At 59.9% G+C, this 57350-nt stretch carries 50 protein-coding genes and 2 tRNA genes (1 of these 52 running past the window's edge); 27 read left to right on the top strand and 25 right to left on the bottom strand.

Annotated features, from left to right (window positions below; all coding sequences use genetic code 11):
* From BI292_RS14065 to BI292_RS14050, 4 genes are all read right to left on the bottom strand, one after another.
* On the bottom strand, positions 1-1269 hold the 5' portion of the coding sequence (locus BI292_RS14065; RefSeq protein WP_092274104.1) for an iron ABC transporter permease. 297 nt of this gene lie to the left of the window's left edge; the window shows 1269 of its 1566 coding nt (coding positions 1-1269); it begins with the start codon at positions 1267-1269; its stop codon lies off the left edge, out of view.
* Positions 1269-2279, bottom strand: coding sequence for an iron ABC transporter substrate-binding protein (locus BI292_RS14060; RefSeq protein ID WP_092274101.1), 1011 nt, complete (start codon positions 2277-2279; stop codon positions 1269-1271). Before BI292_RS14060 ends, BI292_RS14065 begins: the two co-directional genes overlap by 1 nt.
* Before the next feature lie 255 nt (positions 2280-2534).
* A tRNA-Leu gene (locus BI292_RS14055) sits at positions 2535-2621 on the bottom strand.
* 165 nt (positions 2622-2786) lie between these two features.
* A tRNA-Leu gene (locus tag BI292_RS14050) sits at positions 2787-2873 on the bottom strand.
* Between the two features lie 226 nt (positions 2874-3099).
* Here BI292_RS14050 and rnr point away from each other — a divergent pair.
* From rnr to BI292_RS14005, 9 genes are all read left to right on the top strand, one after another.
* Positions 3100-5736, top strand: a complete 2637-nt coding sequence (gene rnr, locus BI292_RS14045) for a ribonuclease R (RefSeq protein ID WP_101208202.1) — start codon at positions 3100-3102, stop codon at positions 5734-5736.
* A complete protein-coding gene (rlmB, locus tag BI292_RS14040; protein ID WP_092274094.1) occupies positions 5733-6494 on the top strand; it encodes a 23S rRNA (guanosine(2251)-2'-O)-methyltransferase RlmB in 762 nt (253 codons plus the stop codon). The genes rnr and rlmB overlap by 4 nt, the downstream gene beginning before the upstream one ends.
* A 312-nt stretch (positions 6495-6806) precedes the next feature.
* Positions 6807-7229, top strand: a complete 423-nt coding sequence (rpsF, locus tag BI292_RS14035) for a 30S ribosomal protein S6 (RefSeq protein WP_003217491.1) — start codon at positions 6807-6809, stop codon at positions 7227-7229.
* Positions 7230-7257: 28 nt separating this feature from the next.
* Complete coding sequence (gene rpsR / locus BI292_RS14030) at positions 7258-7488, top strand: 30S ribosomal protein S18 (protein ID WP_002551829.1); 231 nt, start codon at positions 7258-7260, stop codon at positions 7486-7488.
* Between the two features lie 36 nt (positions 7489-7524).
* Positions 7525-8418, top strand: a complete 894-nt coding sequence (locus BI292_RS14025; RefSeq protein ID WP_092274090.1) for a hypothetical protein — start codon at positions 7525-7527, stop codon at positions 8416-8418.
* Between the two features lie 19 nt (positions 8419-8437).
* Entirely contained in the window at positions 8438-8884 is a 447-nt protein-coding gene (rplI, locus tag BI292_RS14020; protein ID WP_092274087.1) for a 50S ribosomal protein L9, read from the top strand.
* A 134-nt stretch (positions 8885-9018) separates the two neighbouring features.
* Positions 9019-10413 (top strand): replicative DNA helicase, encoded by a 1395-nt coding sequence (gene dnaB, locus BI292_RS14015; RefSeq protein ID WP_092274083.1) that lies wholly within the window; start codon positions 9019-9021, stop codon positions 10411-10413.
* A gap of 193 nt (positions 10414-10606) precedes the next feature.
* Complete coding sequence (locus BI292_RS14010; protein WP_092281552.1) at positions 10607-12910, top strand: YgiQ family radical SAM protein; 2304 nt, start codon at positions 10607-10609, stop codon at positions 12908-12910.
* Positions 12911-13205: 295 nt separating this feature from the next.
* The gene (locus tag BI292_RS14005; RefSeq protein ID WP_101208201.1) at positions 13206-13583 is read left to right on the top strand and encodes an NUDIX domain-containing protein; all 378 of its coding nucleotides are present in this window, start codon (positions 13206-13208) and stop codon (positions 13581-13583) included.
* A 73-nt stretch (positions 13584-13656) separates the two neighbouring features.
* Here the strand turns inward: BI292_RS14005 and BI292_RS14000 are convergent, their stop codons facing one another.
* Together BI292_RS14000 and BI292_RS13995 are read right to left on the bottom strand one after the other, a co-directional pair.
* Entirely contained in the window at positions 13657-13848 is a 192-nt protein-coding gene (locus tag BI292_RS14000) for a hypothetical protein (protein ID WP_092274076.1), read from the bottom strand.
* Positions 13849-13916: 68 nt separating this feature from the next.
* Positions 13917-14504, bottom strand: a complete 588-nt coding sequence (locus BI292_RS13995; RefSeq protein WP_092274073.1) for a TIGR00730 family Rossman fold protein — start codon at positions 14502-14504, stop codon at positions 13917-13919.
* 343 nt (positions 14505-14847) lie between these two features.
* Here BI292_RS13995 and azu point away from each other — a divergent pair, with 343 nt between their 5' ends.
* Positions 14848-15294, top strand: coding sequence for an azurin (azu, locus tag BI292_RS13990; protein WP_092274069.1), 447 nt, complete (start codon positions 14848-14850; stop codon positions 15292-15294).
* 198 nt (positions 15295-15492) lie between these two features.
* Here azu and nadE read toward each other — a convergent pair whose 3' ends face one another.
* From nadE to BI292_RS13975, 3 genes are all read right to left on the bottom strand, one after another.
* Positions 15493-16320 (bottom strand): ammonia-dependent NAD(+) synthetase, encoded by an 828-nt coding sequence (gene nadE / locus BI292_RS13985; protein ID WP_101208200.1) that lies wholly within the window; start codon positions 16318-16320, stop codon positions 15493-15495.
* A 4-nt stretch (positions 16321-16324) separates the two neighbouring features.
* Positions 16325-17560, bottom strand: a complete 1236-nt coding sequence (pncB, locus tag BI292_RS13980; RefSeq protein WP_101208199.1) for a nicotinate phosphoribosyltransferase — start codon at positions 17558-17560, stop codon at positions 16325-16327.
* A gap of 247 nt (positions 17561-17807) precedes the next feature.
* On the bottom strand, positions 17808-18719 hold the full coding sequence (locus BI292_RS13975; protein ID WP_101208198.1) for a LysR family transcriptional regulator: 912 nt from the start codon (positions 18717-18719) through the stop codon (positions 17808-17810).
* 185 nt (positions 18720-18904) lie between these two features.
* Here BI292_RS13975 and BI292_RS13970 point away from each other — a divergent pair, with 185 nt between their 5' ends.
* From BI292_RS13970 to BI292_RS13925, 9 genes are all read left to right on the top strand, one after another.
* Positions 18905-20395: an aldehyde dehydrogenase family protein gene (locus BI292_RS13970; protein WP_092274056.1), complete on the top strand. Its 1491-nt coding sequence runs from the start codon at positions 18905-18907 to the stop codon at positions 20393-20395.
* Between the two features lie 134 nt (positions 20396-20529).
* Positions 20530-21813: an FAD-binding oxidoreductase gene (locus BI292_RS13965; RefSeq protein ID WP_101208197.1), complete on the top strand. Its 1284-nt coding sequence runs from the start codon at positions 20530-20532 to the stop codon at positions 21811-21813.
* A gap of 366 nt (positions 21814-22179) precedes the next feature.
* The gene (locus BI292_RS13960; protein WP_092274048.1) at positions 22180-23313 is read left to right on the top strand and encodes a branched-chain amino acid ABC transporter substrate-binding protein; all 1134 of its coding nucleotides are present in this window, start codon (positions 22180-22182) and stop codon (positions 23311-23313) included.
* Between the two features lie 240 nt (positions 23314-23553).
* Positions 23554-24468: a branched-chain amino acid ABC transporter permease LivH gene (locus BI292_RS13955; RefSeq protein WP_092274045.1), complete on the top strand. Its 915-nt coding sequence runs from the start codon at positions 23554-23556 to the stop codon at positions 24466-24468.
* A gap of 3 nt (positions 24469-24471) precedes the next feature.
* Complete coding sequence (gene livM, locus BI292_RS13950) at positions 24472-25755, top strand: high-affinity branched-chain amino acid ABC transporter permease LivM (protein WP_092274042.1); 1284 nt, start codon at positions 24472-24474, stop codon at positions 25753-25755.
* The gene (locus BI292_RS13945) at positions 25752-26627 is read left to right on the top strand and encodes an ABC transporter ATP-binding protein (RefSeq protein WP_092274039.1); all 876 of its coding nucleotides are present in this window, start codon (positions 25752-25754) and stop codon (positions 26625-26627) included. Before livM ends, BI292_RS13945 begins: the two co-directional genes overlap by 4 nt.
* Positions 26624-27340: an ABC transporter ATP-binding protein gene (locus BI292_RS13940; RefSeq protein ID WP_092274036.1), complete on the top strand. Its 717-nt coding sequence runs from the start codon at positions 26624-26626 to the stop codon at positions 27338-27340. Before BI292_RS13945 ends, BI292_RS13940 begins: the two co-directional genes overlap by 4 nt.
* Before the next feature lie 996 nt (positions 27341-28336).
* Positions 28337-29107, top strand: a complete 771-nt coding sequence (locus tag BI292_RS13930) for an SDR family oxidoreductase (protein ID WP_101208196.1) — start codon at positions 28337-28339, stop codon at positions 29105-29107.
* Positions 29108-29285: 178 nt separating this feature from the next.
* On the top strand, positions 29286-30191 hold the full coding sequence (locus BI292_RS13925) for a cation diffusion facilitator family transporter (protein ID WP_101208195.1): 906 nt from the start codon (positions 29286-29288) through the stop codon (positions 30189-30191).
* A 130-nt stretch (positions 30192-30321) separates the two neighbouring features.
* Here the strand turns inward: BI292_RS13925 and BI292_RS13920 are convergent, their stop codons facing one another.
* The 7 genes from BI292_RS13920 to BI292_RS13890 form a co-directional block, all read right to left on the bottom strand.
* Positions 30322-31455, bottom strand: a complete 1134-nt coding sequence (locus BI292_RS13920; RefSeq protein WP_101208194.1) for an AGE family epimerase/isomerase — start codon at positions 31453-31455, stop codon at positions 30322-30324.
* A gap of 109 nt (positions 31456-31564) precedes the next feature.
* On the bottom strand, positions 31565-32137 hold the full coding sequence (locus BI292_RS13915) for a HupE/UreJ family protein (protein WP_101208193.1): 573 nt from the start codon (positions 32135-32137) through the stop codon (positions 31565-31567).
* A 29-nt stretch (positions 32138-32166) separates the two neighbouring features.
* Positions 32167-32781, bottom strand: a complete 615-nt coding sequence (gene ureG, locus BI292_RS13910) for an urease accessory protein UreG (RefSeq protein WP_092274021.1) — start codon at positions 32779-32781, stop codon at positions 32167-32169.
* 29 nt (positions 32782-32810) lie between these two features.
* Positions 32811-33485, bottom strand: coding sequence for an urease accessory protein UreF (locus tag BI292_RS13905; RefSeq protein ID WP_101208192.1), 675 nt, complete (start codon positions 33483-33485; stop codon positions 32811-32813).
* Positions 33482-33982, bottom strand: a complete 501-nt coding sequence (gene ureE, locus BI292_RS13900; protein WP_101208191.1) for an urease accessory protein UreE — start codon at positions 33980-33982, stop codon at positions 33482-33484. The genes BI292_RS13905 and ureE overlap by 4 nt, the downstream gene beginning before the upstream one ends.
* A 297-nt stretch (positions 33983-34279) precedes the next feature.
* A complete protein-coding gene (locus BI292_RS13895; RefSeq protein ID WP_092274012.1) occupies positions 34280-34912 on the bottom strand; it encodes a TetR family transcriptional regulator in 633 nt (210 codons plus the stop codon).
* 174 nt (positions 34913-35086) lie between these two features.
* Positions 35087-35512 carry a hypothetical protein gene (locus tag BI292_RS13890; protein ID WP_092274009.1) on the bottom strand — a complete coding sequence of 142 codons (426 nt, stop codon included), beginning with the start codon at positions 35510-35512 and terminating at the stop codon, positions 35087-35089.
* A 387-nt stretch (positions 35513-35899) separates the two neighbouring features.
* Here BI292_RS13890 and BI292_RS13885 point away from each other — a divergent pair, with 387 nt between their 5' ends.
* The gene (locus BI292_RS13885; RefSeq protein ID WP_101208190.1) at positions 35900-37975 is read left to right on the top strand and encodes an AsmA family protein; all 2076 of its coding nucleotides are present in this window, start codon (positions 35900-35902) and stop codon (positions 37973-37975) included.
* Between the two features lie 146 nt (positions 37976-38121).
* Here BI292_RS13885 and BI292_RS13880 read toward each other — a convergent pair whose 3' ends face one another.
* A complete protein-coding gene (locus tag BI292_RS13880; protein ID WP_092274003.1) occupies positions 38122-38652 on the bottom strand; it encodes a bacterioferritin in 531 nt (176 codons plus the stop codon).
* A 309-nt stretch (positions 38653-38961) separates the two neighbouring features.
* Between BI292_RS13880 and BI292_RS13875 the strand changes: the two genes are divergently transcribed.
* Positions 38962-39852, top strand: coding sequence for a triacylglycerol lipase (locus BI292_RS13875; protein WP_101208203.1), 891 nt, complete (start codon positions 38962-38964; stop codon positions 39850-39852).
* 198 nt (positions 39853-40050) lie between these two features.
* On the opposite strand, the gene BI292_RS13870 is transcribed toward BI292_RS13875, so the two are convergent.
* Positions 40051-40938, bottom strand: a complete 888-nt coding sequence (locus BI292_RS13870) for a DMT family transporter (protein ID WP_101208189.1) — start codon at positions 40936-40938, stop codon at positions 40051-40053.
* Positions 40939-41035: 97 nt separating this feature from the next.
* Here BI292_RS13870 and BI292_RS13865 point away from each other — a divergent pair, with 97 nt between their 5' ends.
* From BI292_RS13865 to BI292_RS13855, 3 genes are all read left to right on the top strand, one after another.
* Positions 41036-41830 (top strand): helix-turn-helix transcriptional regulator, encoded by a 795-nt coding sequence (locus BI292_RS13865; RefSeq protein WP_178076581.1) that lies wholly within the window; start codon positions 41036-41038, stop codon positions 41828-41830.
* 63 nt (positions 41831-41893) lie between these two features.
* Positions 41894-42199, top strand: a complete 306-nt coding sequence (locus tag BI292_RS13860) for a PsiF family protein (protein ID WP_092273991.1) — start codon at positions 41894-41896, stop codon at positions 42197-42199.
* 280 nt (positions 42200-42479) lie between these two features.
* Positions 42480-43493: an AI-2E family transporter gene (locus BI292_RS13855; protein WP_092273988.1), complete on the top strand. Its 1014-nt coding sequence runs from the start codon at positions 42480-42482 to the stop codon at positions 43491-43493.
* A 147-nt stretch (positions 43494-43640) separates the two neighbouring features.
* Here the strand turns inward: BI292_RS13855 and BI292_RS13845 are convergent, their stop codons facing one another.
* On the bottom strand, positions 43641-44915 hold the full coding sequence (locus BI292_RS13845) for an Hsp70 family protein (RefSeq protein ID WP_092273985.1): 1275 nt from the start codon (positions 44913-44915) through the stop codon (positions 43641-43643).
* 298 nt (positions 44916-45213) lie between these two features.
* On the opposite strand from BI292_RS13845, the gene BI292_RS13840 reads away from it, so the two are divergent.
* Both BI292_RS13840 and BI292_RS13835 read left to right on the top strand, forming a co-directional pair.
* On the top strand, positions 45214-46161 hold the full coding sequence (locus tag BI292_RS13840; protein ID WP_092273982.1) for a DnaJ C-terminal domain-containing protein: 948 nt from the start codon (positions 45214-45216) through the stop codon (positions 46159-46161).
* Between the two features lie 26 nt (positions 46162-46187).
* Entirely contained in the window at positions 46188-46493 is a 306-nt protein-coding gene (locus BI292_RS13835; protein WP_092273979.1) for a chaperone modulator CbpM, read from the top strand.
* Between the two features lie 189 nt (positions 46494-46682).
* Here BI292_RS13835 and BI292_RS13830 read toward each other — a convergent pair whose 3' ends face one another.
* The gene (locus tag BI292_RS13830) at positions 46683-47807 is read right to left on the bottom strand and encodes a sensor histidine kinase KdpD (RefSeq protein ID WP_101208188.1); all 1125 of its coding nucleotides are present in this window, start codon (positions 47805-47807) and stop codon (positions 46683-46685) included.
* Between the two features lie 246 nt (positions 47808-48053).
* Here BI292_RS13830 and BI292_RS13825 point away from each other — a divergent pair, with 246 nt between their 5' ends.
* Positions 48054-53348, top strand: coding sequence for an NEL-type E3 ubiquitin ligase domain-containing protein (locus tag BI292_RS13825; protein WP_101208187.1), 5295 nt, complete (start codon positions 48054-48056; stop codon positions 53346-53348).
* Between the two features lie 117 nt (positions 53349-53465).
* On the opposite strand, the gene ureC is transcribed toward BI292_RS13825, so the two are convergent.
* The 5 genes from ureC to ureA all read right to left on the bottom strand — a co-directional run bounded on the left by ureC (position 53466) and on the right by ureA (position 57023).
* The gene (gene ureC / locus BI292_RS13820; RefSeq protein ID WP_101208186.1) at positions 53466-55166 is read right to left on the bottom strand and encodes an urease subunit alpha; all 1701 of its coding nucleotides are present in this window, start codon (positions 55164-55166) and stop codon (positions 53466-53468) included.
* Positions 55167-55330: 164 nt separating this feature from the next.
* Positions 55331-55639 carry an urease subunit beta gene (locus BI292_RS13815; protein WP_092273970.1) on the bottom strand — a complete coding sequence of 103 codons (309 nt, stop codon included), beginning with the start codon at positions 55637-55639 and terminating at the stop codon, positions 55331-55333.
* Positions 55636-56172, bottom strand: a complete 537-nt coding sequence (locus BI292_RS13810; protein WP_101208185.1) for a GNAT family N-acetyltransferase — start codon at positions 56170-56172, stop codon at positions 55636-55638. Before BI292_RS13810 ends, BI292_RS13815 begins: the two co-directional genes overlap by 4 nt.
* Positions 56173-56177: 5 nt before the next feature.
* Complete coding sequence (locus BI292_RS13805; protein WP_101208184.1) at positions 56178-56711, bottom strand: GNAT family N-acetyltransferase; 534 nt, start codon at positions 56709-56711, stop codon at positions 56178-56180.
* A gap of 9 nt (positions 56712-56720) precedes the next feature.
* A complete protein-coding gene (ureA, locus tag BI292_RS13800; protein ID WP_033055605.1) occupies positions 56721-57023 on the bottom strand; it encodes an urease subunit gamma in 303 nt (100 codons plus the stop codon).
* Positions 57024-57350: the final 327 nt, after the last annotated feature.

The raw sequence follows: 57350 nt of genomic DNA, 5'->3' as shown, positions 1-57350 counted from the left end.
GAGTTGCGGTGCAGCCTTGTTCAGCGCGGTGCGGATCGGCGCCTGCGCCAGCGGCAAAAACAGCAGCGCATAAGCGATCAGCAGCAGCATCGAAGTCTGGTACAGCACCGGCACGTAATGCAGGGCGAAATAGACCAGCGTCAACGCAATCACCAATCCTGGCAGCGCGTGCAGCAGATACGGCAAGCGTTCAGCCCAGATTGCCAGTTGGCCTTTGTAACGCACCACCAGCAAACCCACCGGCACCGCCAGCACCAGGCACAACGCTGCGCCGCCCAGCGATAACGCCAGTGACGACAGCAACGCTTCGCTGATCGCCGCGACCGGGAAGGCTGCCGAGGAACCGACAGCCAACCAGTACGCCAACATCCCCAGCGGAATGCCGCTGCCAATGATCGCCAGCGCCAGGCAATAAACCTGTCCGGCGGCGGCCCACGGCCCCAGTCGAACCTGTTCCGCCCTCCGCGCCGCTCCTTGGCCGGTGCGCACGTGGCGACCCTTGCCGCGAACGCGCAACTCCAGCCACAACAGCAACAGGCACAGCGCCAGCAACACCGCCGAGAGCATCGCCGCGTTGGCGTTGCTGAATTCCAGTTCGAATTGTTGGTAAATCGCCGTGGTGAACGTTTGCAGGCCGATGATCGACAGCGCGCCGAACTCGACGAGCATGTGCAACGCAATCAGCAGCGAGCCCGCCAGCAGCGACGGCCACAGCAGCGGCAGGGTAACGCGGAAAAATACGCCCCAGCGGTTCTGCCCGAGCGTGCGCGCGGACTCTTCCAGCGACGGGTCGAGATTGCGCAAAGTCGCCGCTACCGGCAGAAATATCAGCGGGTATTTGGACAGGGTCATCACCAGGATCGCGCCGCCCAGACCTTCGAAATTCGCGCTGAGCGAAACCCAGGTGAAGCTGCTGACAAATGCTGGCACCGCGAACGGCAGGCACAGGATCACGCCCCACAAACGCCGTCCCTTCAGATTGCTGCGCTCCAGCAGCCAGGCCAGCGACAGGCCAATCACGCCGCAAGCGACGGTGACGCCGACCATCAGCGACAGCGTGTTGCGCAGCAGGCCGAACACATAAGGCCGCCACAACAGATGCAGCGCCTCGGCCCAGCCTGCTTGCCAGGTTTTCAGCCCGACATACGCCAGCGGCAACAGGCTGAGGACCACCAGCAGCAATACCGGCAGCAGCAACCAGATCGACGGCCGTTTGCGCCGTGGCACATAACCCCCGCGCGAGGCGGGGGCGGATAACGATGCGCTCATCAGTTCAAGCCAACGTCACGTTCCAGGTCCAGGGCTTCTTCGGCATTGCCGAGGTCGGCCGGGGTGACTTTCGGCGCTTCGAGTTCGCTGAACGGCTTGAGCCCGCGATCCGATTCCATGCCTTTGTGCAGCGGGTATTCGGCGGTGGTCTGGGTGATCACGCGCTGACCTTCTTCGCTGGCCATGTAGGCGAGGAATTGCTGGGCTTCTTTCGGATGTTTGCTGGATTTCAGCACGGCTGCGCTGGAAACGGTGATCAACCCGCCGACGTCGCCGCCGGTGAAGTAATGCAGTTTCGAATCGAGCTGGCCTTTTTCACGCTGCAGCGCGAACCAGTAGTAGTTGTTGACCAGCACCGTGGCGACTTCGCCATTTTCCACGGCTTTCAGGGCAACCATGTTGTTGCTGTAGGTTTTGCCGAAAGCGCGCAGGCCAGTCAGCCATTCTTCGGCGGCATCACGGCCGTGGACCTTGATGATCGCGACCGCTTGTTCCTGGAAGGCGCCGCTGGTAGGCACGAAGCCAACCTTGCCTTGCCATTGCGGATCGGAGAATTCCATCACCGATTTCGGCAGGTCTTTTTCATCGATCAGTTTCGGGTTGTAGGCGACCACGCGGACCCGGGCAGTGATGCCGATCCAAGTGCCGTTGCTCGCGACGTAGTCTTTCGGCAGCACGGCGAGCGTGGCGGCGTCGGTGGTGGCGAGCAAACCTTGTTCGCCGAGTTTGTTCAGCGGCGGCGACTCTTCGGTGTAGATCACGTCGGCGGGGGAGCGGTCACCTTCCTCGACAACCTGGCTGGCGAGCTGGTTGCTGCTGCCCTTGCGCACGTTGACGTGAATGCCGGTCTTGGCTTCGAAGGCTTTGGCGACTGCGTCGCCGACTTCCTTGTGCTGGCCGTTATAAAGAGTCAGGGAAACCGGGTCGGCGGCCTGGGTGAGGGGAGTGGCGAGTGCCAGGCCAAGCAGCGTAAAGGTCAGGCCGCGGCGCAGGGTATTTCGAAACATCATTCGCAGGGTTCCTCACTGTCGCATTGCAAAAACTTGAAACAATGATAAACGATATTGTTTCTCAAGTGCGCTTCCCCCGGCCTCATACCGTTGCGTGGGAGCAAAGCTTGCTCGCGATGGCCATTTCGAGGACGCCATCGCGAGCAAGCTTTGCTCCCACGCAACGCGGCGCTAAAGATTTTTTGAATGCCAGAAACGCAAAAACCCGCTTTCGCGGGTTTTTGGTAAATTCCAGATTGACTCTGAAATTTGAATTGGTGCCCAGAAGAAGACTCGAACTTCCACGACCTTGCGGTCACCAGCACCTGAAGCTGGCGTGTCTACCAATTTCACCATCTGGGCAGTATCAACAACGTCGCCGCTGTTGATGTGGCGCACTATACTGAGCGCCTTTTAATCTGTAAACCCCTGATTTGGTTTTAATAATTCAGAAGTCCAGAATGCAAAAACCCGCTTTCGCGGGTTTTTGTGTGAGCCTTGAAATTGATCTAATCTCAAGCTCGAAATTGGTGCCCAGAAGAAGACTCGAACTTCCACGACCTTGCGGTCACCAGCACCTGAAGCTGGCGTGTCTACCAATTTCACCATCTGGGCAGTATCGGCTACGCTAGTGCGTCGTCGATGGCGCGCACTATACGGAGCGTGATTTTAACTGTAAACCCCTGGCATCAAAAAAATCCGGAAAATGTTACCAGCGGCATTTTTTTCAACTTTGCGGTGTCGATAAAGAGCTTTAGATGGCATCTCAGAGCCTGAAATTTCCCGTTTCATTGCGCCTATGCCAAACTAACCCGCATATAGACAAGGTGAAAACTCTCTAATGGCCGATTGGCAGTCCCTCGATCCCGAGGCCGCTCGTGAAGCGGAAAAATATGATAACCCTATTCCTAGCCGCGAACTGATCCTTCAGCACCTTGCTGATCGAGGTTCGCCTGCTAACCGCGAGCAGTTGGTGGAAGAGTTTGGTCTGACCACAGATGACCAGATCGAAGCCCTGCGTCGCCGCCTGCGCGCCATGGAGCGCGACGCTCAACTCATCTATACCCGTCGCGGCACTTATGCGCCGGTGGACAAGCTCGACTTGATCCTCGGCCGCATCAGCGGTCACCGTGACGGTTTCGGCTTCCTCGTCCCCGACGACGGCAGTGACGACCTGTTCATGAGCCCGGCACAAATGCGTCTGGTGTTCGACGGCGACCGAGCCCTGGCCCGTGTGTCCGGCCTGGACCGTCGCGGTCGCCGCGAAGGCATGATCGTTGAAGTGGTTTCGCGTGCTCACGAAACCATCGTCGGCCGTTACTTCGAAGAGGGCGGCATCGGTTTTGTCGTTGCGGATAATCCGAAGATCCAGCAAGAAGTGCTGGTCACGCCGGGCCGCAACGCCAACGCCAATATCGGTCAGTTCGTTGAAGTGAAGATCACTCACTGGCCGACTCCGCGCTTCCAGCCGCAAGGCGATGTGGTTGAAGTCGTGGGCAACTACATGGCGCCGGGCATGGAAATCGACGTCGCCCTGCGCGCCTACGATATCCCGCACGTCTGGCCTGAAGCGGTGTTGAAAGAAGCCGCCAAGCTCAAGCCTGAAGTCGAAGAGAAAGACAAAGAGAAGCGCATCGACCTGCGCCATCTGCCGTTCGTCACCATTGATGGTGAAGACGCGCGCGACTTCGATGACGCTGTTTACTGCGAAGCCAAACCGGGCAAGCTGCGCCTGTTCTCCGGCGGCTGGAAGTTGTACGTGGCGATTGCCGACGTTTCCAGCTACGTGAAGATCGGTTCGGCGCTGGACAACGAATCCCAGGTGCGTGGCAACTCGGTGTACTTCCCCGAGCGTGTGATTCCGATGCTGCCGGAGCAACTGTCCAACGGCCTGTGCTCGCTGAATCCGCATGTCGATCGCTTGGCCATGGTTTGCGAGATGACCATCTCCAAATCCGGCGAAATGACCGACTACTGCTTCTACGAAGCGGTGATTCACTCCCACGCTCGTCTGACTTACAACAAAGTCAGCGCGATGCTGGAAACGCCAAAACTCACCGAAGCGCGTCAACTGCGCGGCGAGTACAACGACGTTCTGCCACACCTCAAGCAGCTTTATGCGCTCTACAAAGTGCTGTTGGCTGCCCGTCACGTACGTGGCGCGATCGATTTCGAAACGCAGGAAACCCGAATCATCTTCGGTACCGAGCGCAAGATTGCCGAAATCCGTCCGACCGTTCGTAACGATGCGCACAAGCTGATCGAGGAATGCATGCTGGCGGCCAACGTGGCCACTGCCGAATTCCTCAAGAAGCACGAAATTCCTGCGCTGTATCGCGTTCACAACGGTCCGCCACCGGAGCGTCTGGAAAAACTGCGCGCGTTCCTCGGTGAGCTCGGTCTGTCCCTGCACAAAGGCAAGGACGGCCCGTCGCCGAAGGATTACCAGGCATTGCTGGCGAGCATCAAGGACCGTCCGGATTTCCATCTGATCCAGACCGTCATGCTGCGTTCGTTGAGCCAAGCGGTGTACAGCGCTGATAACCAAGGCCACTTCGGCCTGAATTACGAAGCCTACACCCACTTCACCTCGCCGATCCGCCGCTACCCGGACTTGCTCACGCACCGGGCGATTCGCAGCGTTATCCATTCCAAGCAAGACACCCCGCACGTTCGCCGTGCTGGCGCGATGACCATTCCGAAAGCGCGGATTTATCCGTACGACGAAGCGGCCCTCGAGCAACTCGGCGAGCAGTGCTCGATGAGCGAACGCCGTGCCGACGAAGCGACCCGCGACGTCGTGAACTGGCTCAAGTGCGAGTTCATGAAAGATCGCGTGGGCGAATCGTTCCCAGGTGTGATCACCGCGGTGACCGGTTTTGGCCTGTTCGTCGAGTTGACCGACATTTACGTCGAAGGCCTGGTGCACGTCACCGCACTGCCGGGCGATTACTACCACTTCGATCCAGTGCACCACCGCCTCGCCGGTGAGCGTACCGGTCGCAGTTTCCGCTTGGGCGACACCGTTGAAGTGCGCGTGATGCGCGTTGACCTCGACGAACGCAAGATCGACTTCGAGATGGCTGAAAAAACCATCAGCGCGCCGATCGGTCGCAAGAAGCGCGGCACTGAAAGCACTGCGCCAGCGGCGAAAACTGCGGCCAAGGCTGAGTCGGCACCGGCCAAATCCGGTCGTCGTCCAGCCAAGGAAAAAGCGCCCGAGGCCTATCGCCCGAGCGATGCGGCGGCAAAAAATGCCGAGCTGCGCAAAAGCCGTGAATTGAAGCAGGCGCTCTTGTCTGAAGCAAAAAGCGGCGGTAAAGCGGCGTCTGGGGGAAAGACCGGACGGTCGGCGCCTGAAAAGGATGCCGGCGGCAAGCCAGCCAAACCGAGCAAACACCGTAAAGGCCCGCCAAAAGCGGGTTCGGCTCCAGCCGCGAAAAGCGGCGGGGCGCGTAAACCTAAGGCCAAGTCATGAGTCAGTTGGAAAAAATCTACGGCGTGCATGCGGTAGAAGCGTTGCTGCGTCACCACCCGAAACGCGTCAAGCAGATCTGGCTGGCTGAAGGTCGCAGCGATCCGCGTGTACAGACGCTGATCCAGTTGGCCGCTGAAAATCGCGTGGCGGTCGGCAATGCCGAGCGTCGCGAGCTGGACGCCTGGGTTGATGGCGTGCACCAGGGCGTGGTTGCGGACGTCAGTCCGAGCCAGGTCTGGGGCGAGGCGATGCTCGACGAGTTGCTGGATCGCTCCGAAGGTTCGCCGCTGTTGCTGGTGCTCGACGGCGTGACCGATCCGCACAACCTCGGCGCCTGCCTGCGTTCGGCCGATGCGGCCGGTGCGCTGGCGGTGATCGTGCCGAAGGACAAGTCAGCCACGCTGACCCCAACCGTACGTAAAGTGGCGTGCGGCGCGGCGGAAGTGATTCCGTTGGTCGCGGTGACCAACCTGGCGCGCACGCTGGAAAAGCTCAAGCAGCGCGGCTTGTGGGTTGTCGGCACGGCGGGCGAAGCTGAGCAGAGCCTGTATCAGCAAGACATGACCGGCCCGACCATCCTGATCATGGGCGCCGAAGGCAGCGGCATGCGTCGTCTGACGCGTGATCTGTGCGACTACCTCGTGCACTTGCCGATGACCGGCAGCGTCAGCAGCCTCAACGTCTCCGTGGCCACCGGCGTCTGCCTGTTCGAAGCGCAGCGCCAGCGTAGCGTCAAGGCTGCCTCGAAAAAGTCCTGACACACTGCTGTCTGTAGGAGCAAAGCTTGCTCGCGATAGCGGAGTAACATTCAGCATCAATGTTGAATGTTGCGCCCTCATCGTGAGCAAGCTCGCTCCCACAGTAGTTTGTGGCGAGGCAAAAAAGGGTGAGTGAACGAACTGTTCAAATAATCACCAATTGCCTTGCACCTCTCCTGTCCCTTCTCTACAATTGCGCCCCTTGCTGTGACGGCAGGCACCCATGTGTCTATCGCAAGCAAGTCCATAAGTGTCATTCACTCCTTGTCTGACCGTTTTTGAACGGCAGGCTACAACCCGTAAGGAGCATTCATGCGTCATTACGAAATCATCTTTTTGGTCCACCCGGATCAAAGCGAGCAAGTCGGCGGCATGGTAGAGCGTTACACCAAGCTGATCGAAGAAGACGGCGGCAAAATCCACCGTCTGGAAGATTGGGGCCGTCGTCAACTGGCCTACGCAATCAACAATGTTCACAAGGCTCACTACGTGATGCTGAACGTTGAATGCACTGGCAAGGCCCTGGCCGAGCTGGAAGACAACTTCCGCTACAACGATGCAGTGATCCGTAACCTGGTCATCCGTCGCGAAGAAGCCGTTACCGGCCAATCCGAGATGCTCAAGGCTGAAGAAAACCGCAGTGAGCGCCGTGAGCGTCGCGACCGTCCTGAGCACGAAGGCGCCGAAAGCGCTGATAGTGATGACAGCGACAACAGCGATAACGCTGACGAGTAATCCACGGACCTTTTGAGGAGCCTATTACATGGCACGTTTCTTCCGTCGTCGTAAATTCTGCCGCTTCACCGCTGAAGACGTGAAAGAGATCGATTACAAAGATCTCAACACTCTGAAAGCCTATGTATCCGAGACCGGCAAAATCGTTCCAAGCCGTATCACCGGTACCAAAGCACGTTATCAGCGTCAGCTGGCCACCGCTATCAAGCGCGCCCGCTTCCTGGCCCTGCTGGCCTACACCGACAGCCACGGCCGCTGAGACCGGGCAGTCGACACGTAGCAAAGGATTGAATGCATGCGCGCCATAGCTGAGTTCATCATGCGAGGCCGCGTGCAGGCCACTCTGGTAGTGGCTGGATGTGCGGCATTGCCGTTGTTGTATTGGTTGGGTGCTGCCGCAGGTTGCCTTGTGCTCCTGCGGCGCGGATTGAAGGACGCCATTGGCGTACTTGCTCTGGGACTGCTGCCGGCCTTGGTCTGGTGGCTTTACTCCGATGACCCACGGGCACTTCTGGTGCTGCTGGGGTCTTCGAGCCTTGCGTTGGTTTTGCGCGCAAGCGAGTCCTGGAACCGCGTGCTGCTGGTCAGCATAGCGATGGGAGTGGTGTTTGCAGTGGTGCTGGGGACAGCTTTTGCTCCCCAAATCGAGATGCTGGCGCAGGCCTTGATAAAGGTCATGCCGTCGCTACTCGGTGATGTCTACCAGAAGTTGTCGGTAGATGAGCAAGCGCGTTTCGCGTCCCTGATTGCACCGGTCCTGACCGGCCTTATTGCGGCTTTGTTGCAGATCGTCAGTGTGCTGAGCCTGCTTGTCGGGCGCTACTGGCAGGCGTTGTTGTACAACCCGGGTGGTTTTGGTCGCGAGTTTCGCGCCATCCGCTTCCCGCTGGGGCTGGCGATGTTACTGCTGGCGTTCATGCTGTTGGGGCCGAACTTCGGTTCCCAGTTGGCGATGTTGACGCCGTTGTGCAGTGTACCGCTGGTGTTCGCTGGGCTATCCCTGATTCACGGGCTGGTCGCGCAAAAGCGACTGGCCAGGTTTTGGCTGGTGGGGTTGTACGTGACGCTGTTGCTGTTCATGCAGCTGATCTATCCGTTGCTGGTGGTCTTGGCCATCGTCGACAGCCTGATTGATTTTCGCGGTCGTCTGGCGCCGAAAGACGCCGATAACGCGAACGGTGAAGGTTAAAAGTTAAGAGGATTTTCACATGCAACTGATCCTTCTGGAAAAAGTCACCAACCTGGGCAACCTGGGTGACAAAGTGAACGTTAAGGCTGGTTACGGTCGTAACTACCTGCTGCCTTACGGCAAAGCTACCGCTGCGACCGCTGCCAACGTGGCTGCGTTCGAAGAGCGTCGCGCTGAGCTGGAAAAAGCCGCAGCAGACCGTAAGACTTCGGCTGAAAGCCGCGCCGCCCAACTGGCTGAGCTGGAAGTGACTATCACTGCCACCGCCGGTGACGAAGGCAAGCTGTTCGGTTCGATCGGTACTCACGACATCGCTGATGCACTGACCGCCTCTGGCGTTGAAGTTGCAAAAAGCGAAGTTCGTCTGCCGAACGGCACTATCCGCAACGTAGGCGAATTCGACGTAGCCGTGCACCTGCACGCCGAAGTTGAAGCCACCGTACGCGTTGTCGTGGTAGCAGCTTAAGCAGCACTTGTCGGCTGGCACCCTCGGGTGCTTGCCGGTAACATCGGGCACGATCCTGTTTACAGGTCGTGCCCTTTGTCTTTCTGCAGTTGTTGAAAACAGCTCCTGATTTTCACAAACCTATTCAAGTGGCCATGAACGATATCTCCGCTCCTGAGCAATACGATCTGCAAACCGCTGCCCTGAAGGTGCCGCCGCATTCCATCGAGGCCGAACAGGCTGTGCTCGGTGGTCTGATGCTGGACAACAACGCCTGGGAACGCGTGCTCGATCAGGTCTCGGACGGTGATTTCTATCGACATGACCACCGCCTGATCTTCCGCGCCATCGCCAAACTGGCGGACCTGAACTCGCCAATCGACGTCGTGACCCTGGCCGAGCAATTGGACAAGGAAGGTCAGACATCGCAGGTCGGTGGCCTCGGTTACCTTGGCGAGCTGGCGAAAAACACGCCGTCCGTCGCCAACATCAAGGCCTATGCGCAGATCGTCCGTGCCCGGGCGACGTTGCGCCAACTGATCGGCATTGCTTCGGAAATCGCCGACAGCGCGTTCAACCCGGAAGGGCGCACCGCTGAAGAGATTCTCGACGAAGCCGAACGGCAGATCTTTCAGATCGCCGAGGCCCGGCCAAAAACCGGCGGCCCGGTGAGCGTGAATGACCTGCTGACCAAGGCCATCGACCGCATCGACACCTTGTTCAACACCGACAACGCAATCACTGGCCTGTCCACCGGTTATACCGACCTCGACGGCATGACCAGCGGGTTGCAGCCGTCCGACTTGATCATCGTCGCCGGCCGTCCTTCCATGGGTAAAACCACTTTCGCGATGAACCTGGTGGAAAACGCCGTGTTGCGCAGCGACAAGTGCGTCCTGGTTTACTCGCTGGAGATGCCAGGCGAATCGCTGATCATGCGTATGTTGTCGTCGCTCGGGCGCATCGACCAGACCAAGGTCCGCGCCGGTCGCCTCGACGATGACGATTGGCCGCGCCTGACGTCGGCGGTCAACCTGCTCAACGACCGCAAGCTGTTCATCGACGATACGGCGGGTATCAGCCCGTCGGAGATGCGCGCGCGGACTCGACGTCTGGTGCGCGAGCACGGCGATGTCGCGCTGATCATGATCGACTACCTGCAATTGATGCAGATTCCCGGTTCCGGCGGTGACAACCGGACCAACGAGATTTCTGAAATCTCGCGTTCCTTGAAGGCCCTGGCCAAGGAATTCAACTGCCCGGTGGTGGCGCTGTCGCAGCTCAACCGTTCCCTGGAGCAGCGCCCGAACAAACGCCCGATCAACTCCGACCTCCGGGAATCCGGAGCGATCGAGCAGGATGCTGACGTCATCATGTTTGTTTACCGGGACGAGGTTTATCACCCGGAAACCGAGCATAAAGGCATCGCTGAAATCATCATCGGTAAACAGCGTAACGGCCCGATCGGCACGTCGCGGCTGGCGTTTATCGGCAAGTACACCCGCTTCGAAAACCTCGCGCCGGGCAGCTATAACTTCGACGACGAATAATTCTGTCGTCGACTGTCCCGGCCCCATCGCGAGCAGGCTCACTCCTACATTGGAATTCATTCCCCTGTGGGAGTGAGCCTGCTCGCGATGGCGTCACTGACATTTCCGACCATTACCGTCGGAATTGGTTATTTTTTGTGCTATATTCCGCGCCCGCGAAATTCAATGAAAACCAACACCGGTTATCGACATGATGCAAGCAGCCAAGCCGTTATTTGACTATCCCAAGTACTGGGCCGAATGTTTCGGGCCAGCGCCATTCCTGCCCATGAGCAGGGAGGAGATGGATCAGCTCGGCTGGGATTCCTGCGACATCATTATCGTCACCGGTGATGCGTACGTTGACCATCCGTCGTTCGGCATGGCGATCATCGGCCGGCTGCTGGAGTCGCAAGGCTTCCGCGTCGGGATCATTGCCCAGCCGGACTGGCAGTCCAAAGACGACTTCATGAAGCTCGGCGAGCCGAACCTGTTCTTCGGTGTCGCGGCCGGCAACATGGACTCGATGATCAACCGCTACACCGCCGACAAGAAAATCCGTTCCGACGACGCCTACACCCCTGGTGGCATGGCGGGCAAACGTCCGGACCGCGCGAGCCTGGTCTACAGCCAGCGTTGCAAGGAAGCCTACAAAAACGTGCCGATCGTGCTCGGTGGCATCGAAGCGTCCCTGCGCCGCATCGCCCACTACGATTACTGGCAGGACCGGGTGCGCAACTCGATCCTGATCGACGCCTGCGCCGACATTCTGCTGTACGGCAACGCCGAGCGAGCGATTGTCGAAGTGGCCCAGCGCCTGTCCTACGGGCACAAGATCGAAGACATCACCGACGTGCGCGGCACCGCGTTCATTCGTCGTGACACGCCGAAAGACTGGTACGAAGTCGATTCCACGCGCATCGATCGTCCGGGCAAGGTCGACAAGATCATCAACCCGTACGTAAACACCCAAGACACCCAGGCCTGCGCCATCGAGCAGGAAAAAGGTCCAGTCGAAGATCCGAGCGAAGCCAAAGTCGTGCAGATTCTGGCCAGCCCGAAAATGACCCGCGATAAAACCGTGATTCGTCTGCCGTCGGTGGAAAAAGTCCGTGGCGATGCGGTGTTGTATGCCCATGCCAACCGCGTGCTTCACCTCGAAACCAACCCGGGCAACGCCCGTGCGCTGGTGCAGAAGCATGGCGAGGTCGACGTCTGGTTCAACCCGCCGCCGATTCCGATGACCACTGACGAAATGGACTACGTGTTCGGCATGCCTTACGCACGGGTCCCGCACCCGGCGTACGGCAAGGAAAAGATCCCGGCCTACGACATGATCCGTTTCTCGGTGAACATCATGCGTGGCTGCTTCGGCGGCTGCACCTTCTGCTCGATCACCGAGCACGAAGGCCGGATCATCCAGAACCGTTCCGAAGAGTCGATCATTCGCGAAATCGAAGAGATCCGCGACAAGGTCCCAGGCTTCACCGGGGTCATTTCCGATCTCGGCGGCCCGACCGCGAACATGTACCGCATCGCCTGCAAGAGCCCGGAAATCGAATCCGCGTGCCGCAAGCCATCGTGCGTGTTCCCCGGCATCTGTCCGAACTTGAACACCGATCACTCGTCGTTGATCCAGTTGTACCGCAGCGCTCGCGCCCTGCCGGGTGTGAAGAAGATTTTGATTGCTTCCGGCCTGCGTTATGACCTCGCGGTCGAGTCGCCGGAATACGTCAAGGAGCTGGTGACCCACCACGTCGGTGGTTACCTGAAGATCGCCCCGGAACACACCGAGGAAGGTCCGCTCAACCAGATGATGAAGCCGGGCATTGGCAGCTATGACAAGTTCAAGCGCATGTTCGAGAAGTACACCAAGGAAGCCGGGAAAGAGCAGTACCTGATTCCGTACTTCATCGCCGCGCACCCGGGCACCACCGACGAAGACATGATGAACCTGGCCCTGTGGCTCAAGGGCAACGGCTTCCGCGCCGATCAGGTGCAGGCGTTCTACCCGTCGCCGATGGCCACGGCCACCGCCATGTACCACTCGGGCAAGAACCCGCTGCGCAAGGTCACTTACAAGAGTGACGCCGTGACCATCGTCAAGAGCGAAGAGCAGCGTCGTCTGCACAAGGCGTTCTTGCGGTATCACGACCCGAAAGGCTGGCCAATGCTGCGTGAAGCGCTGACCCGCATGGGCCGCGCCGACCTGATCGGGCCGGGCAAGGCTCAGTTGATCCCATTGCATCAACCGGCTAGCGACAGCTACCAGAGCGCCCGTCGCAAGAACTCGACGCCGGCCGGTAGCCACAAAGTGGCGGGGGAGAAGACCACCAAGATTCTCACCCAGCACACCGGTCTGCCACCGCGCGCCAGCGATGGCGGCAACCCGTGGGACAAACGTGAACAAGCCAAGGCTGCGGCATTTGCCCGCAACCAGCAGGCCGCCAAGGATCGCAAGGACGCGGCCAAAGGCAAAGGTCCCAAGCCTGCGCGCAAACCGGTCGTGCCCCGCTAAACGCTGAGCGCTGACAACAAAACGCCAACCTTCGGGTTGGCGTTTTGCATTGTGCGATGTGTTGATTCGCGCCACAACGGCGGCGAGCGCTCTACGCTGGTCAGCTTGCGCGCCAAACGCTAAATCGGCCTGAGCGCGGCCTCAGCCCCGTCTGCCGCTGACAGAAACATTTCCCGCCCACGTAGTCCAATTCCCCATCACCTGCACCGCCCCCTGTAGGAGCGAGGCTTGCCCGCGAAAGCGATCTATCATCCAAACCACCCTCGGCCCTCAGTCCCAATCGAAAGGAAACCCCATGTTCCCGGTTTCAATCAAAGGCGTTCTGCAGTCCCCGGAAGGCCTCATCGTTTTGATGCTCAACGAGCGCGACGAATGGGAACTGCCAGGTGGGCGGATCGAACTGGGCGAAAGCGCCACGGATTGCCTGGCACGTGAAATCGCCGAAGAGCTGGACGTCGAGGTCTGGGTAGGAGAACCGCTGGATTCGTATCTGTTCGAGGTGATCCCCGGCAAACACGTGTTTATCTCGACCTACCGCTGCCAGTTGCTGGGCGGATTTGTGCCGACGATCAGTCATGAACACAAGGAGATCGGGCTGTTCGATCCGGCGCAATTGCCGGCCAACCTGCCCAAGGGTTATCGCGATTCGATAAACAAAGCGTTGGGCCTGTGAGGGTCAGCAGCAACGCTGCTGACCCTGGACACAGATCCGGTGAGCCTGATCAGATCATCGGGCTCGGAGGGTCTCAGGCGTCGGGCGCCTGATCTTTCGGTGCATCAACAGCGTCTTCTGCGGCCACTTCACCTTCTGCATCCGGGTTCAGTGCTGCTGCTTCTTCTTCAGCTGTAGCTTTCTTGCGCTGAAGCTTTTCCTCTTTCTTCTGCTCCTTGGCCAAGTCTCTCTGACGTTTGGCGAAGGAATAATTAGGTTTAGCCATGGGCGATCCTCTGGGGTCGAAGGTGAGGTTGAGCGGCGCATATTCTGCCCTGTATCGGGGCCGAGCCGTTAGCTGGGTTTTTGCTCGACCCACTTTGGCACCACTGTCGGCTGCCAGGCATCCAGCGCGTCGAGCAGAATCTGCGGCGATTCGCTCACTTGCAGCATGTCACGGTGTGGTTCGCGAACGAAGCCTTCGCCGACGATATGATCAAGAAAAGCGGTCAATTGGCCGTAGAAACCGTTCACTTCGAGCAAGCCGAGCGGTTTGCCGTGGTAACCGAGTTGTCCCCAGGTCCACACTTCGAACAGCTCTTCGAGCGTGCCGAGGCCGCCGGGCAGCGCGATAAACGCGTCACTGAGTTCGGCCATTCGCGCCTTGCGCGCATGCATGCCGTCGACCACTTCCAGGCGCGTCAGGCCGCTGTGACCGATTTCCTTGTCCTTGAGGCTTTGCGGGATGATCCCGATCACCTCGCCGCCGGCCGCCAGTGCCGCATCGGCGACAATCCCCATCAGCCCGACGGCGCCGCCGCCATAGACCAGGGTCAACTTGCGCTCGGCCAACGTGCGCCCGAGGGCGATCGCCGCTTCACGATAAGCCGGGTTGGTGCCGGTGCTGGCACCGCAAAATACACAAACGGACGCTATAGACATGCCTTACTCCATGCTCGGGATCGGCACAGAGTAAAGGCACTGGCGCGTCGCTCCAAGGCTTAAACCTCGCGTTGAATCGTCTCGTAGGTGCCACTGGCGCCGCAGGCATAAGCGGCGAGCAAACTGCATAACAGACCGTTGAATAACATGACAGGCGCTCCGTATAGGTGATGACGACCCGAGGATAGGGCCGCAGCAGAGACCTGGCTGTTAGATTATGTCGATGAGTGTCATAGCCGCAAAGTTGTATACAATTTTTGACTCAAGTCATAGGAACTTGCGAAGATTTCAGGCAGTCTTCTGTCCATTCCCGATTTCGTTAACCCTGCCTTGGAGATTCACCATGTTTGCCAAACTCGTTGCGGTATCCCTGTTGACGCTGGCCAGCAGCCAATTGATGGCTGCCGAATGCAAGACCACCATCGACTCCACAGACCAGATGACCTTCAACACCAAGGCCATTGAAATCGACAAGAGCTGCAAAACCTTTACCGTTGAACTGACCCACTCCGGCAACTTGCCGAAGAACGTCATGGGCCATAACTTCGTGTTGAGCAAAGAAGCCGACATGCAGCCGATCGCCACTGACGGCCTGGCTGCCGGCATCGACAAGAACTATCTGAAAGAAGGTGATGCGCGCATCATCGCTCACACCAAGATCATCGGCGCCAAGGAAACTGACTCGGTAACCTTCGATGTGTCGAAACTCGACGCGGCGGAAAAATACGGTTTCTTCTGCTCGTTCCCAGGCCACATCTCGATGATGAAAGGCACGGTTACCCTGAAGTAATCGAATTGCGCGCATAAAAAAAGCGTCCACGTGGGACGCTTTTTTTGTGCCTGGCGGTTGACCGCGTCATCGTTCATCGCGAGCAAGCTCGCTCCCACATTGGTCCTGTGGACGACACAAAACACTGTGGGAGCGAGCTTGCTCGCGATGGCGTCGGCACCTACACCGGCACTTATACCGGGACTTGCACCGGCGCAATCACGGCGCGAACGGCATAACCCGCTTGTGATGCGTCTTCCTGTACGTAGCGCAAATAATCTCGAACGCCTCTTCCCGCACCGGCTTGCCATGCAGGAACGCGTCAATTTCGGCATACGTCACGCCATGCGACGCCTCGTCCGGTTTACCCGGCGACAGGTCTTCAAGGTCAGCCGTCGGCACTTTTTCCACCAGCGATTCCGGCGCGCCGAAGCTGCGGGCAATCGCGCGGACCTGATTTTTCACCAGCCCGCTCAACGGCGCCAAGTCGCAGGCGCCATCACCGAACTTGGTGAAGAAACCCATCACCGCTTCCGCCGCGTGGTCAGTGCCGATCACCAGGCCTTGAGCGGCGCCGGCGATGGTGTATTGCGCGACCATGCGCATCCGCGCCTTGGTGTTGCCCAACACAAAGTCCACCGACACCGCATGCTGGCCTTCGAACGCGGCGACTTCGGCCGCGAGGGCTTTGACCGCCGGGCCGATGTTCACCGTGTGGCGCTCGTCGGGGGCGATGAAATCCACCGCAGCCTGGGCGTCGTTCTCGTCGAATTGCGTTTCGTACGGCAGGCGTACGGCGATGAACTTGTAGCTGTCGTCGCCGCTACTGACGCGCAATTCGCGCATTGCGCGTTGGGCCAACAGCGCCGCCGTCAGCGAATCAACGCCGCCGCTGATGCCCAGCACCAGCGCCTTGAGCCCGGAATTGACCAGGCAATCCTGGATAAACGTAATGCGTCGGGCGACTTCCGCCTCGAGCGCCGCTTGATCGGCGAACGGCGGCTGAACCTTGAGCTGCTCAGCAATCTCACGCTGTACGGCTTGCATGAATTCACTCCTTGCTGGGGATACCAGATGGGCTGGAAATGGAGGCAGGTACTTTAAACACGTGTCGCAAATAGGCGACGAAATTCGGGTCTTTGCAGTGCGTCTTGCCCGGCTCATCGGAAATTTTCGCCACCGGCTGGCCGTTGCAGGCGGTCATTTTAAGCACGATGCTCATCGGTTCAACCCCGGGAATATCGCAGGTCAGGTTAGTGCCGATGCCGAAACTGACATTGATCCGACCCCGCAACGCGCGGAATATTTCCAGCGACTTGGGCAGCGACAAGCTGTCGGAGAACACCAGCGTCTTGCTCATCGGGTCGATGCCGAGCTTGTGATAGTGCGCGATCGACTTCTCGGCCCACAGCACCGGGTCCCCGGAATCGTGGCGCAAGCCGTCGAAAAGCTTGGCGAAATACAGGTCGAAATCGCCGAGGAAAGCGTCGGTGGTAATGCAATCGGTGAGGGCGATGCCCAACAACCCGCGATATTCGCGAACCCAGCAATCCAGCGCGGCAATCTGGCTGTCGATCAACCGTGGACCGAGTTGCTGATGCGCCATGATCCACTCGTGGGCCATGGTGCCCAGCGGTTTCATGTCAAGTTCGCGGGAAAGATGCACGTTGCTGGTGCCGACGAAGCGGCCGGGGAAATCGTGTTTAAGCACGTTCACCACTTCTTCCTGCACGCGGTAAGAAAACCGACGTCGAGTGCCGAAATCGGCTACCTGCAATTCGGACAATTCGTCGCTGCTGGCGTTGGCGGTCAACCAGTCGAACTTGCGATAAAGCTGCTCGCGCGCCTGCTCCAGAATGATTTCCCGGTAGCGATAGCGGTTCCGCACTTCGCTGACAATCGCCAGCATCGGCACTTCGAACAAAATCACGTGCAGCCACGGCCCGCGCAGACGGATAAACAACTCGCCGTTCTCGATGCCGGTGTAGACGTAGCGCAGGTTGAAGCGAAACAAGCCGAGAAAACGCAGGAAATCCGGCTTCATGAAGCTGATGCGTTCGAGGAAACTCAACTGGTCGGCGCTCAGGCTCAGCTCGGCCAAACGCTCGAACTGATAACGAATCTCCGCCAGATAAGGGCGCAAATCCTCGCTGTTGCGGCAACGAAACTCCCATTCGACTTCGACGTTAGGGTAGTTGTGCAGCACCGCCTGCATCATCGTCAGTTTGTAGAAGTCGGTGTCGAGCAGGTTCTGCACGATGCGATCGCCAAACACGCTCTCGCTCATAAGGAAGTCTCCACGCTGGCCGCGGCCCGTGCTCGCGACGTTTCAGCTGTTTCAATGAATGGGGGCTAGTGGCGCATATCAGTGGTGGGGATTGCCAGCGATTTTTTAGACGGCACTGATTCCTGGGGGGCGGGCTTGTGTGGCGAGGGGTCTTGTTCCCGTTCGGCGGCGCGGCAATCGTCGATGTTAAGGGCCGCTGCGCGACCCAACGGGGGCAAGCCCCCTCGCCACAGGATCGGATGTGGGCTCAATGTTGCGGCATATCCGGACTATCAATCTGCTCCAGCATCCATTTCACGAAATCCCGGACCTTGGGCACTTCGGCTGAATGTTCGGGGTACGCCAGGTAATACGCGTCGCTGCTGGGCATCGCGTGTTTCCACGGGATCACCAGTTTGCCGTCGGCGAGTTCTTCTTCCACCAGAAACCGTGGCAGCAGCGCGACGCCGCAGCCGACTTGGGCGGCGCGGATGCACATATAGAAGGTTTCGAAGCGCGGGCCGTGGTAGCTGTGTTCGGTGTGGTAGCCCTGAGTGTCGAACCAGTCGTGCCAGGCTTGCGGCCGCGAGGCGTTTTGCAGCAGGACCAGATCGGTCAGTTGCGTCGGGTCGGTAAACGGCGTGTCCGGCAGGCTGCCGGGGGCGCAGACCGGCACCAGTTCTTCGCTGAAAAGCTTCAGGCATTCGGTGCCGGGCCGCGAGCCTTGGCCGAAGTAGAACGCCAGATCGCTGCGCCCCTGGAGCAAATCGTCGGCCTCTTGCTCGCTGCACAGATCCAGATGAATCGACGGATGACGCAGGCGCCAGCCTTTCAGACGTGGGACCAGCCACCGTGCGCCGAAGGTCGGTGGCGTTGAGACGCGCAGGACTTCAGTGTCGCCGCCGTAGGAGCGCAGGTAATGCGTGGACATCTCCACTTGCGTGAGGATTTTTCGTACCTCGACCAGGTACAAATCGCCGGCCGGGGTCATTTGCAAGCGTCGGCGCACGCGGCGGAACAGCAGGTGCTGGAGCAGTTCTTCGAGTTGCGCGACTTGTTTGCTGACGGCGCTTTGGGTCAGGTTCAGCTCTTCGGCGGCGCGGGTGAAGCTCAGATGCCGGGTCACGGCCTCGAAACACTGCAGCGCGGTGATCGACGGCAAGTAGCGTTTATTCAGCATGGCTGGTCCTTTTTCTTGTTGCTCTATGCTTTTCTGTTACCGACTGAGGCGAAGCATGAATAAACGGAATGATATCTCGCTTAATGGTCGTTTGTTGGCTCGTCTCGACGGCGCTACAACTACAGGCCTGATCAGTCGTGAATGTGCGGCTGCACGATTTCCGTTTTTCGCTTGAGGAGTGACCCATGGTTGCCGCATTGCTTGATCGTCTTGGTGTGAACCCGGCCCTGTACCAGAACGGCAAAGTGCCGGTGCATTCGCCAATCGATGGCAGCCAGATCGCTGCTGTGAACTGGGAGGGCGCCGCCGAAGTCGAGCAGCACATCAGTCGTGCAGATCATGCGTTCGAGTTGTGGCGCAAGGTCCCGGCGCCGCGCCGAGGCGAACTGGTGCGCCAACTCGGCGACATCCTGCGTGAATATAAAGCCGATCTCGGTGAGCTGGTGTCCTGGGAAGCAGGCAAGATCACCCAGGAAGGTTTGGGTGAAGTGCAGGAAATGATCGACATCTGCGACTTCGCCGTCGGCCTGTCCCGCCAGTTGTACGGTTTGACCATTGCGTCCGAGCGCCCGGGCCACCACATGCGCGAAACCTGGCACCCGCTGGGCATCGTCGGCGTGATCAGCGCGTTCAACTTCCCGGTTGCGGTTTGGGCCTGGAACACCACGCTGGCGCTGGTCTGCGGCAACCCGGTGATCTGGAAGCCGTCGGAAAAAACCCCGCTGACCGCGCTGGCCTGCCAGGCATTGTTTGATCGTGTGCTGAAAAACTTCAGCGATGCGCCGCCGCACCTGAGCCAGGTTGTGATCGGTGGCCGCGATGCCGGCGAAGCACTGGTCGATGACCCGCGTGTCGCGCTGATCAGCGCCACCGGCAGCACGCGCATGGGCCGCGAAGTGGCGCCGAAAATCGCCGCGCGTTTTGCCCGCAGCATTCTCGAACTCGGTGGCAACAACGCGATGATCCTCGGCCCAAGCGCCGATCTCGACATGGCCGTGCGCGCGATCCTGTTCAGCGCCGTCGGCACTGCCGGCCAGCGTTGCACCACCTTGCGTCGCTTGATTGCCCACGAATCGGTAAAGGAAGAAATCGTCACTCGCCTGAAAGCCGCCTATTCCAAAGTGCGCATCGGCAACCCGCTGGAAGGCAATCTGATCGGCCCGCTGATCGACAAAAACAGTTTCGAAAACATGCAGGAAGCGCTGGAGCAGGCCTTGAGCGAAGGCGGCCGGGTGTTTGGCGGCGAGCGTCAGTTGCAGGATCAATTCCCCAATGCCTACTACGTCTCGCCGGCGATTGTTGAGATGCCGGAGCAGAGCGACGTGGTCTGCAACGAAACCTTCGCGCCGATTCTCTACGTGGTCGGCTACAGCGATTTCGCCGAAGCGCTGCGCCTGAACAACGCGGTGCCACAAGGCTTGTCGTCGTGCATCTTCACCACTGATGTGCGCGAAGCCGAGCAATTCATGTCCGATGTCGGCAGCGACTGCGGCATCGCCAACGTCAACATCGGCCCGAGCGGCGCGGAAATCGGCGGCGCGTTCGGCGGCGAGAAAGAAACCGGCGGCGGTCGCGAGTCGGGTTCGGATGCATGGCGCGGGTACATGCGGCGCCAGACCAACACCGTGAACTACTCGCTGGAATTGCCACTGGCGCAGGGGATCACCTTCGACTGATCGGCCCCTTCGCGGGCAAGCCTCGCTCCTACAGGTTGTCGACGTTCGTGGGAACGACACTCAACTGTAGGAGCGAGGCTTGCCCGCGAAGCTTTTGCTTTGTTGTTTGTTAGGTTTCTGACTGGAGTCTGGCAATGCCGTTACGCGAAGAGTGTCTGTGGGAAAAACTGACGCCGCAAAGGCCTGATAACGCGGCGCTGAAGGGCGAAGTAACGGTTGATGTCTGCGTCATCGGCGCCGGGTTTACCGGGCTGTCGGCGGCGGTGCATTTGCGCGAGGCGGGTAAGAGCGTTTGCGTGCTCGAAGCGCATCGCGCCGGGCAGGGCGGTTCCGGGCGCAACGTCGGGCTGGTCAATGCCGGGATGTGGATTCCCCCGGACGAGATCGAAGCCGGTTTTGGCGAAGCGGTCGGCAGCCAACTCAACCGCATGCTCGGCGCCGCGCCAGCGCTGGTGTTCAGCCTGGTCGACAAATATAAAATCGATTGCCAGTTGCGCCGCGAAGGCACGCTGCACATGGCGCACAACGCCCGTGGCGAAGCCGATTTGCGCAGTCGTGAACAACAATGGAAACGCCGCGGCGCGCCGGTCGAGTTGTTGACCGGGCAAGCCTGCGAACAAGCGACCGGAACCCGGAAAATCGCCGCCGCGCTGCTCGATCGGCGTGCCGGCACGATCAACCCGATGGCCTACACCACCGGACTGGCCAACGCCGCGAAAAACCTCGGCGCGCAGATGTTCGATCATTCGCCGGTCACCCGCCTCGAACGCCAGGGCCAACGCTGGTCAGTGCAAACTGCGCAAGGCTCGGTGCTCGCCGATCAAGTGGTGATTGCTTCCAACGCCTACACCGAAGGCGACTGGACCGAACTGCGGCGCAATTTCTTCCCCGGTTATTACTACCAAGTGGCCTCGGTGCCGCTGACCGAAGACGCCGCGCAACAGATTCTGCCAGGCGGCCAAGGCTCCTGGGACACGCGCCAAGTGCTCAGCAGCATTCGCCGCGACAAGGACGGGCGGTTGTTGCTAGGCAGTCTCGGCAATGGCAATCAGAAACCGGCGTGGTTCCTCAAGGCCTGGGCCGATCGCGTCCAGCAGCACTATTTTCCGTACCTCAAACCGGTTGAATGGGAATGCACCTGGACCGGTTGCATCGCGTTTACTCCGGATCACCTAATGCGCCTGTTCGAACCGGCGCCGGGACTGGTGGCCGTCACCGGTTACAACGGGCGCGGCGTGACTACCGGGACGGTGGTCGGCAAGGCGTTTGCCGATTATTTGTGTAACGGAAATCCTCAGGCATTGCCGATTCCCTTCGCGCCGATGCAGCCATTGGCCGGTGTCGGCCTACGCAGCTGTTTATACGAGGCGGGTTTTTCGCTGTATCACGCAGGCCAGTGCCTGCGGATCGTTATCTGACTTGTTGAAATTTGTTGCTGGGAGCGGCGCTTTTTCGCGCAGCGACTAGCCTGTAAAAGGTGCGGGTTGTAGCAGTTGCGCACCAGCAGTGTGCACTTCGGTGACGCACGTTGTTACAAGGTGGTTGCACGTCGTTTGGCGCCGCGGTTGCAATGATGGCGCATGCGGGTTGCGCCTTTTGAAATAAATGGTTTCACCTTCCGCGGTTTAGACGGTTGCACGCCCAATGAAAATGGGAACGAAACAGTCGAAATAACAAGAAAGCAGCGACTTTTTGAAGAATAAAAAACCGATGGCACGGCGCTTGCTCTGAGCATTCATAGAAGTCGCAGTGCCAACTAAAAAAAAACCTTGGAGCACCACCTCATGTCCCAGACGTTTTACAAAAAAGGCTTTCTGGCCCTCGCAGTGGCAGCTGCGTTGGGTGTTTCTGCGTTTGCACAGGCTGACGTAAAAATCGGTGTGGCGGGTCCAATGACGGGCGCCAACGCAGCATTTGGCGAGCAGTACATGAAGGGTGCACAGGCAGCAGCCGATGCGGTCAACGCAGCGGGCGGCGTCAACGGGGAAAAAATCGTTCTGGTGAAGGGCGATGACGCCTGCGAACCGAAACAGGCTGTAACGGTCGCCAAGGACCTGAGCAACCAGAAAGTGGCAGGCGTGGTCGGTCACTTCTGCTCCTCGTCGACCATCCCGGCCTCCGAGATCTACGACGAAGCGGGCATCATCGCTATCACCCCTGGCTCGACCAACCCGGCCGTCACCGAGCGCGGCTTGAGCGCAATGTTCCGCATGTGCGGGCGTGATGACCAACAAGGCATCGTTGCCGGCGACTACATCGTCGACGTGCTCAAGGGCAAAAAAGTGGTGGTCCTGCACGACAAGGACACCTACGGCCAAGGCCTCGCGGACGCGACCAAGGCGCAACTGGCCAAGCGCGGCGTAACGCCTGTGCTGTACGAAGGCCTGACCCGCGGCGAGAAAGACTTCAGCACCATCGTCACCAAGATCCGCGGCGCTGGCGCCGATGTCGTGTACTTCGGTGGTCTGCACCCGGAAGCCGGTCCTCTGGTCCGTCAACTGCGTGAGCAAGGCCTGAAAGACGTCAAGTTCATGTCCGACGACGGCATCGTCACCGACGAACTGGTGACCACCGCTGGCGGCCCGCAATTTGTCGATGGCGTGCTGATGACTTTCGGCGCCGACCCGCGCCTGCTGCCGGACAGCAAGACCGTTGTGGACGAGTTCCGCAAGGCTGGCACCGAGCCTGAAGGCTACACGCTGTACGCCTACGCCTCGGTTCAGACCCTGGCTGCCGCGTTCAACGGTGCCAAATCCAACAGCGGCGAAAAAGCGGCTGAATGGCTGAAGAAAAACCCGGTGAAAACCGTGATGGGCGAGAAGACCTGGGACGCCAAGGGCGACCTGAAAGTCTCCGACTACGTGGTTTACCAGTGGGACAAGGACGGCAAATACCACCAGCTGGAAAAACAGAAGTAAGGGCTGACTCGATCAGCTGACCCCATTGGCTCTTGGTAGAAGTGAGCCTGCTCGCGATGACGGACTGACAGACGACGACTTTGTTGAATGTTCAACCGCTATCGCGAGCAGGCTCAATCCCACAGGGGGCGGTGGCGTGCAGCCTGATCCTGACTGACATTGCTCCCACGTATATCTGTATTTTCCTTAGAAGAACCGCACACCCCCGGTGTGCAGGTTCTCACTGCGTGAGATTGCGTTATGGATGGTATTTTCCTGCAGCAACTGGTCAACGGCCTGACCCTCGGGTCGGTCTACGGCCTGATCGCCATCGGCTACACAATGGTCTACGGCATCATCGGCATGATCAACTTCGCCCACGGCGAGGTTTACATGATCTCCGCTTACCTCGCGGCGATCAGTCTGGCTCTGCTGGCATACTTCGGTATTGAATCCTTCCCGCTGCTGATGCTCGGCACCTTGATCTTCACCATCATCGTCACGGCGGTGTATGGCTGGGTCATCGAACGTGTCGCCTACAAACCCCTGCGCAACTCCACCCGACTGGCACCGCTGATCAGCGCCATCGGTATCTCGCTGATCCTGCAAAACTATGCACAGATCGCCCAGGGCGCCAAGCAACAAGGGGTGCCAACCCTGCTGACCGGGGCGTGGCGCGTCGAGGTCGGCACCGGTTTTGTGCAACTGACCTACACCAAAATCTTCATTCTGGTCGCGGCGTTTGCCGGGATGGCCCTGCTGACCTACATCATCAAGTACACCAAGCTCGGCCGCATGTGCCGCGCGACCCAGCAAGACCGCAAGATGGCCTCGATTCTGGGGATCAACACCGATCGGGTGATTTCCTATGTGTTCATCATCGGTGCAGCGATGGCGGCCCTGGCCGGCGTGCTGATCACCATGAACTACGGCACATTCGACTTCTACGCCGGCTTCATCATCGGGATCAAGGCGTTCACCGCAGCGGTACTCGGCGGGATCGGCTCGTTGCCCGGCGCCATGCTCGGCGGGATCATCCTGGGGATTTCCGAGTCGCTGTTCTCCGGTCTGGTGAACTCGGACTACAAAGACGTTTTCAGCTTCTCGCTGCTCGTTCTCGTTCTGGTCTTTCGGCCTCAAGGCCTGCTCGGCCGTCCTCTTGTGTCGAAGGTGTAAGCGATGTCTTCAACCACTCAAAAAAGCATTGATGTCAAAAAAAGCCTGGTTGACGCGATTCTTGCCGGCCTTGTCGCCCTGATTGTGTTCGGCCCGATTGTCGGCGTGGTCCTCGACGGCTACGGCTTCAACCTGGAAACCACGCGCGTGGCGTGGATTGTCGCCATTGTCATGGCCGGTCGGTTTGCCCTGAGCCTGTTCCTGCAAACGTCGAAAGGCCTGCGCATTCTCGAAGGCTTTGAAAGTACTGGCTCCGGGGTTCATGTACTGCCGCCCGATTACAAAACCCGACTGCGCTGGATCATTCCGATCCTGATCGTCGTCGCCGTGGTGTTTCCGTTTTTCTCCAACTCCTACCTGCTGGGCGTGGTCATTCTCGGTTTGATCTACGTGTTGCTGGGCCTGGGCCTGAACATCGTGGTCGGTCTGGCCGGGCTGCTCGACCTGGGTTACGTGGCGTTCTACGCGATTGGCGCTTACGGTCTGGCACTCGGTTATCAATACCTCGGCCTGGGTTTCTGGACCGTGCTGCCACTGGCGGCGATCACTGCGGGCCTGGCCGGTTGCATCCTCGGTTTCCCGGTGTTGCGTCTGCACGGTGACTACCTGGCCATCGTGACGTTGGGTTTCGGTGAAATCATCCGTCTGGTGCTCAACAACTGGCTGTCGCTGACCGGCGGCCCGAATGGCATGGCGGCACCGTTGCCGACATTCTTCGGCCTCGAATTCGGCAAACGTGCGAAGGAGGGCGGCGTCCCGTTCCATGAGTTCTTCGGCATCGCCTACAACCCGGACGTGAAGTATTACTTCATTTACGCGGTGTTGTTCCTGGTGGTTCTGGCCGTGCTGTACATCAAGCATCGGCTGGTCAAAATGCCGGTCGGCCGCGCCTGGGAAGCGCTGCGCGAAGACGAAATCGCTTGCCGCTCGATGGGCCTGAACCACGTGCTGGTCAAGCTCTCGGCGTTCACCATCGGCGCTTCGACGGCGGGTCTGGCCGGGGTGTTCTTTGCGACTTACCAAGGCTTCGTCAACCCGACCTCGTTCACTTTCTTCGAATCGGCATTGATCCTCGCCATCGTCGTTCTCGGCGGCATGGGCTCGACCATCGGCGTGGTGATCGCAGCGTTCGTGCTGACCGTTGCCCCGGAACTGCTGCGTGGCTTTGCCGAATACCGCGTGTTGCTGTTCGGCATCCTGATGGTGTTGATGATGATCTGGCGCCCGCGTGGCTTGATCCGGATCAGTCGTACCGGTGTGACACCGCGTAAAGGAGTAGCGCCATGAGCGAAGTCGTACTCTCGGTCGAGAAACTGATGATGCACTTCGGCGGCATCAAGGCATTGAGCGATGTCAGCCTGAAAGTCCACCGCAACTCGATCTTCGCCCTGATCGGCCCCAACGGCGCCGGCAAAACCACGGTGTTCAACTGCCTGACCGGTTTCTACAAGGCTTCGGGCGGCAAGATCGAACTCAACGTGCGTGGCCAGCAAACCAACGTCATCCAGTTGCTCGGTGAATCGTTCAAAGCGGTGGATTTCGTTTCGCCGAAATCTTTCCTCAGTCGCATGTACTACAAGATGTTCGGCGGCACCCACCTGGTGAACCGCGCAGGCCTGGCGCGCACGTTCCAGAACATTCGCCTGTTCAAGGAAATGTCGGTGCTGGAAAACCTGCTGGTGGCGCAGCACATGTGGGTCAACCGCAACATGCTCGCCGGCATCCTCAACACCAAGGGCTATCGCAAGGCTGAAAGCGATGCGCTGGACCACGCCTTCTATTGGCTGGAAGTGGTGGACCTGGTGGATTGCGCCAACCGCCTGGCCGGCGAGCTGTCCTACGGCCAGCAACGTCGTCTGGAAATCGCCCGGGCCATGTGCACGCGGCCGCAGATCATTTGCCTCGACGAACCGGCAGCGGGCCTCAACCCGCAGGAAACCGAAGCGCTGAGCGCGATGATCCGGTTGTTGCGCGATGAGCACGACCTGACCGTGGTGCTGATCGAACACGACATGGGCATGGTCATGAGCATTTCCGACCACATCGTGGTGCTCGACCACGGCATCGTCATTGCCGAGGGCGGCCCCGAGGCGATTCGCAATGACCCGAAAGTGATCGCGGCCTACCTGGGCGCGGATGAAGAGGAAGTGGTGCTATGAGCCAACCCATCCTCGAACTGAAGGATCTGGATGTGTTTTACGGGCCGATCCAGGCCCTGAAAAAAGTCTCGCTGCAAATCAACGAAGGTGAAACCGTCAGCCTGATCGGCTCCAACGGCGCCGGCAAGTCGACCCTGCTGATGTCGATCTTCGGCCAGCCACGGGCGGCGAGTGGGCAAATCATCTATCAAGGCGTGGACATCACCCACAAGTCGTCGCACTACATCGCCTCGCACGGCATCGCGCAATCGCCGGAAGGGCGGCGGGTGTTCCCCGACATGACCGTCGAGGAAAACCTGCTGATGGGCACCATTCCCATCGGCGACAAGTACGCCAAGGAAGACATGCAACGGATGTTCGAGCTGTTTCCACGGCTCGAAGAGCGGCGCACCCAGCGGGCCATGACCATGTCCGGCGGCGAGCAGCAGATGCTCGCCATTGCGCGTGCATTGATGAGCCGACCGAAGTTGTTGTTGCTGGATGAGCCGAGCCTGGGCTTGGCGCCGATTGTGGTGAAGCAGATCTTCTCGACGTTGCGCGAACTGGCGAAAACCGGGATGACCATCTTCCTGGTCGAGCAGAACGCCAACCACGCGCTGAAACTGTCGGACCGCGCGTACGTGATGGTCAACGGTGAGATTCGTCTCTCCGGCACCGGCAAGGAATTGCTGGTCAATGAAGAAGTGCGCAACGCTTATCTCGGCGGGCATTGATACGCCGCTGAAATAGAAAAAGCCCCGACGAGCAATCGCCGGGGCTTTTTTACGTCTTCAATACACTGAAAATCCCCTGTAGGAGCGAGCTTGCTCGCGATGGCGGTGTATCGGTCACATTGATGCTGGATGAGCTTGCGTCATCGCGAGCAAGCTCGCTCCCACAAGGTCCGTATGTGCGGTTTTGGGAAATTGTGGAAAACAATATTCACATGCTCTGAAACCGCGACATAAAGCCGCTGCAAATAGTTGTTTTGTCACGCTTTTGACTTGTCCCCGTTTGCTGTGGAGCTGGCTGTGAATAACGTGGGAGTAGCTGGCTGCAAGCCTTGCAAACCGTGGCTTGCAGAAGGATGGTCGTTTTTTGATCAGGCGTTTTTACGGGACTGACAGCGGCTGTTGTCAACCTTTTTGTTGAGGGTCAAAACGGCCGAATTCGCTGCCGGTCAGCCTGTGGATAAGTCTGTGGTTAAACTCTGGAAAGACTGCGCTGAGGGCCGTCGTTACTGGCTTGGCGCCATCGTCGGTTTGAGTGGTCAATCGTGCAAAATGCCATGGGCTACACGGTGGGGTGTTCAGGGTCAAGCGAAAAACTTTCGATTCTGCCCGCAAAGCCTTATACACAGCGGCTTGCAGCTTTTGCACTTGCCCCCAAAGACTGTGGACCGGCCTGTGGATAACGTGCGCGCACATGGCTGCAAGCCACGACGCACAAGGCGTTGCGCCGGTTGATCGTTTTTCGTACAGAAAACACGGCCCTTGTAGCAGCTGGCGGAGCCTGCGTTCGGCTGCGCAGCAGTCGTAATCCATACAACGCCACTTTCACTGTTTGCCGCCGATGGGCGACTGCTTCGCAGCCGAACGCAGGCTTCGCCAGCTGCTACATGAATGCGTCCAATTGGGGCGTGCCAGTTGCTGCTGCGGGCGCGCGCGGGCATGCTGGCGGCTGATTTTCTATTCCAATGGCTTCCGGTCAGTCGAAGCAAGGAGAACACGATGTCCAACACCCTGTTTATCACCGGCGCAACGTCCGGTTTTGGCGAAGCCTGTGCCCGTCGTTTTGCCGAGGCTGGCTGGAAGCTGGTGCTGACGGGCCGTCGTGAAGAACGCCTTAACGCCTTGTGCGCCGAGCTGTCGAAGCAGACTGAAGTGCATGGCCTGGTGCTCGACGTACGCGATCGCAAGGCGATGGAGGAGGCGATTGCCAACCTGCCGCCATCCTTCGCCAAGCTGCGCGGGTTGATCAACAACGCCGGCCTGGCATTGGGCGTGGACCCGGCGCCCAAGTGTGATCTGGACGACTGGGACACCATGGTCGATACCAACATCAAAGGCCTGATGTACAGCACTCGGCTGCTGTTGCCGCGCCTGATTGCCCATGGTCGTGGCGCCGGCATCGTCAACCTCGGCTCGGTCGCCGGCAACTACCCGTATCCGGGCAGCCACGTGTATGGCGCGAGCAAGGCGTTCGTCAAACAGTTCTCGGTGAACCTGCGTTGCGACCTGCAAGGCACTGGCGTACGCGTCAGCAATATCGAGCCGGGCCTGTGCGAGAGCGAGTTTTCGCTGGTGCGTTTTGCCGGTGACAAGGAGCGTTACGACGCCACTTACGCCGGTGCCGAGCCGATCCAGCCGCAGGACATTGCCGACACCATTTTCTGGGTAATGAACGCGCCGGCGCACATCAACATCAACAGCCTGGAGCTGATGCCGGTGAGCCAGACCTGGGCCGGTTTTGCGATTGAGCGCAAAGAAAGCAAGGCGTAAGACCGCGTAACGGCTATCGCGAGCAAGCTTTGCTCCTACAGGTTGGGTGGCGTGCGCCGGGATGGGCACGACCCATAACCACTGTGGGAGCGAGCTTGCTCGCGATGAGGTCATAACAGGCGACAACCGCACATCAGGTAGACTCCCTGCCCACAACCCAGTTTTCAGAGGAGGCTACGTGAGTAACCGAGGTGAGCAGTCGCTGCTCAAACAATCGACCATCCTGATGTTCGCCGTGGCGATCGCCGGGATCGTTACCGGTTTTGTTTCAGGTGCCCAATCCATCCTGTTCGATGGTTTTTTCTCTTTGATCGCGACCTTCATCAAGGTCCTGATGCTGATCACCGCCAAACTTATCGCCAAAGAAAGTAACCACCGCTTCCAGTTCGGCTATTGGCACCTGGAGCCGATGGTGTTGCTGATCGAAGGCAGTTTCCTGTTCCTGATTGCTATCTACGCCTTCCTTAATGGCGTTTTCGGCATCATCAATGGTGGCCGCGAGATCGAGCTGGGGCTGGTGATCATCTATGCCGCGGTGTTTACCGTGGTCGAGTTCGCCTATTTCTTCTACGTTCGCCATCGCAACCGCAAGCTCAGATCCACGCTGATCCAGTTCGACAACATCAGTTGGCTGGTCGACGCGATGCTCTCGGTCGGGCTGCTGGTGAGTTTCCTCACGGCGCTGCTGCTGACCTCTCAGGGTTACAACGAGTGGGCGGTGTATGTCGACCCGCTGATCCTGATCGTGCTGGCGCTGAGCATGCTGCCCCCGGCGTTCAAGATTCTGCGTCCGGCGCTGCGCGACGTGCTGGGGATTGCCCCGGATAAACTCGACGACAAAGTGCGCCAGGTGATGGATGCGGCGAAGGTCGAGCACGGTTTCGACGACTACAGCTCCTACGTGCAAAAGCACGGGCGGGCGCGGTTTATCGAGATTCACGTGGTGTTGCCGGCGGATTATCCGCTGCAAGGCGTCGGGCAACTGGATGCGTTGCGTGAGGAGATTTCGGCGAAGTTGGGTCAGGCCGATGCGGCGCGTTGGTTGACCATCAGCTTTACCGGGGATCGCAAGTGGATTGCGTGATTAGTCGGTGACCGCTTTGAGGGCCTCTTCGCGGGCAAGCCTCGCTCCTACAGATCGGTGTCGTTCGCATTATCGCGATTCAACACGACCCCTGTAGGAGCGAGGCTTGCCCGCGAAAGTGATCTGCCGGTTAGCGCAGATACTCAACCAACCCACGATAACAAGTCGCCAAATGATAAGGCGTGGTCGAAGGCATGTCCTTGCGGCTGACTTCGCCCGCTTCATCGCGGCATTCGAACCAGCCGCCGACATGCAGGAAGCGCTGCTGCAACGCCTGCAACTGGCGCAGCACCGGCGCTTCGCTGTGTGGGCGCAACGTCAGCGCTCGCAGGTATTCAGCCTGCGCCCAGATGCGTTGAGTCGAATCCTTGGCGCTGCCACCGTCCTGCAGATCAAGCATCGCCAGCACCGCGCCGCTGTGTTCATCGACGCCCAGGCGCTCGGTGAGTGCGAAGGCCCGGTCCAGTGATTCATGCAACTGCGAACCGCGCAGCAACGGCGACGACTCCAGCAGGAAATACCACTCGAACTGATGCCCCGGCTCAAACCAGTTATCCACAGCGCCCAACGGTTTTTCCATCAACACGCGGGTCTGCGGATCGACGAATTGTTCCTGCATGGCTGTGCATAACTTCAGCAGCGCGTCCTCGGCGGCGGCGTCTTCGCGCACCGACAGCGTGGCGAGGAAGGCTTCGGCCAGATGCATCAGCGGGTTTTGCAGCGGGCCGCTGTTCAGCGACGACCAGTCACGCTCAAGGCTGGCTTCGTACAGACCGTCGTCCGTGGCAAAACGTTGTGCGATGACTTGCAGCGCGGCGTTGAGCACCGATTCCACCAGGGGCTCGCGCACCTTGTCCCAATAATGGGCGCAGGCGAACAGGATGAAGGCGTGGGTGTAGAGGTCTTTGCGCTGATCCAGCGGCGCACCTTGCGCATCGATGCTGTAGAACCAGCCACCGTGCTCGGCATCGTGAAAGTGCTGCTGCAACGAGCGGAACAGCGCCGCCGCGCGCTCTTCGGCCGCCGGCAGCTGGCCGATCAGGCTGGAAAACAGGTACAGCTGACGCGCGCAAGCCATCGCTCGATAGCGCTGCGGGGGCAACGGCTGATGCTCGGCGTCCAGCGCTTCATACGGCAACGCCATGTCAGCGTTCCAGCCGGGACCTTGCCAGAGCGGCACGATCACGTCCTCGAAATGCTGTTGCACCGAGGCGAACAGGGCGGTCAATTCAGGCTGGGAGGCGGAGCGGGAAACAGAAAGCATTGGCTGGCGTCGTCACGGCAGGGGCGATTGCGCGACATGTTAGCAGAGTGAGCGCATTGATCGTTCCCATGCAGAACATGGGAACGATCAGTTGCGGGCAGATAAGAAATCAGCCCGCCAGCAACCACACCCCAGTCGCCGCCGACGCCGCGCCCGCGACGCGAATCACCGGCGCCGCTGCTGTCGGCAGCACGCGCACCAGCGCATAACCCGCCGCGTGCAGCGCCGCAGTCGCCACCACAAAACCGGCGGCATAGGCCCATGGGCTGGACATCTCGGGCAATTCCAGACCATGCGCCACGCCATGAAACAGCGCAAACAACGCCGTCGCACCGACCGCCATGCTCAGCGGCGGACGCACCGCCAGCGCCACGGCCAGGCCCAGCGCCAGCACCGACGCGGCAATCCCGTTCTCCAGCGCCGGCAGGCCTAGCCCTTCAAAACCGAGTATCCCGCCGATCAGCATGGTGCCGACAAACGTGCACGGCAGCGCCCAACGCGCCGCGCCTTGTTGCTGCGCGGCCCACAAACCCACCGCGAGCATTGCCAGCAAGTGATCGAGGCCGAAAATCGGGTGGCTGATCCCGGCGATCAAGCCGTTGTCGCCGTGGCCCGGGTGGGCCAAAGCGATCGCCGGCGTCAGCAGCAGGGCGAGGGCGCCGAGGATGCGTTTGAGTGTCATGGATAAGCTTCCTTGTTGATAAGTCGTGATCAGGCTGCGGTCAGCAAGCCCTGGCGTTCGATGAAAGCGATGATGTCTTCGAGGCCGAGGCCGGTTTTCTGATTGCTGAAGACAAACGGTTTGCCGTTGCGCATGCGCTTGGTGTCGCTGTCCATCAACTCCAGCGAGGCGCCCACCAACGGTGCGAGGTCGACCTTGTTGATCACCAGCAGATCGGATTTGCAGATCCCCGGCCCGCCCTTGCGCGGCAACTTGTCGCCGGCCGAAACGTCGATCACGTAGATGGTCAGGTCGGACAACTCCGGGCTGAATGTTGCCGAGAGGTTGTCGCCACCGGACTCGACAATGATCAGGTCCAGCCCTGGAAAGCGCCGGTTCAACTGGTCGACGGCTTCGAGGTTGATCGAGGCGTCTTCGCGGATCGCGGTGTGCGGGCAGCCGCCAGTTTCAACGCCGATGATGCGTTCCGGCGCGAGGGCTTCGTTGCGCACCAGAAAGTCGGCGTCTTCGCGGGTGTAGATGTCGTTGGTGACCACGGCCAGGTTATAGCGCTCGCGCAGCGCCAGGCACAGGGCCAGGGTCAGCGCGGTTTTGCCGGAGCCCACCGGGCCGCCGATGCCGACGCGCAGAGGTTGTGTGTTCATGTGCTTCTCCAGAAATAAAATAAAGCGCCCTAAGAGCGAAACAGGCGGCTGTACTGGCGTTCGTGGCCCATGCACGCCAGGGACAGGCCGAAAGCGGCGCTGCCCATGTGTTGGGGATTGATGTGGGTCGCGTATTGCTGGGCTTCTTGCAGCAGCGGCAGCAATTGGCTGGTCAGGCGTTGCGCGGCTTGCTGACCGAGCGGCAGGGTTTTCATCAGCACCGCCAACTGGTTTTCCAGCCAACTCCACAGCCACGCGGCCAAGGCGTCTTGCGCCTGGATGCCCCAGGCCCGTGCGGCCAACGCCCAGCCGAGTGCCAGATGCGGCTCGGGGCGTTGTTCTAGAAAGGCCCGCGCCGGCAAGTCGAGTTCCGGCAAACCATTGAGCAATTGCTGCAACGAGTAGCCCATCTGCCGACTTTCCTGATGCAGTTCACGGGTTTCGCGACTGGCGCGGTGCTCCTCGCAGCGTTGCAACAATTCGCACCAATTGTCGTCGGCGGCGGCGACGCAATGCGCCAGCAGCAACGGCGCTTCGAAACGCGCAAGGTTGAGCAACAATTGATCACTGATCCAGCGTCGCGCACTCTCGGCGTCCGTCACGCGGCCGTTATCCACGGCCATTTCCAGGCCTTGTGAATAGCTGTAGCCGCCAATCGGCAATTGCGGACTGGCCAGGCGCAGCAGCGCCCAGGCTGGGTTCATAAACGCACGCCGAATTGGTGCAGTTTCGGCGGGTAGTTGAAATCTTCGTCGCCGTGCCGCGAATGGTGATGGCCGCCACCGTAGGCGCCATGTTCCGGTTGGAACGGCGCTTCGATGTTTTCAACATTGGCATCCAGTTGTTCAAGCATGGCTTTGAGCACGTAGTCGTCGAGCAGGCGCAGCCAGCCATCGCCGACCTGTAGCGCCACGTGGCGGTTGCCCAAGTGATAAGCCGCGCGGGTCAGTTCGAAACTGTTGGCGCAGGTGACGTGGAGCAGTTGTTCGGGGCGCGCACAAACCCGCACCACGCGGCCGTCTTCGGCCTGCAGGCATTCGCCGTCATACAGCGGCGGCTGGCCACGTTCGAGAAACAACCCGACGTCTTCCTGTTCGGCACTGAAACAGCGCAAACGACTTTTGCTCCGGGCTTCGAAGGTCAGGTGCAACTCGGCGGCCCAGACGGGTTGAGGGTCGATTCTGCGATGAATCACCAGCATCGGAAAGCTTCCAGCAAAGGACAATGCTCTGGTTAGAGCAAGGGGCTTGCCAATCGGGCGAACTGTAGGAAAACCCTGACGGAGAATAGTAGTTGTTGCAGGATGTTGCGGGGATTTGAGCGATGTTGGTGCGTGAAGAATTGTTCATGCACCAAATGCGGGAGCGGGGCGGCGATACTCTGACTGGCGATAACCTGTAGGAGCAGAGCTTGCTCGCGAAAGCGGGTTACCAGTCGACATCATTGTTGAATGTGCCGACGCCTTCGCGGGCAAGCCTCGCTCCTACGGTTTTACCGTTTACTCAGTGCTGCCGAGCCCTTGCCAGTGCTTCAGCCCGATAAAGATGAAACGCAGTTGCTGCGTGATCTTCGCCTGAGGTGTCAGGTGCTCGGGCAATGCCTGGACGGGCGGATCAATAATGTCGGGCAAGGTGGCGAACACGCTTTTGACGATCAGGTCGGCCATGACATTCAGCCCGGCGATGTCCAGATGCTGCAATTTCGGCATCAGCGACAAGTCGGCCGCGAGGTCGGAACTGATGTCTTCGCGCAAGCGGCCAATCGCCTGACGCACCGGCATCGAGCCGCCGTACTGCTCGCGGGCGAGAAACAGAAATTGCGAGCGGTTGGCGCTGACCACATCGAGAAAGATCCGCACCGAGGCATCGATGATGCCGCCCATGACGAATTCGTTATGGCGTACCAGGCGGATGGTTTCGCGGAAGGTCTGGCCGACTTCGCTGACCAGCACCAGGCCCAGTTCGTCCATATCGGCAAAATGCCGGTAGAAACCGGTGGGCACGATCCCGGCGGTTTTCGCCACTTCACGCAGGCTCAGGCTGCCGAATCCTCGGCCGCACTCCATCAGATGCCGAGCGGCGTCCATCAAGGCGTTGCGGGTCTGTTGTTTCTGTTCGGCGCGGGGCAGCATCGCAAAAGTGTTTTCTGGACAGGACTGCGGCGCACTCTAGCAAATCGGCTTTGCTGGCGTCGAACGGGAATCAGGGTTTGCAGCGGGGAACGAGGGTGGCGCTATTGAACATGGTTATAAACAGGCAAAAGCCCAATCCGGGTGATTGGGCTTTTTTTCTGGGCCGCCATGGGCTCAGCTCACTGCGCTGTTGCGTTCGATAACACGATCACCACCACCTTCGGCAACGGCTTGGCCTTGTGGGGTTTTGTCGTAGCCATCTTCAACCAGACCTTTTTCTTCAAGACGGTTGCGGCCGTTTTCGGCGACTGCCTGACCTTGAGGAGTTTTGTCGTAGCCGTCTTCGGCAACAGACTGGCCTTGTGGAGTTTTGTCGTAGCCATCTTCGGTGATCAAGCCTTTTTCCTTCAGGCGATCATTACCACCTTCAGCGAGGGTCTGACCTTGTGGAGTGCGGTCGGAACCGTCGGCTGCTACGGTGTGGCTGTATGCCGAGTGGCTGTCTTTGATTTGCGGTGTGGCTTGTTCGGCGGCTGGCAGAGCGAAAGCAGTGCTGGCCAGCATCGAGAGGGTAAGACTAAGCAGTAATTGGCGTTTCATGATGGGTTGCTCCTTGGGAGGGCGATAAATTGGGTACGAGGGCAATGCTACTCTCGATAAGTCGATATAAAAGTTCATAAACGCAATGGTAATAATCAACAGAATTGATTGTTCTGCGCAGAGGCTCTAGATCGGGCGTTTCAGGCGGGCGGTTTTGCACCGAGGTGGGTAGTTTCGACCCATTCGCGCCGCACAACAGTGCGGGACCGGTAACGCTTGAAGCGTGCGCACTGTGTCGGCGGGGGATTATTTCAACGTTAAGCGCCAATCCGGTTAAACCTGAGCGGCGTTTTTCAGTCGTAGATTTCATGGCAGGCCAGTTCTGGCCTAACGTTTCACACATGCGTCGCAGTCAGGGCGCTCAGTCGTATTCAGGAGCCCTGTGCAATGACGCGCACTTCTAAAATAATCACCTGGACCCTTTCCACCCTTGTCGTGCTGTTGGCGATCCTGGTTTTGGTCATCGTGTTCTTCGATTGGAACCGGATCAAACCGCCGCTCAACGCCAAAGTTTCCGAAGAACTGCACCGACCGTTTGCCATCAACGGCAACCTCGCGGTGGTGTGGCGCCGTGAACTTGATGAGGCCGGCTGGCGCTCGTGGGTGCCGTGGCCGCACGTGGTGGCCGAGGACTTGAGCCTGGGCAACCCGGACTGGTCGAAACAGCCGCAGATGGTCACGCTCAAGCGCGTCGAACTGCGCATTTCGCCGCTGGCCTTGCTGGCGCAGCGCGTGGTCATCCCGCGCATTGACCTCACCGAACCCAACGCCGAGCTGCAACGCCTGGCCGATGGCCGCGCGAACTGGACGTTCAAATTCGACCCGAAAGACCCCAACGCCGAGCCGTCGAATTGGGTGGTCGACATCGGCGCCATCGGTTTCGACAAGGGCCACGTCACCCTCGACGACCAGAGTTTGAAAACCCAGCTCGACGTATTGATCGATCCGCTGGGCAAGCCGATTCCGTTCAGTGACATCGTCGGTGACAAAGCCGCGAAAACTGCGGTGGAGAAGGGCGCAGCGCCGCAGGACTACGGGTTTGCGATCAAGGTCAAAGGCCAGTATCACCAGCAGAAACTCACCGGCGAAGGCAAGATCGGCGGTTTGCTCGCCCTGCAGGACGCGGCCAAGCCGTTTCCGCTGCAAGCGAAAGCGCAGATCGCCGACACTCGTGTCGAGCTGGCGGGCACGCTGACTGATCCGCTCAACCTGGGTGCTTTGGACCTGCGGCTGAAACTCGCCGGCAGCAGCCTGGCCAATCTGTACCCGCTGACCGGCGTGACGCTGCCGGATTCGCCGCCGTATGCCACCGACGGTCACCTGATCGCCAAGCTGCATGACGCGAACGGCGCGCAGTTCCGCTATGAAGGCTTCAACGGCAAGATCGGCGACAGCGATATTCATGGCGATCTGGCGTATGTCGCCAGCAAACCTCGGCCGAAGCTCAGCGGCGCGCTGGTTTCCAATCAACTGTTGTTCGCCGATCTGGCGCCGCTGATTGGTGCCGATTCCAACGCCAAGCAAAAGGCCCGTGGCGGTGAGAGCAAGCAGCCGACGGACAAGGTGTTGCCGGTCGAGGAGTTCAAAACCGAGCGCTGGCGCGATATGGACGCCGATGTCGAATTCACCGGCAAGCGCATCGTCCACAGCGAGAAACTGCCGTTCAATGACCTCTATACCCACGTGGTGTTGACTGACGGCGTGCTCAGCCTCGAACCGCTGCGCTTCGGCGTCGCCGGCGGCAAACTGGATGCGCAGATTCGCCTGAATGGCCGCACTGAACCGTTGGAAGGCCAGGCCAAACTGACGGCGCGGGGCTTCAAGCTCAAGGAGCTGTTCCCGACCTTCGAACCGATGAAAACCAGTTTCGGTGAGCTGAATGGCGACGCCAACATTGCCGGGCGCGGCAACTCGGTCGCCGCATTGTTGGGCAGCTCCAACGGCAAACTGAAAATGTTGATCAATGACGGCGCGATCAGCCGTGAGTTGATGGAACTGGCGGGGCTTAACGTCGGCAATTACGTGGTCGGCAAGATCTTTGGCGACAAGGAAGTGAAGATCAACTGCGCTGCGGCGGACTTCGATATCAAGACCGGCCTGGCGACCACGCAGTTGTTCGTCTTCGATACCGAGAACGCGATTATCTACATCGACGGCAACGCCAACATGGCCACCGAGCAACTGGACCTGACGGTGACGCCGGAATCCAAAGGCTGGCGTTTGATATCGCTGCGTTCGCCGCTGTACGTGCGCGGCAAATTCATCAAGCCGGACGCCGGCGTCAAAGCCGTGCCGCTGATGTTGCGCGGGGCGGGGATGGTTGCGTTGGGCGTGATTGCTGCACCGGCGGCAGGCTTGCTGGCACTGGTCGCACCGAGTGGCGGCGAACCGAACCAGTGCGAGCCACTGCTGCAGCAGATGAAAGCCGGCAAGGCACCGGTGACTGTCAAACCGAGCAAGTAACCCGAATAAATCGTTCTCATGCTCAGCGTGGGAACGATCATTCTGCGGCGCTCATGAAAACGCCTTCGCGGGCAAGCCCCGCTCCTACAGGTATCGTCTTGACCCTGTAGGAGCGAGGCTTGCCCGCGAAGGCGATCTATCAGGTATTACAGGTCGTTCAGAATGTCCGCCATGTCATCGGCGTGCTCTTCTTCCTGGGCCAGGATGTCTTCGAAGATGCGTCGGGTGGTCGGGTCTTTCTCGCCGATGTACTGGATGATTTCGCGGTAGCTGTCGATGGCGATTCGCTCGGCGACCAGATCTTCGTAGACCATTTCCTTCAGCGTATTGCCAGCCACGTATTGGGCGTGGGAATTCTTCGACAGCAGGTCGGGATTGAACTCAGGCTCGCCACCCAGTTGCACGATGCGCTCGGCCAGACGGTCGGCGTGTTCGGCTTCCTGATTGGCGTGTTCAAGGAATTCCTCGGCAGCCACGTGCGCTTTCACGCCGTTGGCCATGAAGTAGTGGCGCTTGTAGCGCAACACGCAGACCAGTTCGGTGGCCAGCGATTCGTTGAGCAGGCGCAGCACTTCCTCGCGGTCGGCGCTGTAGCCCTCGGTCACCGCACCGTTTTCGACGTTCTGGCGGGCCCGCTGGCGCAGGGTGTTTTTATCAGACAACTGCATGTCGCTCATCTCGATCTCCTGGAGGCTAATCCGGTTTGCGTCACGCCTCTCGGGGACGTGATCGCTACTTAAGATGGGAGTAACACGCGCTGCAGAAAGTTTTATGAAATTGGTCCAGCGGTCAACATTTGTTGACTTGGGTCACGAGCAACGCGCTGTACCCGGCGCCGAAAGTGCTCTCGGTCGGGTAGATCGTGGCCGGGTTGAAACTGGGCAGATGGCCTAGACTGCGCGATCACGCTGGCGATGCCTGGCTGAGGTCTTGCATCCGCTCCGGCGTCATCTCACCGATCACAAGGATGTCCGCCCATGTCACCCATTTCGCAAGATTGCGCAACGCGTTACCCGTTGGTGCTGGTCCCGGGAATGCTCGGGTTTATCCGTCTGGTGCTGTATCCGTACTGGTACGGGATCATCGCGGCGTTGCGCCGTGGTGGTGCGGTGGTGATTGCGGTGCAGGTGTCGCCGCTCAATTCCAGCGAGGTGCGAGGCGAGCAGTTGCTGGCGCGGATTGAGCAGATTTTGCGTGAGACCGGGGCGCAGAAGGTCAACCTGATCGGCCATAGCCAAGGCTCGTTGACGGCTCGTTATGCGGCTGCGCAACGTCCGGATCTGGTGGCTTCCGTTACGTCAGTCGCCGGACCGAATCACGGCTCGGAATTGGCTGATTATCTGCAAAAACATTACCCGGCCGACAGTGCCAAAGGCCGTTTGCTTGGCGTGCTGCTGCGGGTGATTGGCGCGGTGATGGGGCTGCTGGACACTGGTTATCACGGGCCGAAGTTGCCGGTGGATATTCCCGCCTCGCACCATTCGCTGACGACCGAAGGGGTGGCGCTGTTCAATCAGCGTTATCCACAAGGGTTGCCAGATACTTGGGGCGGGCAGGGGCCGGAAGAGGTCAACGGCGTGCGTTATTACTCCTGGTCCGGGACCTTGCAGCCGGGCAAAACCGATCGCGGCGGCAATCTGTTTGACGGGACCAATCGCAGTTGCCGGTTATTCGCCAGAACCTTCGTGCGCGAAGCGGGGCACTGCGACGGAATGGTCGGGCGCTACAGCTCGCACCTCGGCACGGTGATTGGCGACGACTTCCCGATGGATCACTTCGACATCGTCAACCAGTCGCTGGGCCTGGTCGGCAAAGGCGCGCAGCCGCTGCGGCTGTTTGTGGAGCATGCCGCGCGGTTGAAGGCGGCAGGGGTGTAGACCGCGTCATCGTTCTTCGCGGGCAAGCCTTGCTCCTACAGGATTTCAGTGAACCCCTGTGGGAGTGAGCCTGCTCGCGATGACGTCAGGTCAGGCGACGCGAATCCGGACCGCGTCATCGTTCTTCGCGGGCAAGCCTTGCTCCTACAGGGTTTCGGGGATCCCTGTGGGAGTGAGCCTGCTCGCGATGACGTCAGGTCAAGCGACGCGAATCCTGCGGCCCAGCACCGTCGTCCAGCGCTCGGAAAGTATCACTCCGCCCAGCGTCAACATCCCGCCCACCAGGTGATACATCGCCAGTTGCTCATGCAAAACCACCGCCGCAATCAGCGCGGTGATAATCGGCAGCAGGTTGAAAAATAGCGTGGTCCGGCTCGGGCCGAGGCGCGCCACGGCTTGCATCCACACCAGCGGCGCGACCATCGACGCCAGCAGGCACGCGTACAGCACCAGCGGAATGTTTTGCGCGGTCAGGCCGATTTTCGGCGACACCGCGAACAGCGGAAACAGCACAATCACCGCCACCCACACCTGCATGTACAGCAACACCAGCGGCGGCAGGCGCAGCTGCCATTTTTTCAGCAGCGTGTTGTAAATCGCGTAGGCCAGCGTCGCGATCAACATCATCGCGTCGCCCAGATTTACCCCGTGTTCGAGCAATACGCCGAGGCTGCCGGACGACACCACCACCAGCACCCCGGCGAACGACAGCACCGCACCGGCCAACGCGCCGGCCGTCAGGCGTTGGCCGAGGCTGATGATCGCCATGGTCAGCGACATCAAAGGCATCAGCGACAGGATGATGCCCATGTTGGTCGCCGAAGTCCGGGTCGCGGCAAAGTAGGCCAGGCTCTGATAAACCGCCATGCCGAGCACACCTAGGACAAAGATTTTGCCGAGGTTGGCGCGGATCTTCGGCCAGTGCGCGATCACCGGTCTGAGCATGAAAGGGGTGAACAGCAATCCGGCCAGCAGCCAGCGGTAGAAACCGATTTCGGCCGGGAAAATCGCCCCGGCCGACATTTTTGTGATCACGGTATTGCCGGCCCAGATGAAAATGGCCAGCAAGGGATAAGCGTATTGCATCGCAAACAACCAGAACGTTAATGAAGGGCAATTATCCGCTTGTCTGGATGCACGCCTATACTTCGATCCAGACAACCTGCCCCTGATGACGGACAGCATGAGCCGCAAACACATCGATCTGCTGGATTTCTACGAATTACCGGCGCCGGTGTACTTCCGCTACGCCGACTTCGACACCCACGAATACGCCTCGGCGCACCGCCATCCGTGGGGCACGCTGGAGTATTCGTCGAGCGGCGTGCTGCACATGGAAATCGGCAGCAGCCGGTTCATGTCGCCGCCGCAATACGCGGTTTGGGTGCCGCCGCACACCGAGCACAGCTTCTACAGCAACCAGCCGATCAACTACCGCGCGGTGTGCCTGGCGCCGTCGCTGTGCCGGGAGTTGCCGCAGCAGGCGTGCACGCTGGCGATCAGCGACATTCTCAAGGCAATCCTCAAAGACTTCGCCGCCCGCGATGTGAAGATTCCCGAGCAGGACGCCGACGTTCGTCTCGCCCAAGTGCTGGTGGATCAACTACAGCAGGCGCCCGAGCATGCCTGTTATTTGCCGTACGCCAGCAGTCCGGGGCTGCTCGGGATCCTCGAAGCGCTGCAAGCCGAGCCTGGGGATAACCGGCCATTGGCCGAGTGGGCGGCGCAGATTCACGTCAGCGAGCGCACCTTGGCGCGCCAGTTTGTCCGCGAATTGGGCATGAGTTTCGGCGAGTGGCGCCTGCGCCTGCGCTTTCTTGCCGCGATCGAAGCGCTGGGCAGTGCGCGCAGCATTCAGGAAATCGCCTTCGACCTGGGCTACAGCAGTGGTTCGGCATTTATCGCGATGTTTCAGCGCCAGGCCGGGTGCACGCCGGAGCAATATCGACGCAGTCATCTCGACGGCAGGAAGGTGTAACAGGCTTTGTCTACACTCAGGGCGAGGCCGCATCCATCGGTGCGGCAACAAGGAGAAAACTCCATGAAGATGTTGCGTGTCCCTTTGTTGATGATCGGTTTGCTGCTCTGTTCCCAAGGCTTCGCCGCCACCGCCCAGCAGAACAAAATGACCACCTGCAATGCCGACGCTACTGCGAAAAGTCTCAAGGGCGATGAGCGCAAGGCCTACATGAGCACCTGCCTGAAAGCGGCGCCAGCGGCCAATGACGGAAAAGTCCTGACGCCGCAGCAAGAGAAAATGAAAACCTGCAACGCCGACGCCAAGACCAAAGCGCTCACGGGCGATGCGCGCAAAACCTTCATGAGTGATTGTTTGAAGAAAAAGTAAGCCATCGGCGAGGAAATGTGGGGGCTGTGAGTGCCCCATCGCGAGCAAGCTCGCTCCCACAGGGGGCTGTGTTCACAGGGCGGATGTTTTTGAAGGTGCTCCCGCACGGGGCTTTGTTCACAGGTCCAATGTGGGAGCGAGCTTGCTCGCGATGGGGCCAGTAGGCTCGGCAACAAAAGCCATCAGTCCTCTCACCAGGTCCGCCCTGCACATTTCCTAGTGCTGATCCCGGAACGCTGGCAGACTGCCGGTCCTTTTACGCCGTTCGTTTTGAGGCTGTATGCCAACGTTTTCTCAACGCCAAGTCCTGCTGTTCATCAGTTGGATCATCATTTTCGGTGGGTTGCTGCTGGTGCTGCCGTTGCGCTTGCTGCCAAGCCTGCTGGCCGGTTTGCTGGTGTTTGAACTGGTCAACATGCTCACCCCGCAATTGCAGCGCCTGATCGAAGGTCGCCGCGCGCGGTGGCTGGCGGTGGCGTTGCTCGGCACTTTAGTGGTCAGCGTGCTGGCACTGATCTTCGCTGGCGCGATCAGCTTCCTGCTGCACGAAGCGGAAAACCCCGGCGCCTCCCTCGACAAATTCATGCACGTGGTCGACCGCGCACGCGGGCAACTGCCGCCGTTCATCGACGCCTACCTGCCGGCCAGTGCTGCGGAATTTCGCGTGGCCATCGGCGCGTGGATGAGCAAACACCTCAGCGACCTGCAACTGGTCGGCAAAGACGCGGCGCACATGTTCGTGACATTGCTGATCGGCATGGTGCTGGGCGCGATCATCGCGTTGCAGCGGGTGCCGGACGTGACCAAACGCAAACCGCTGGCGGCCGCGTTGTTCGACCGTTTGCACCTGCTGGTCCAGGCCTTTCGCAACATCGTTTTTGCGCAGATCAAGATTTCCCTGCTCAACACCTTTTTCACCGGGATCTTCCTGGCGGTGATCCTGCCGATGTTCGGCATCAAATTGCCGCTGACCAAAACCCTGATCGTGCTGACGTTCCTGCTCGGCTTGTTGCCGGTGATCGGCAACCTGATGTCGAACACGCTGATCACCATCGTCGGTTTGTCACTGTCGATCTGGGTCGCCGTGGCGGCGCTGGGTTATCTGATTTTTATCCACAAGCTCGAATACTTCCTCAACGCGCGCATCGTCGGCGGGCAGATCAGTGCCAAGTCTTGGGAGTTGCTGCTGGCAATGCTGGTGTTCGAGGCCGCATTCGGCCTGCCGGGAGTGGTGGCGGGGCCGATTTATTATGCGTACCTGAAGAGCGAGCTGAAGCTGGTGGGGATGGTTTGATTCGCTGTTGATCCTATCGTGGCGAGGGGGCTTGCCCCCGTTGGGCTGCGTAGCAGCCCCTGATCTCATCGGATAAACCGCACTCACCGATTTTGCGGCTGCTGCGCAACCGAACGGGGGCAAGCCCCCTCGCCACAGGGGCCTGTGTCAGTCCATCGAGCCGTAGCGCTTCATCGCTTCAATCGCCAAACCACTGCCGATGCTGCCGAAGATGTTCCCTTCAACATGCCGCGCGTTTGGCAGCATCGCCGAGACGCTGTTGCGCAGCGCCGGAATGCCGCTCGAACCGCCGGTGAAGAACACCGTATCAACCTGATCAACCCGCACGTTAGCGTCGTTCAACAGTTGCGTGACGCTGTTGCGCACGCGCTCCAGCAGATTATTGATGGCGGATTCGAACAACGCGCGGGTCAGTTCCACGCTCAGGCCCGGTTCGATGCGGTCCAGCGGCACGTGGCGGCTGTCGGCGTGGGTCAGCTGAATCTTGGTTTCTTCGACTTCCATCGCCAGCCAGTGCCCGGCGCGCTGGTCGATCAGCTTGAACAGGCGATCGATGCCGCCCGTGTCCTCGATGTCGTAGCGCATGCTGCCCAGCGCCAACGTCGATTTCTGCGAATACACCGAGTTGATGGTGTGCCAGGTCGCCAGGTTCATGTGGTGACTGGTCGGCATGTAAGCGCCGCTTTTCATGCGGCTGCCGTAGCCGAACAGCGGCATCAGGCCTTGCAGGCTCAATTGCTTGTCGAAATCGGTCCCGCCGATGTGCACGCCGCCGGTGGCGAGGATGTCGTCGTGGCGGTTGTCGTGCATGCGCCGTTCCGGCGACAGACGCACCAGCGAGAAGTCAGACGTACCACCGCCGATGTCGACGATCAGCACCAGCTCTTCTTTTTCGATGGTCGACTCGTAGTCGAACGCAGCGGCAATCGGCTCGTACTGGAACGAAACATCCTTGAAACCGATGGCGCGAGCGACATCGACCAAGGTGTTTTCAGCTTCCTGGTCGGCCAGTTCATCGTCATCGACGAAAAATACCGGACGCCCCAACACCACTTCTTCGAACTCGCGACCGGCAGCGGTCTCGGCGCGTTTCTTCAACTGGCCAATGAACAAGCCGAGCAGGTCCTTGAACGGCATCGCCGTGCCGAGAACGCTGGTGTCGTGTTTGATCAGCTTGGAACCCAGCAGGCTCTTGAGCGAGCGCATCAGCCGGCCTTCGTAGCCTTCCAGGTACTCGTGCAGCGCCAGCCGGCCGTACACCGGGCGGCGTTCTTCGATGTTGAAAAAGACCACCGAGGGCAGGGTGATCTTGTCGTCCTCCAGCGCAATCAGCGTTTCCATGCCGGGGCGCAGCCAGCCGACGGTGGAGTTGGACGTGCCGAAGTCGATGCCGCAGGCACGGGCTGGGGATGCGTTTTTCATGTCTTTCGAGTTCCGGTTAAAAAACGGCCGCGCAGTGTATGCCAGTGCGGCGAAGATTCGAAGGCCGACTATCCGCTAAATCAACATCAATAGCGCCTTGATAAGCGGGGCCCATGCCCCAAACTTGTCTGCATTGGCCCTGGCAGCCCCGGGACGGTCAAAAGAACCGCCCACCGCTGCCGATAAACTTCTGATGCGCAGCCCGGTCACAACCTTGAGATCGGTCAACCCAGCGGCGAGTTATACGTGCATGCTTGGGGTTCGCGGCGCGATTTTGATAACGGATGGTGATCCTCAGATGGACTTCAAAGACTATTACAAGATTCTCGGTGTGGAGCCGACCGCGGACGATAAGGCGATCAAAGCCGCCTATCGCAAGCTCGCGCGCAAATACCACCCCGACGTCAGCAAGGAAAAAGACGCCGAGGAAAAGTTCAAGGACGCCTCGGAAGCTTATGAAGCGCTGAAAAGTGCCGACAAGCGCGCCGAATATGACGACTTGCGCAAATATGGCCAGCACGGCCAGCCGTTCCAGGGTCCGCCAGGTTGGCAGAACCGTGGCGGCGCTGGTTTTGGTGGTGGTCAGGACACGGGCGATTTTTCGGACTTCTTCAGTTCGATCTTCGGCAACCGTGGTCCCGGTTTTGGTGGTGGACAGTCGGGCCGCAGCGCCGGACGTCGAGGGCAAGACGTGGAAATGGAACTCGCAGTATTTCTCGAAGAGACACTTTCGAACGAATCGAAGAAGGTCACGTTCCAGGTCCCGCAATACAACGCGGCTGGCCAGCACGTCAGCAACACCACAAAAAGCCTTAACGTGAAAATCCCCGCCGGCGTGACCGACGGCGAGCGCATTCGCCTCAAGGGTCAGGGCGCGCCGGGCATCGGTGGCGGCGCCAATGGCGACCTGTTCCTGATCATCCGTTTCGCGCCGCACCCGAAATTTGATGTCGAGGGTGAAAACCTCATCATCACCTTGCCGCTGGCGCCGTGGGAACTGGCGTTGGGCGCTGAAGTAGCGGTGCCGACGCTGACCGGCAAGATCAACCTGAAAGTCCCGGCCGGCAGCCAGAATGGCCAGCGCATGCGCGCCAAGGGCCACGGTTTGCTGAACAAGAAGGGCGAGCGCGGTTTCCTTTTCGTGCAGCTCAAAGCTGTGATGCCGAAAGCGTCGGACGATGAAACCAAGGCGTTGTGGCAAGAGTTGGCGAAGAAAGCCGCGTTCGATCCGAGAGAAAATTTCTGATCCGCTAGAACCTGGAGATACTGACGATGAGCAGTCCCCTGATCGTTCAACTGGACATGGCAGAATTCTGTGAGGCGACCGAATTGTCGGACGTCTACGTGATCGAGATCGTCGAACACGGCATCCTCGAACCTCAGGGCTCCGCGCCCAAGGATTGGCGTTTCAACGATTACGAGCTGGCCCTGGCCAAACGCGCGGCCAAGCTGCGGCATGATCTGGAGCTGGAGTGGGAAGGCGTCGCGCTGGCGCTGGACCTGCTGGAAGAGGTCCAGCAACTGCGCGCGGAGAACCGCATGTTGAAACAGCGGTTGGGGCGGTTGGTGGTTGAGTAACAGCCCGAATATCGGGGTGTTTGTTCGATTGCCATCGCGAGCAAGCTCGCTCCCACAGGGTTTTGCGGTAGTCATGAAACCCTGCGGTTCTGCTGACCACCGAGATCCCTGTGGGAGCGAGCTTGCTCGCGATGAAGATGGCGCAGCTCTAAAGGTGACGCAGCTCTAAAAATGGCGCAGCGCTAAAGGTCAAACCCCGCGCGGCAACACCACGGTAAACAGCGTCCCATCCTGCGCATTGGAACTGACTTCAATCGTCCCGCCATGCGCGCGGACTACTTCCTTGACGATAAACAACCCCAAACCGAGGCTGGTCGACGGCTGCCCGAGTGTTTCGTCAACGCTGCGCACCAGCGGGTCGAAGATCGTCGCAATCGCCTCTGGCGGGATCGGCACGCCAAAGTTATGCACGGTCAGGCGCACGTCCTCGCCTTCGCCCATCAGTTCCACGGTAACGTCGCGCTTGTTTGAGCCATGCTGCAAGGCATTGCCGATCAGATTCTGCAGCAGTTGATTGATCCTCCCGCCATCCCACGACCCTCGCGTATCACCCTTCACCGTGATCGACGGATCGCATTCCGGGTTGCCGGCGCAGGCCTGGGCAATGGCCTCGTGCGCGGCATCGGCAAGGTCCATCGGCGCGGGTTCGATTGGCAGCGTCTTGCCCAGCCGACTGCGCACCAGTTCGAGCAGATCGCTGACCATCGCCGCCATGTGCAGCGTGCCGCGCTTGATGTGCTTCACACTCGTCAGCGCCGCGCCGTCCAGATCGGTTTTGCGCAGAAGCATTTCGGTGGACATGCTCACCGCTTGCAACGGCGCGCGCAGGTCGTGGCCGAGGATCGCCAGGAACATATCGCGCGAATGGTTGACCTGCCCGGCATAAGCGGCGGTCGATTCGGCCAGCGCCTCGTCAATCGCTTCGTTGAAACGGATCATGTCCTGGAAGTAGGCCAGGTCCGGCGTCTTCAGGCTCTCGACCCACAGCCGAATCACGCAGGCGCGCAAGTGGCGAAACTCGGCCGTCATCTGCACCAGGTCAAACCCGACGATATGGCGCAATTCGCCATGGCTGGCAGCGGCCTCGACCAGTTTCGGGGATTTGTCCGGGCCATCGCCCTTGGCCTTCGCGGCCTGCTCTGCGGCGGTCTGCGCAGTGTTCATGTCCCGCGCGGCAGCCAGCAGGATGGCACGGGCGTGATCGCGCAAAGTGATGCGATCCAGATTGTCGTCAGGCGTGAGCTCGCGGGCGAACTCCTCCCATTCATCGACGACCCGATCAACCTCTACCACGATGAATTCGCTTAAACGCATAAACCAGAACCCCGGCGGTGAGAGCGGAAAAGCAAACCGCATATTAACGTCTTCGCGTCGAGTGCACACCGTTGATGTGCGCTAGCAAAAAATCTCGGCGGCAAGTGGTATTTATATATTTTCGATATTTCAATTACTGGGGGGTTTTTGCGATTTTGTTGCGCGTTCGGACGATTTTTCGCGCTATTTTCGAACATTTTCGCGGGTTAGCCTGAACGTTCGATAATCACGGACGGTTGTTGTCATATGGCTGACGCACAGCAAGAAACTGCACATGAAACGGCTTACCTTTCTGAAATAAATGACACTGACATTCATGTCGATTTGATCAGGCAAAAATCCCTCGTCGTTGCCACCAGTGTTCCCCGCGAGAGCATTCTCGCCGCGCAAACGCCGATCAATACGTTCCCCGAGTGGTACCTCAAGGCGCGGAAGATTGATCGCGACCATTGGCGCGACTTGTTTGGCCTGCGGTGGCTGTTTCAAGGCTACGTCGATGAGCTGACCGCAGATTTGCAAGGCATAAAGGCGTTTGCCGAGCCGCTGCTGCTCAAGGCATTAAAAGACCAATTGAACGTCGAACTCGACGTTCGGGTCGCCGAATTACGCCTCTACGTGCCCAGCAAAATCATCTTCGGCATCAGTCGCGGCGCCGATCATTTGCGCAGAATGACCCTGCTCGACGCGGCGCTGCATAACTTCGAAGCGGCGGAAGCGCAGGCCGATGCATTCAGCGAAGGCTCCGGGGTTTTCACTGCCGATGAGCAGGGCGCGCCGCAACGGCATTCGATGACGGTTGCGCAATTTGTGACATTGGCTCGGACCCTCGACCTTGGCGCGAAATACCAGGCGCACATTAAAGGTGTGTTGCAGCCGGTGGCGGCCACTCAACGAGTGAAACTGCAGCAGGAGACTGTTACGCGGGACAAGCAAGTGTTCAAACTCGCAGCGTTGACCGCTGTGCTCAAAGGTGAAATCACCAATCACGGTTATGGTGCGCTGCTGAAAGTGGCCGACGGCGAGGCGCACAGGACGTTTTACGATTTGCCGCTGCACAACCATCGCTTGTCGCTGATGGGCTTCCGACTCCACGGCATTACCTTGTTCAGCGCCGTGGGCGAGCCGGGCTGGGCGCAAAAAGCCGTCAACAGCCTGACCTCGACAGCTCTGCGAACCGTACTCGACTGGGCGCAGATCTTGCCGTTCTTGCCGCACCAGGATTTCGAGCGCCTGAAGCTGCTCAAGGCGTTTTTTGCCAATGGCCCCAAGGGCCTCTCCGAAGCGATGGCGCGCGATCAGGACAATTACCGCCAGAGTCGCTTGATCGGGCACGTGATCGTTTACATCCCGGATGATCCCGAACATCCGCTCAGAGAATACGACTCCTTCAGCGATTTCATGAAGACCCTGATCGGCCAACTGCGCACAAGCGGCTATCAGGAATTTTTCAGTCGTTTTGTCGCCCAGCAAGACCAAGGGGCTTTTTTCCGCCGGGTCAATGAGCGGCTCAAGACGTTTACCTGGAAGCAGCGCGAGCCGCTGGACATGGGGCCGTGGTGGCGCGAGACCGCGATCGAGCGCCCCGATCCGGAGCCGATTACCAACGTCATCACCGACAATCTCTGGAGCACGCTGTACCACGAGCGACGGGACAAGGCGATTGCCGATGCGCGGCGGATCGCCGTGCCCACCGGGGATGAAGATGCACAGAGCCGCTGGACACGTCTCAGCGGTTACCTGGATATCGCGTGGAACCTGTTCAACTTCACCGCCATGCTGGTGCCGGGGCTCGGTGAGGCGATGTTGGCGATCATGGTTGCGCAATTGGCCGAGGACCTCGCCGAAGGCATTGAAGACTGGAGCAAGGGTGATCGCGACGAGGCCTCGGCGCACATTTGCTCGGTACTGATCAACGGCGCGCAACTGGCGATGATGGGCGCTGGCCATGTGCTGCCCGGTGGCATCCCGGTAGCAGTCACGCCTTCGCCGGTTGTCGACAGCCTGAAAGCCGTGCAGTTGCCCGATGGCACGCCGAGTTTGTGGAAACCTGACCTCGCGCCCTATGAGCGGGCGTTGCCGTTGCCGGAGAACTCGCAGCCCGATGCGCAGGGTTTGCATGACCACGACGGCACGTCGGTGCTGGCGCTGGACAACAAACGGTATGCGGTAAAAAAAGACCCGGCCACAGCTCGGCAGCGGATCCAGCACCCGGTGCGCGAAAATGCCTATCAGCCAACCCTCGCGCAGAACGACTTGGGCGGCTGGATTACCGAACTGGAAGAGCCGCTGGCCTGGGATGAAGACAAAGTCTGGAGTCGCCTGGGCCACTCGCTCGAAAACCTTGCGCCGGAGCGCCAGGCGCAAGTTCGCACGGTCAGCGGGGTGGATCATAACCAGTTGCGCCGGATGCATGCCGAGCATGAGCGCGCTCCCGGAATACTGGCTGACACGATCAAGCGCTTTCAGGTGTATGCCGAGGTCGAGGGCTTGAGCCAGCAGATTCTGCACAACACGGTTACCCAATCACTGGAAGGGTTTCTGCCGACGTTCCTCTGCGAATTACCGTTCTGGCCCGAATCCAGAGCCATTGAATTGTTCGAAACCGACGCCGCTTCCGGCGTCTATTCCGGTGCATCGATCAAGTACGGCAACGCCAACGCAACCGGGACGCAGGTAATCAAGGTCAGCCGGGCGCAACTGCGTGGCGGCAAACTGGCTGAGCGGGTGCTCGCCGCCCTGAGTGAGGACGAGATTCACGCGCTGATCGGGCAACGTGCGTCCAGCATGCGAGGCGAGCGACTGCAGGCGCTGAGCGATCGCCTGGCGATGCGCGCCGGGGGCGAAATCGAGCGTGTGTTCGAGTCGATGTACCAGCGCGGCGAACTCATCGAAGACCCGCGGCAATTGTTGCTGCAACGTGACTTTGCACAATTGCCGCACTCAGTTGCGCGGCAACTGATCGAGCAAGCTTCCCGAGAGGAGCTGCGCTTCATCGAGCAGAAATCCCGCCTGCCCTTGCGGCTGCGCACGCAGGCACGTGAAGCGTTGCGCGAAGTGCGTATCGCCCGCAGCTACGAGGGTTTGTACCTGGACGCAGTGGCTGGTGCCGACACCGAGCGCCTGGCGTTACACAGCGTCGCGGCGTTGCCCGGTTGGGCCGACAACGTGCGCATCGAAGTGCGCGAGCTGGGGTTTGAAGGCACGTTGCGCGACAGCGTCGGCCCGCAGTCGGCAGCCATTCGCAAAGTGCTGGTGGTCAACGAAAACGGACTGTTCGAGGCGCGCGACGATCTCGACCTACATCTGCACGGTGCCGACGATTTGTACGCTGCGCTGCTGCATGCCCTGCCCGACAAGGAGCGCACCGCGCTGGGTTTCGACATTTTTCAAGGCGCGCAACTCAAGCGCAAAGTGCAACAACAACCTTTGGCCCGGGGGACGTTTTCGACGGTGTTGCAGGACGCGCCGATCAACCAGCCGGCTTACGACCCGCACACCATGAAATTGCCCGGCGGCATGCCGCGTGATTTCCAGCGGATCACTCCCGGCGAAGCCAACGCGCGCACTCGCCTGAACAGTCTCTACCCAGGCTTCGTCAGCGATGATATCGACCGGGTGCTGGATAATCTGTATCGACGAAATATCCCGTTGGACGCCTACGTGCGAAGCATTGAGCACGAGTTCAGCAACCTGTGCAAAACCCTGCAGCGTTGGCGCGACAGCCCGACTGACGCGATTCGCTTCAGTCCCGCCGGCGTCGCGCAATGGCATGCGCGAAACGAGCTGTGTACTTTGCTCAGGCGATGCTGGCAGCGTACCGGGCCAAAAGGCGTCAGGGCTCCTGGCCTTGCGCATCCGCAATCACTGGTGCTGGACGGCATGCCGCTGGATCGCCACTTGGTAAATTTCCCGCAGTTGCAGGCCGATTTTGACCATGTCACCAGCCTGAGCCTGCGCAATACCGGAGTGAGTAGCGGCCAGCTGCGCTTTGTGCAGAACTTCCGGCGTTTACGCGTCCTTGATATGACCGACAACTTGCTGACCGAGCTGCCACCCTTTATCGGCGACATGCGCTACCTCACCGACCTGGCGCTCAACGGCAACCGGATCGTGCTGACGCCCGAGGCCGTGGCGCGCCTGCGGTCGCTCGATCGCGTGCACGCAATGGCATTTTCCGGCAATCCCATCGGCCTGGTGCCGGACATTACGTTGATGCGCGATCTGCATGTATTGGTGCTGGAAGACACCGGCATCGACACGTGGCCGACGGGAATTTTCAGCCAGCAGCGCCCGCGCAACATCTATCTCGACATGCGCAACAACCCGATCACGCAGGTGCCGCAGGTAGCGCCGGGTTCGTTCCGCGCGGAGTTGCTGGGGCGCACGCACCTTTCGCTGAGCGAGCCGCCAATGAGCGCGGAGGCGATCCGCCAGGTCAGGCTTTACACCGAATCAGTGGGTCTGGACCCAGAGCGCGCGTACCCGCCGCTGGGCACGGTAGACAGCGTCCAATGGACGCAAGGCATGACCACGGCGCAGTGGCGTTCACAGCAAGTGATCTGGGATGAGCTGGAAGACGAATTCGGCTCGGAGGCGTTCTTTTCCTTGCTCAAGGATTTGACTGAAACCGCTGACTTCAAGAGCGGCGGCGCGTACCGCGGCGACCTCAGCGACAAGGTCTGGCGCATGCTCAAAGCCATGCACGAGAACGGCGAGTTGCGCGAGTCGTTGTTTGCCGAGGCGACGGTGCCGACCAATTGCCGGGACGGCGCCATCCAGGCATTCAACGAGTTGGGCATGCGCGTCTTGGTGGATGAGGCGAAATCCCTGGGTAATCCGGGTCTGGTCGAGGGCGAACTGGTTGAACTCGCCAAAGGGCAGTCACGCATCGAGCAGGTCAATGCCATCGCTCGACGACACGTTGCCGAGCGCTTGGCCGCCAAGGAGCAACTGCGTCGAGTTGACGCTGAAGGTAACGTCGTCGGGACGATTGACGTGGTGGAAGTGCACTTGAGTTTTCTGATCGGGCTGGCCGACCGCCTCGACTTGCCGTGGCAGGCGCGGTCGATGCTGTTCCGCAACATGGCCGGGGTCACACAGAAGATGATCGACGATGCCTACGACACTGTTATTGCCCTTGAACAAGCACCGCTGCTGCGCGAGTCGATCATTGCCGTGCCGTTCTGGAAAGACTACGTCGAAGCCTCCAACCGACGCGCGTTCCGTGCGTTGCGCAAACGCTACGATGACGTCACCGCGCTGAAAATTGCCTTGGATGAGCGGGCTTCAGGCCAGGCGTTGACGCCTGCAGCCAAAGCAAAACTCAAAGAAGAGCTGCGGATACTGGCCTTCGAACTGGGCAAACCCGACAGCGCCATCGCACCGGGCGTGGTCATGAGCGACGCGGCTTGCAACGCCGAGTTGGCAGACATCGAAGCGCAAATCAACCAGCTGCGTCAGACCTTGACCCAGCAAGCGATGGACCGCGCAAAAGTGCAGCGCGTCGAGATCCCCTTCAAGGTTGAAACCACCACCGACTAACCCACAAACCCTGTAGGAGCGAGGCTTGCCCGCGAAGGCGTCGGCACATCCAAGATTGATTTGGAATGTGCCGACGCCTTCGCGGGCAAGCCTCGCTCCTACGGGTTTTGTGCGAAGTCAGAACAGGAAGTAACGCTGCGCCATCGGCAGGGTTTCGGCCGGTTCGCACCACAGCAACACGCCGTCAGCCTTGACCTGATAAGTCTGCGGATCGACGTCGATGTTTGGCAGGTAATCGTTGTGGATCAGGTCGGTCTTCTGCACGTCGCGGCAGCCCTTCACCACAGCGATTTTCTTCTTCAGCCCCAACGCTTCGGGCAACCCGGCGTCCTGCGCAGCCTGGCTGATAAACGTCAGGCTGGTGGCGTGCAGCGAGCCGCCATAACTGGCGAACATCGGGCGGTAATGCACCGGTTGCGGCGTCGGAATCGAAGCGTTGGCATCGCCCATCAGGCTCGCGGCAATCGCGCCGCCCTTGAGAATCAGCGTCGGTTTGACCCCGAAAAACGCCGGGCGCCACAGCACCAGATCGGCCCACTTACCGACTTCGATTGAGCCTACTTCGTGGCTGATGCCGTGGGTAATCGCCGGGTTGATCGTGTATTTGGCGATGTAGCGTTTGGCGCGGAAGTTGTCGTTGCCTTCGCCGTCCTGAGGCAACGCGCCGCGCTGTTTTTTCATTTTGTCGGCGGTCTGCCAGGTGCGCGTGATCACTTCACCGACGCGGCCCATGGCTTGGCTGTCGGAGCTGATCATCGAGAACGCGCCGAGGTCGTGGAGGATGTCTTCGGCGGCAATCGTCTCGCGGCGGATGCGGCTTTCGGCGAACGCGACGTCTTCGGCGATGCTCGGGTCGAGGTGATGGCAGACCATCAACATGTCGAGGTGTTCGTCGATGGTGTTGCGGGTAAACGGCCGCGTCGGGTTGGTCGAACTCGGCAGCACGTTGGGGAAACCGCAGGCCTTGATGATGTCCGGCGCGTGCCCGCCACCGGCACCTTCGGTGTGATAGGTGTGGATGGTGCGGCCCTTGAACGCGGCGAGGGTGGTTTCGACGAAACCGGATTCGTTGAGCGTGTCGGTGTGAATTGCCACTTGCACGTCGTACTCGTCCGCAACGCTCAGGCAGTTGTCGATGCTCGCCGGGGTGGTGCCCCAGTCTTCGTGCAGTTTCAGGCCGATGGCGCCGGCCTTGACCTGTTCGATCAATGGTTCGGGCAGGCTGGCGTTGCCCTTGCCGGTGAGGCCGATGTTCATCGGGAACGCGTCGGCAGCCTGGAGCATCCGCGCCAGATGCCACGGCCCGGAGGTGCAGGTCGTGGCGTTGGTGCCGGTGGCCGGGCCGGTGCCGCCGCCGATCATGGTGGTGACGCCGCTCATCAGCGCTTCTTCGATTTGCTGCGGGCAGATGAAGTGAATGTGCGTGTCGATGCCGCCGGCGGTGAGGATCATGCCTTCACCGGCGATGACTTCGGTGCTCGCGCCGATGGCGATGGTCACGTTCGGTTGCACGTCCGGGTTGCCGGCCTTGCCGATGCCGGCGATGCGTCCGTCCTTGAGGCCGACATCGGCTTTGACGATGCCCCAGTGGTCGATGATCAGCGCGTTGGTGATTACCGTGTCGACCACGTCGCGTGCGAGCAATTGGCTCTGGCCCTGGCCATCGCGGATGACTTTGCCGCCGCCGAATTTCACTTCTTCGCCATAGGTGGTGAAGTCTTTTTCGACCTCGATCCACAGCTCGGTATCGGCCAGACGGACCTTGTCACCGACAGTGGGGCCGAACATGTCGGCGTAGGCTTGACGGGATATCTTCATCGCAATTCCTTGCACAAATTTAGTGTGGCGAGGGGGCTTGCCCCCGTTCGGGTGCGCAGCGCCCGCAAATTGGGTGATGAGGTTTTTCTGATGAACCGAGGTGACCGGTTTTACGACCGCTGCGCGGCCGAACGGGGGCAAGCCCCCTCGCCACAGGTGCAGTGTCAGTCGAGGTCACCCATGATCCTGCCGGCAAAGCCGAACACGCGGCGATGCCCGGCGAGATCGACCAATTCGACTTCGCGGCTCTGCCCCGGCTCAAACCGCACGGCGGTGCCGGCCGGGATGTTCAGGCGCATGCCGCGGCTGGCGGCGCGGTCGAAGGTCAGCGCGTCGTTGGTTTCGAAAAAGTGATAGTGCGAGCCGACCTGAATCGGCCGGTCGCCGCTGTTGGCGACTTTCAGGCTGATGGTGCGGCGGCCGACATTGAGTTCGATGTCGCCGGGCTGGATCTGGTATTCACCGGGAATCATCCATTCATTCCTTGCAGAACTTTGTAATAGAGAGCGGTCGGCCGATAGTTGCCGGCCGGGTCGCACGCGTAATCGGGGATCTGCCCGGCGCGGGTGTAACCCAGCGCCTTGTAGAAATCTTCGGCGGGGGAGCCGGCCTCGGTGTCGAGGTACAGCATGCCGCGCTTGTGCTGGCGCGCGCCGAGCTCCAGCGCGCTCATCAATTGCTGGCCCAGACCGCGCCGCCGCGCCTGCTCGCGCACCAGCAGTTTCTGCACTTCGGCGCGGTTCAGGCCATTGGCTTTCTGGCACAAGGTCAGCTGCACGCTGGCCTGCACCTGCTCGTCCTTGACCACCACCCACAGCAGCACATTGCCCTGGTTCAGGTTGCCTTCGACCTCATCGAAATAGGCCCGCGCCTGCGTCGCATCGAGGTCGGCCATGAAGCCGACGCTGGCGCCATAACCCACGGCGTCCAGGAGCAAATCGATCAAACCCTGGCGATAGTGCGCAAAGCTTTCAACATTGACGCGACGCAATTGGGCAGCGTTCATCGGTGTCACTCCTTGTTGGCGAGCGGCGGCTCCGCGCCAGGATTGAGGGGCAGTTGCATGAAGGTCAGGTCGAGCCAGCGACCGAACTTGGTGCCCACCTGGGGCATCTGCCCGGTGATGACAAAACCGGCGCGCTGGTGCAGGCGAATAGACGCAGCGTTGCCGCTTTCGATGGCGGCGACCATCACGTGTTTGGCGCACGCTCTGGCGCGTTCGATCAGTTCGCTCATCAGTTGCGGGCCGAGGCCGTTGCCGCGTTGATCGCTGCGCACGTAGACGGAATGCTCGACGGTGTGGCGAAAGCCGTCGAAGGGCCGCCAGTCACCGAACGAAGCGTAGCCGAGCACGCTGTTGTCAGCGTCGACGATCACCAGAATCGGGTAACCCTGGGCTTGCCGGGCGCTGAACCACGCCTGGCGGTTGCCGAGGTCGACGGCCTGTTCGTTCCAGATCGCCGTGGTGTTGAGCACCGCGTCGTTGTAGATGTCGCGGATCGCCGGCAGGTCGGCGTGCAGCGCATCACGGATGTGATAAGTCATGGCGCGGCCTCAAGCGATCGGTTGGTGGACGGTGACCAGTTTGGTGCCGTCGGGGAACGTCGCTTCGACCTGGATCTCCGGGATCATTTCCGGGATGCCTTCCATCACTTGTTCGCGACTCAGCAACGTCGTGCCGAAGTGCATCAACTCGGCGACAGTACGGCCGTCACGCGCACCTTCGAGCAGCGCGGCGGAGATGTAGGCCATGGCCTCCGGGTAATTGAGTTTCACGCCGCGCGCCAAACGCCGCTCGGCCACGAGGCCGGCGGTGAAAATCAACAGCTTGTCTTTTTCGCGTGGGGTCAGGTCCATCGTCGGGAATCCATATCGGCAGTTTTGTGAGGTTCTTACGGTGTGGGGTGTGTCAATTGAACCACCCCTCACCCTAGCCCTCTCCCCAGAGGGGAGAGGGGACTGATCTCGGTTGTTTCTTATGGCCGGATCGGTCAGCAATATTTTTGAGCATTTGAAATTTTTTCAGTACGACTCGGTCAGGCTCCCTCTCTCCGCTGGGGAGAGGGGACTGATCTCGGTTGTTTTTCATGGCCGGATCAGTCAGCAATATTTTTTGAGCATTTGAAATTCTTTTAGTACGACTCGGTCAGGCTCCCTCTCCCCTCTGGGGAGAGGGAGCCTGAC

The organism is Pseudomonas sp. 43NM1 (genome assembly GCF_002836905.1).
Classification (GTDB): domain Bacteria; phylum Pseudomonadota; class Gammaproteobacteria; order Pseudomonadales; family Pseudomonadaceae; genus Aquipseudomonas; species Aquipseudomonas prosekii.
Note: the sequence above shows the minus strand (reverse complement) of the source record. Positions and strands in the feature narration are given on the sequence as shown.

Excerpts from the sequence above, each read along its gene's own strand:
- BI292_RS14060 (WP_092274101.1), bottom strand. The coding sequence starts at position 2,279 with ATGATGTTTCGAAATACCCTGCGCCGCGGCCTGACCTTTACGCTGCTT.
- rnr (WP_101208202.1), top strand. The coding sequence starts at position 3,100 with ATGGCCGATTGGCAGTCCCTCGATCCCGAGGCCGCTCGTGAAGCGGAA.
- rlmB (WP_092274094.1), top strand. The coding sequence starts at position 5,733 with ATGAGTCAGTTGGAAAAAATCTACGGCGTGCATGCGGTAGAAGCGTTG.
- rpsF (WP_003217491.1), top strand. The coding sequence starts at position 6,807 with ATGCGTCATTACGAAATCATCTTTTTGGTCCACCCGGATCAAAGCGAG.
- rpsR (WP_002551829.1), top strand. The coding sequence starts at position 7,258 with ATGGCACGTTTCTTCCGTCGTCGTAAATTCTGCCGCTTCACCGCTGAA.
- BI292_RS14025 (WP_092274090.1), top strand. The coding sequence starts at position 7,525 with ATGCGCGCCATAGCTGAGTTCATCATGCGAGGCCGCGTGCAGGCCACT.
- rplI (WP_092274087.1), top strand. The coding sequence starts at position 8,438 with ATGCAACTGATCCTTCTGGAAAAAGTCACCAACCTGGGCAACCTGGGT.
- dnaB (WP_092274083.1), top strand. The coding sequence starts at position 9,019 with ATGAACGATATCTCCGCTCCTGAGCAATACGATCTGCAAACCGCTGCC.
- BI292_RS14010 (WP_092281552.1), top strand. The coding sequence starts at position 10,607 with ATGCAAGCAGCCAAGCCGTTATTTGACTATCCCAAGTACTGGGCCGAA.
- BI292_RS14005 (WP_101208201.1), top strand. The coding sequence starts at position 13,206 with ATGTTCCCGGTTTCAATCAAAGGCGTTCTGCAGTCCCCGGAAGGCCTC.
- BI292_RS14000 (WP_092274076.1), bottom strand. The coding sequence starts at position 13,848 with ATGGCTAAACCTAATTATTCCTTCGCCAAACGTCAGAGAGACTTGGCC.
- BI292_RS13995 (WP_092274073.1), bottom strand. The coding sequence starts at position 14,504 with ATGTCTATAGCGTCCGTTTGTGTATTTTGCGGTGCCAGCACCGGCACC.
- azu (WP_092274069.1), top strand. The coding sequence starts at position 14,848 with ATGTTTGCCAAACTCGTTGCGGTATCCCTGTTGACGCTGGCCAGCAGC.
- nadE (WP_101208200.1), bottom strand. The coding sequence starts at position 16,320 with ATGCAAGCCGTACAGCGTGAGATTGCTGAGCAGCTCAAGGTTCAGCCG.
- pncB (WP_101208199.1), bottom strand. The coding sequence starts at position 17,560 with ATGAGCGAGAGCGTGTTTGGCGATCGCATCGTGCAGAACCTGCTCGAC.
- BI292_RS13975 (WP_101208198.1), bottom strand. The coding sequence starts at position 18,719 with ATGCTGAATAAACGCTACTTGCCGTCGATCACCGCGCTGCAGTGTTTC.
- BI292_RS13970 (WP_092274056.1), top strand. The coding sequence starts at position 18,905 with ATGGTTGCCGCATTGCTTGATCGTCTTGGTGTGAACCCGGCCCTGTAC.
- BI292_RS13965 (WP_101208197.1), top strand. The coding sequence starts at position 20,530 with ATGCCGTTACGCGAAGAGTGTCTGTGGGAAAAACTGACGCCGCAAAGG.
- BI292_RS13960 (WP_092274048.1), top strand. The coding sequence starts at position 22,180 with ATGTCCCAGACGTTTTACAAAAAAGGCTTTCTGGCCCTCGCAGTGGCA.
- BI292_RS13955 (WP_092274045.1), top strand. The coding sequence starts at position 23,554 with ATGGATGGTATTTTCCTGCAGCAACTGGTCAACGGCCTGACCCTCGGG.
- livM (WP_092274042.1), top strand. The coding sequence starts at position 24,472 with ATGTCTTCAACCACTCAAAAAAGCATTGATGTCAAAAAAAGCCTGGTT.
- BI292_RS13945 (WP_092274039.1), top strand. The coding sequence starts at position 25,752 with ATGAGCGAAGTCGTACTCTCGGTCGAGAAACTGATGATGCACTTCGGC.
- BI292_RS13940 (WP_092274036.1), top strand. The coding sequence starts at position 26,624 with ATGAGCCAACCCATCCTCGAACTGAAGGATCTGGATGTGTTTTACGGG.
- BI292_RS13930 (WP_101208196.1), top strand. The coding sequence starts at position 28,337 with ATGTCCAACACCCTGTTTATCACCGGCGCAACGTCCGGTTTTGGCGAA.
- BI292_RS13920 (WP_101208194.1), bottom strand. The coding sequence starts at position 31,455 with ATGCTTTCTGTTTCCCGCTCCGCCTCCCAGCCTGAATTGACCGCCCTG.
- BI292_RS13915 (WP_101208193.1), bottom strand. The coding sequence starts at position 32,137 with ATGACACTCAAACGCATCCTCGGCGCCCTCGCCCTGCTGCTGACGCCG.
- ureG (WP_092274021.1), bottom strand. The coding sequence starts at position 32,781 with ATGAACACACAACCTCTGCGCGTCGGCATCGGCGGCCCGGTGGGCTCC.
- BI292_RS13905 (WP_101208192.1), bottom strand. The coding sequence starts at position 33,485 with ATGAACCCAGCCTGGGCGCTGCTGCGCCTGGCCAGTCCGCAATTGCCG.
- ureE (WP_101208191.1), bottom strand. The coding sequence starts at position 33,982 with ATGCTGGTGATTCATCGCAGAATCGACCCTCAACCCGTCTGGGCCGCC.
- BI292_RS13895 (WP_092274012.1), bottom strand. The coding sequence starts at position 34,912 with ATGCTGCCCCGCGCCGAACAGAAACAACAGACCCGCAACGCCTTGATG.
- BI292_RS13890 (WP_092274009.1), bottom strand. The coding sequence starts at position 35,512 with ATGAAACGCCAATTACTGCTTAGTCTTACCCTCTCGATGCTGGCCAGC.
- BI292_RS13885 (WP_101208190.1), top strand. The coding sequence starts at position 35,900 with ATGACGCGCACTTCTAAAATAATCACCTGGACCCTTTCCACCCTTGTC.
- BI292_RS13880 (WP_092274003.1), bottom strand. The coding sequence starts at position 38,652 with ATGAGCGACATGCAGTTGTCTGATAAAAACACCCTGCGCCAGCGGGCC.
- BI292_RS13870 (WP_101208189.1), bottom strand. The coding sequence starts at position 40,938 with ATGCAATACGCTTATCCCTTGCTGGCCATTTTCATCTGGGCCGGCAAT.
- BI292_RS13865 (WP_178076581.1), top strand. The coding sequence starts at position 41,036 with ATGAGCCGCAAACACATCGATCTGCTGGATTTCTACGAATTACCGGCG.
- BI292_RS13860 (WP_092273991.1), top strand. The coding sequence starts at position 41,894 with ATGAAGATGTTGCGTGTCCCTTTGTTGATGATCGGTTTGCTGCTCTGT.
- BI292_RS13855 (WP_092273988.1), top strand. The coding sequence starts at position 42,480 with ATGCCAACGTTTTCTCAACGCCAAGTCCTGCTGTTCATCAGTTGGATC.
- BI292_RS13845 (WP_092273985.1), bottom strand. The coding sequence starts at position 44,915 with ATGAAAAACGCATCCCCAGCCCGTGCCTGCGGCATCGACTTCGGCACG.
- BI292_RS13840 (WP_092273982.1), top strand. The coding sequence starts at position 45,214 with ATGGACTTCAAAGACTATTACAAGATTCTCGGTGTGGAGCCGACCGCG.
- BI292_RS13835 (WP_092273979.1), top strand. The coding sequence starts at position 46,188 with ATGAGCAGTCCCCTGATCGTTCAACTGGACATGGCAGAATTCTGTGAG.
- BI292_RS13830 (WP_101208188.1), bottom strand. The coding sequence starts at position 47,807 with ATGCGTTTAAGCGAATTCATCGTGGTAGAGGTTGATCGGGTCGTCGAT.
- BI292_RS13825 (WP_101208187.1), top strand. The coding sequence starts at position 48,054 with ATGGCTGACGCACAGCAAGAAACTGCACATGAAACGGCTTACCTTTCT.
- ureC (WP_101208186.1), bottom strand. The coding sequence starts at position 55,166 with ATGAAGATATCCCGTCAAGCCTACGCCGACATGTTCGGCCCCACTGTC.
- BI292_RS13815 (WP_092273970.1), bottom strand. The coding sequence starts at position 55,639 with ATGATTCCCGGTGAATACCAGATCCAGCCCGGCGACATCGAACTCAAT.
- BI292_RS13810 (WP_101208185.1), bottom strand. The coding sequence starts at position 56,172 with ATGAACGCTGCCCAATTGCGTCGCGTCAATGTTGAAAGCTTTGCGCAC.
- BI292_RS13805 (WP_101208184.1), bottom strand. The coding sequence starts at position 56,711 with ATGACTTATCACATCCGTGATGCGCTGCACGCCGACCTGCCGGCGATC.
- ureA (WP_033055605.1), bottom strand. The coding sequence starts at position 57,023 with ATGGACCTGACCCCACGCGAAAAAGACAAGCTGTTGATTTTCACCGCC.